The following is a 54,349-nucleotide window of genomic DNA, read 5'->3' as shown; positions in this document are numbered from 1 at the left end:
CATTCGTGCTGGTTCGCGCGGTGGGGTTTCATCACGTCGATCTGCTCATCAACCGGGATTTCGGCGGCGTCCGGTCCAATTTCCTGTTCGAGACCGCGGGGCTGGCCCTGATCGCGCTGAACGCGCTGATCCTGCTGAAGCCCCGCGGCCGCGCCGTCCGGCCGCGCTGATCAGGCCGTCTCGGCCAGCACCGCGCGCACGTCGGTCAGGTGCCCGGTGATCGCCGCCGCCGCCGCCATCACCGGCGACATCAGATGCGTGCGCCCGCCGCGGCCCATACGCCCCTCGAAGTTGCGGTTCGAGGTCGCCGCGCAGCGTTCGCCCGGCGCCAGCTGGTCGGGGTTCATGCCCAGGCACATGGAACAGCCCGCCAGACGCCATTCGAACCCGGCGTCGGTGAACACGCGGTCCAGCCCTTCCTCCTCGGCCTGCAGGCGCACGAGGCCCGATCCGGGGACGACCATGCCGCGCACGCCCTGCGCCAGATGCCGGCCGCGCAGGATTTCGGCGGCGGCGCGCAGATCCTCGATCCGGCCGTTGGTGCAGGAACCGATGAACACCGCATCGACCTTGATGTCGGTCAGCTTCATCCCCGGCGTCAGGCCCATATAGTCCAGCGACCGGCGCGCGGCCTCGACCTTGCCGCCGTCGAAATCCTCGGGGGCAGGGACGGTCGCACCGATGGGCAGCACGTCCTCGGGCGAGGTGCCCCAGGTCACGACCGGCTCTATATCCTCGGCCCGGATGGTGATGACCTTGTCCCAATGCGCATCCGCATCGGAATAAAGCGTCTTCCACCAGGCCAGCGCGGCTTCCCACGCGGCGCCCTTGGGCGCATGGGGGCGGCCGTTGACATAGGCAAAGGTCGTCTCGTCCGGCGCGATCAGCCCGGCGCGGGCGCCGCCCTCGATCGCCATGTTGCAGACGGTCATGCGGCCTTCCATCGACAGCTCGCGGATCGCCTGACCGCAGTATTCGATGACATAGCCGGTGCCGCCGGCGGTGCCGGTCTGGCCGATGATGGACAGGGTGATGTCCTTGGCGGTCACGCCGGGCCGCAGGCGGCCGGTGATCTCGACCTTCATGTTGCGGGATTTCTTCTGGATCAGCGTTTGCGTCGCCAGCACGTGTTCCACCTCGGACGTGCCGATGCCGTGGGCCAGCGCGCCGAACGCGCCGTGCGTCGCGGTGTGGCTGTCGCCGCACACGACCGTCATGCCGGGCAGGGTCCAGCCCTGTTCCGGGCCGACGATGTGGACGATGCCCTGGCGGACGTCGTTCATCGGGTAATAGTTCAGCCCGAACTCGCGCGCGTTCTTGTCCAGTTCCGCGACCTGCACGCGGCCTTCCGGGTTCTCGATCCCGTTCACGCGGTCTGGCGTCGTCGGCACGTTGTGGTCGGGCACGGCGATGGTCTTGTCGGGCGCGTGGACGCGGCGGCCGGACATGCGCAGCCCCTCGAACGCCTGCGGGCTGGTCACCTCGTGGACCAGATGGCGGTCGATATACAGCAGGCAGGTGCCGTCGGGCTGGCGGTCCACGACATGCGCGTCGAAGATCTTGTCATAAAGGGTGCGCGGTGCGCCCGCGTTGATGGTGCCGGTCATGGCTGGTTCTTTCTGAAGGACTGGCAGGAAGGGTGCGAAGGCAGAAGGGGCCGCAGCCTGCGGCTCGGGCGCGACGTCGCGCCCGCGTCCGTCACAGTCGGGCGGTAATCGACAGGCTTTCGCCATAGAACCGGCCGGGCAGGCGGGCACGGTCATGGATGTCGAAATAGACGAATCCTCGCATGACGCCTGTTCTACGCAAGATTTCCCCGTCAGGCAACCTTGGCAAGCGCCGCGTCAGGCGGCGGCGGCGATGCGCCGGTCGCGGATCGGGCGGCGTTCGCGCCAGGCGTCGAACACCTCGTCCAGCGCGCTGCCGAAGGAATTGGCCGCATCCATGAAGCGCGCGCCGGCAGGGCCGCAGGCCGCGATCCGCGCCGCCAGCCCCGCCCGGTCGCGGTCAAGCGCGGCCAGCGCCGCGGCATAGCCGGCAACATCGTCCGCCGGAACGATGTCCACGGCGCCGCCCACGTAATTCACCGCCGGGCAGACGCTGGACGCCACCGCCGGCCGCCCGGACAAGACGGATTCGACGACGATCTGGTTGAACCCCTCGATGAAATCCGCGCGGGTCGGCACGATCGAGACATGGCACTGCGTCATCACGTGACGCAGCGCGCTGCGGTCGCACCAGCCGTGGAAGACAAAGCGGTCGGTCAGGCCCTGCTGCGCGACCATCGCCTGCATCTCGTCCAGCGCGCCGCCGATGCCGCAGATGTGGAACCCGAAATCGACCCCCTGGGCCAGCAGGCGGCGGGCGATCTCGACCAGGTCCAGCGCGCCCTTGCTGGGTTCGACCCGGCCGATGAACATGATCTGCAGGCGGGTCGCGTCCAGATCCGGCGCGGGCAGGCCGCTGTAGTGGTCGGTGTGATACAGCGGCAGGAACTCGACGATGGGGGTGGCGCCCGCGCCCGCCAGCCGCTCGACCTGCGCGGTGACGGCGTCAGACGAACTCAGCACCGGGGTGGCGCCGTTGGAATAGCCCTTGCGATAGCCGCGCATCCGCAGGCGCTGCATCAGGCTGAGCGGCCGGTCCTCGCGCCACAGGCGCGTGTGCAGGGCCTGCACCACCGTCACGCCGCGCCGGCGCAGGGGGGCGTAATGGGCGGGGATCGTGTCCTCGCCGATGATGACGACATTGGCGCCGAAATCCAGCGCGTCGCGCATGTTCATCCGGGCCTTCTGGTAAAGACTGCGGTGAAACGCCAGCCCCGACCGGCCCTGCGACGGGTCGGGCCTGCGCACGACCGAGATGCCGCCAAAGTTCTGCTCGTCGTCGTCGGCATAGGTGCAGGTGATGCGGGCCGCCGCGCCGTGCCGGGCCAGCGCCTCGTACATCTGGCGGGAATAGCCGACGTGCGACACGACCAGATCGTGTTCGCCCCGCGCCCACATGCGAAAGGTCTGGAAGGCGTTGCCCGGACCGGCCGTGTAAAGCACCTTCAACACCATAGCACCCTTGATCCCGCGCCGCGCCGCACCGGACCCTAGCACGGCCGGCCCGGCCCCCATAGGAAAAATCCGGGCAAGCGGATGCAACCGCACGGTTTTCCGCCCGCCGCCCCGCGCCGCCGGGCCGCCGCCGCGGCCGGACGCCGCCTGTTTTCGATGCAATTTCCCTTGCGCGCATTGAGAGGCGCAGAATCCGTGCTACATTATGCACGCCCCTGCGCCGGGGGAGATCGGCGCGATGACCGGAGGATGAACCCTGTCCAATACCGTCCCGTCGGCAATCGTGCCGACCGCGACCGCCGCGGATACCAGCGACGACACGCTGGCCCGCGTCCTTGCCTCGCTTGATGACGACAAGGCCGAGGATATCGTTTCCATCGACCTGCGCGGGCGGTCTGCAATGGCCGACCACATGGTGATCGCGTCCGGGCGCAGCGCGCGCCAGGTCGGCGCCATCGCCGAAAAGCTGGTCGAGCGGCTGAAGCAGGCCACCGGCCGCACCGCCCGTGTCGAGGGCAAGGACACCGGCGACTGGGTGCTGATCGACACCGACGACGTCATCGTCCACGTCTTCCGCCCCGAGGTGCGCGAGTTCTATCAGCTGGAGAAGATGTGGATGCCGACCGACGCGCTGGGCGCACTGCGGTCGGACGCGGCACGCGACGCCGCGATGCCCGTGGCCAACTGACGCCCGGCCCATGCTGCGCGTCCGTATCGCCGCGGTCGGCCGGCTGGCCGCCCGTGCGCCGGAACGCACGCTGATCGACGACTATCTGGCGCGGTTCGCCCAGACCGGACGCCCGCTGGGCCTAGGCCCGGCCGAACTGGCCGAGGTCGAGGATCGCCGCGGCGTCGGCAAGACCGCCGAGGCAGCCCTGCTGGCCCGCCAGATTCCCCAGGGCGCCGCCGTCATCGCGCTGGACGAACGCGGGCGGCTGTTGTCCTCGCCCGATTTCGCCGCCGTGCTGGCGCGCTGGCGCGACGACGGGCGGTCCGACGCCGTGGCCCTGATCGGCGGCGCGGACGGGCTGGACGCGACCCTGCGCGACCGCGCCGATCTGGTCCTGTCGTTCGGGGCGATGGTCTGGCCGCACATGCTGGCGCGCGTCATGCTGGCCGAACAACTCTACCGCGCCGCGACGATCCTGGCCGGTTCGCCCTATCACCGCGCCTGACCCGCCCCGCATGGAACCCGACGGCGCCGCCGCCGCTTTCGCCTGCGCCCCGTCAGGAGAACGCCCGTGCCCGATTTTGTCCCACCAGACCTTGCCCCACCCGTCCGCTTTTCGCCCGATGTCGAAAAGGTCCAGCCCGACGAGGACGAGGTCGCCCGCAAGATCGCCGAACAGATGCGGTATATCATCGACCGCACGCACAAGGTGGACGGCCACGCGGTCCGGTCCGTGCACGCGAAAAGCCACGCGATCCTGCAAGCCACGCTGCGCATCCACGAGGGTCTCGCCCCCGAACTTGCGCAAGGGATCTTTGCCGCGCCCGGCGACCATCAGGCGCTGGTGCGGATATCGACCATCCCCGGCGACGTGCTGCGCGACAGCGTCTCGCTGCCCCGCGGGATCGCGATCAAGGTTTTCGGCGTGCAGGGCGACCGCCTGCCGGGGTCCGAGGGCGAGACCACGCAGGATTTCCTGATGGCGGGGGGGCCGGTGTTCTCGGTCCCGACGGCCAAGGCGTTCCTGGGCAACCTCAAGCCCTTGGCGCTGACGACCGAGCGGGCCGAATGGGCCAAGGCGGCGCTGTCGGCGGTGCTGCGTCCGGTCGAGCGCGCGATCGAGGCGGTCGGCCTGAAAAGCGCGGCGCTGGGGGCGTTCGGGGGCTATCAGCCGACCAACCCGCTGGGGGAAAGCTATTTCACGCAGGTGCCGCTGCGGCACGGCGATCATATCGCCAAGCTGCGGGTGGTGCCGGCCTCGGCCAGCTTTCGGGCGCTGAGCGATGACCGCATCGACCTGGACGACCCGGACGCCATCCGCGCGGCGGTGATCGCCGCGCTGGCCGGGCAGGGCGGGGCTTGGACGGTCGAGGTGCAGCTGTGCCGCGACCTGGACACCATGCCGGTCGAGGATGCCTCGGTCGAGTGGCCCGAGGAACAGTCGCCCTTTCAGCCCGTCGCCACCCTGACCGTTCCCGCGCAGCAGGCGTGGAGCGCAGAGCGTTCGGCCATCGTGGACGAAACCATCGCCTTTCGCCCGTGGCGCGGGATCGAGGCGCATCGGCCACTGGGCAATGTCATGCGCGCCCGCCGTCACGTCTATCCGGTCGCCGCCGCCCATCGCAGCGCGCTGACCGGCTGTCCCATCCACGAACCCCAGCGCCTGCCCGACCTGGGCTGACGCGGGCCGGTTCAGCCCGCGCCGTGGTCAAAGGCGTCGATGGCGGCCATCGCCTGGTCGGCGGTGTCCACAAAGGTCATCAGCGCCAGATCCTCGGGGCTGATGGTGCCGGCGTCGGCCAGCGCCTGCCAGTCGATGATGCGATTCCAGAACTCGGTCCCGAACAGCAGGAACGGGACCGGGCGCATCCGGCCGGTCTGGATCAGGGTCAGCGCCTCGAACATCTCGTCCAGCGTGCCGAACCCGCCGGGAAACACCGTGATGGCGCGGGCGCGCATCAGGAAATGCATCTTGCGGATGGCGAAATAGTGAAAATTGAACGCAAGATCCGGCGTCACATACAGGTTCGGCGCCTGCTCGTGCGGCAGCACGATGCCCAGCCCGATGGACTGCCCGCCGGCGTCATGGGCGCCCTTGTTCCCCGCCTCCATCACGCCGGGACCGCCGCCGGTGCAGATCACCCATTCGCGGCCATAGCAGGCGATGGACCGTTCGGTGATCAGCCGCGCGAAACGCTCGGCCTCGGCGTAATAGCTGGACAGCGCGGCCAACGTCGGCGTGCGCGCGCGGCCGGCATCCTGCGGCGCGGGGATGCGCGCGCCGCCGAACATCACCACGGTGGACACGACGCCGCGTTCGTCCATCACCATCTGCGGCTTCAGCAGCTCCAGCTGCAGCCGGACCGGGCGCAGCTCCTCGCGCAGCAGGAACTCGGTATCCATGAACGCCAGCCGATAGGACGGCGCGCGGGTCTGCGGCGTGTCGGGGTCGCGGGCGGCGACGATGGCGTCCTGCTCGCTGTGGCGCAGGGTGTGGCGGGCGTCGTCGTCGGGGGGCGGTGACGTCATGCAAACCTCAAAGCTGGCCAGCGGCGTTGCGCGGCCCTGACCCCCCGCTTATAGGCCAATGGTAAAGATTTCCACCCGACCGCCTGAAGGAGCCGCCATGTCGAACGCCGCGCTGGAAACCGTCATCGAAGCCGCGTGGGACGCGCGGGACGCGATCACCCCCGCCACGACCGGCGAGACGCGCGAGGCGATCGAGGCGACGCTGGACGCGCTGGACCGGGGCGCGCTGCGCGTCGCCGAACGCCAGCCGGACGGGCGCTGGCACGTCAACCAGTGGGCGAAAAAGGCCGTCCTGCTGGGGTTCCGGCTGAAGGACATGGAGATGCAGGCGGGCGGCCCGCAGGGGGGCGGCTGGTGGGACAAGGTGGACAGCAAGTTCGCGGGCTGGGGCGACGACCAGTGGCGCGCGGCCGGGTTCCGCGCCGTCCCCAGCTGCGTCGTGCGCAAGTCGGCGTTCATCGCCAAGGGCGTCGTGCTGATGCCCAGCTTCGTCAACCTTGGCGCTTACGTCGATGAGGGCACGATGGTCGATACCTGGGCCACCGTCGGCAGCTGCGCCCAGATCGGCAAGCGCGTCCATCTGTCGGGCGGCGTCGGAATCGGCGGCGTGCTGGAACCCATGCAGGCCGGCCCGACCATCATCGAGGACGACTGCTTCATCGGCGCCCGGTCCGAGGTGGTCGAGGGCGTGATCGTCCGCGAAGGATCGGTTCTGGGGATGGGCGTCTTCATCGGCCAGTCCACCAAGATCCTGGACCGCGACACCGGCGAGGTGACCTATGGCGAGGTGCCCGCCGGGTCCGTCGTCGTCGCGGGATCGCTGCCGTCCAGGAACGGCGTGCATCTTTACTGCGCGGTGATCGTCAAGCGGGTGGACGCGCGGACCCGCAGCAAGACCTCGATCAACGAACTGCTGCGCGACTGACGCAGCCGCCCGGCCCCGGGGCGGAACCCCGCCGCGGGGCCGTCGTTCCGCCGTCCTGCGCCGCACGGAACGGGGCCGGTCGCGTCCTTACGGCTGCGGCAGCGCCGCCGGGCCGGCGTCCCGCGTCACAGCGGGCCGTGCGCCCGTTACCGCCATCAGATCCTCGCGCAGCGTGGACCGCAGCCGGACCCGGTCCCGTTCGACCATGCCGGGGATCAGGAACAAATCCACCAGCACCCAGACACCCACGATCAGCAGCAGGAACGCGCCCACCACAAAGGCCAGCGTCAGCCATCCCAGAATCCACAGGATCAGGATCGCCGCCCCGCTGCCCGTGCGTCCCAGATAGAACCGATGCGCGCCAAAGCCGCCCAGAAAGATCGCCAGCAGATAGGCGACGACAGGCGATTTCGCGTCATTGGTGACGCGCTGTTCGATCAGCATCTGCTGTTGGGTGTCGAGTGTCATGGCTTGTCCCTTTCGCTGCCTGACAGCGGTCTAGGGGACAAACCCTGAAGATTTCGTTAACGTGGGCGCGGACGGCACGTTCTGCCGCCCGCGCCCGCGTCTCAGCGCAGCTGCCCCAGCAGGATCGAGGTGGGATAGCCGTCCGGCGCGACCCCGATGGACCGCTGGAAGGCGGCGATCGCCTCCATCGTGCCGGACCCCATCTTGCCGTCGATCTCGTCGGCATAAAAGCCGCGGCGGGCCAGATGGCGCTGGATCTCCATCCGCTCGGCGTTCGACAGCGGCCGGTCGCTGCGCGGCCAGGCGCCGGTGATGCCCTGCCGGCCGGCGATCGCCTCGCCCAGATAGGCCACGCCAAGCGCATAGTTGTCCGAGTTGTTGTAGCGCAGGATCGACCGGAAGTTGTCGAGGATCAGGAACGCCGGCCCGCGCGCCCCCGCCGGCCGGATGATCGAGCCGGTGCCACTGGGCAGCGCGCCCCCGCCCTTGCGGGTGACGCCCGACGCGGCCCACTGGGCCGACGACCGCCGCGTGCCCTTGCCCACGGCGCTGAACCCCGACGGCAGGTCCACCTCGGTTCCCCAAGCCTGGCCGCGCGCCCAGCCGTTGCGGGCCAGATAGGCGGCGGTCGATGCCAGGCTGTCGGTCGGGTCGTCCGACCAGATGTCGCGGCGCCCGTCGCCGGTGAAATCGACGGCGTATTCCAGGAACGACGTCGGCATGAACTGGGTGTGCCCCATCGCCCCCGCCCACGACCCCAGCAGATGCGCGGGGTCGGTGTCGCCCGCCTGGATGATGCGCAGCGCGGCGACAAGCTGGTTCTCGAACATCTCGGCGCGGCGGCCGTCATAGGCCAGGGTCGCCAGCGCCGGGATGATCTGGGTGCGCCCGCGGTTGGCGCCAAAGTTCGATTCCATCCCCCAGACGGCCAGCACGATCTCGCGCGGGACGCCATAGCGCGCCTCGATCGCGGCCAGGGTGCGGCCGTGCTGGGCCAGCATCTGCCGGCCGGTGGCGATGCGGACGTCGGACACGGCGCTGTCCAGATACAGCCATACGGGGCGCGAGAACTCGGCCTGCTTGCGGTCCAGCCGCACCACGTCGGGGTTGAAGCGCGCGATGGCCATCGACCGGTCGAAGGTCGCGGGCGTGATGCCGCGCGACAGCGCGCGCGGGCGGAAGTTCTGGACCCAGCGCTGCAGCCCGGCCTCGTCCTGGGCCGAGGCGGCGGGAATGGGGGCGGGGGTCAGGTCGCCGCCGCCGACGGGACCGGCGGATCGCACGGCCATGCCGCATGACCCCAGCAGGGCGATCATCGCGGCGGACAGCGCGATGCGGGTGAAGGAAAGGGTCATGATCACTGCCTTTGGTTTCTTGCCTGTTGTTGGCGCAAAGGATAGCAACCATCGCCCCCGGCGCAAGCCGAACCGGCGCTGCGGCGCAGGCCGGACCGGCCCCCCGGCGCAGGCCGGACCGGCCCCGCGCGCGCCGCCGCTCAGGGGCGGTCGTCGCCCGTGCCCAGGCGGTCGGCCTCGTCATAGAAGGGGTCCATCTGCGCCACGATGACCGAGTTCTCGGCCAGCGCGCGGTCCATCAGGGCGCGTTCCTCGTCGGGAACCTCGTGGCCCTGTTCCAGCCGTTCGGCCAGGCTGCCGTAGCCCTGCACCTCGAGGGGCGCGAGGTCGGCCTGCTTCAGGATCGCCACCGTCTCGCGCACCGCCTCGTCCTGGTCCTTGCCCGAGGCATAGCAGACCAGCGCCGCCCCGATGGCGCCCGCGGGCAGGCCGTCGCCCGGCTTGCGCCCGACCTCGACCAGCAGCGTATAGACCTGTTGCGCCATGTTCCGCCCCCTGCGATGGTGCCGCCGTTCACGGCCGGGGGATGGGGGATGAGCCGCAGTTTGGCAAGGGTTCAGGCGGCGCTGGCCGCAGCCGGGCTGCCCGCCCGCATCGTCGAGGCGGGCGACTGCCGCACCGCGGCCGATGCCGCCGCGGCGGTCGGCTGCGCGGTGGACCAGATCGCCAAGTCCATCGTCTTTCGCGGCGAGGCGACCGGGCATGTCGTGCTGTTCCTGACCGCGGGCGGCAACCGGGTCGATGCCGCGCGCGCGTCCGCGGTGGCGGGCCAGCCGCTGGGCAAGGCGGATGCGGGCCTGATCCGGGCCGAGACGGGGTTCGCCATCGGCGGCGTCGCCCCGCTGGGCCACCTGCTGCCGGTGACGGCGTTCTGGGACGCGCGGCTGTCGGATTTCGACACCGTATGGGCCGCCGCCGGCACCCCGCGCCACGTCTTTGCCGCCGCCCCCGAGGCGCTGCGCCTTGCCGCGGGCGCCACCGTCGCCGACTTCGCCGTGCCCGGCGATGTGCTCGACCCCGCGCCCGGCCCCGCGCCCGGCCCCGCGCCCGACCCCAAGCCCGGCCCCGTGCCCGGCGGCGTGTCCTAGTCGATCAACCCCGGCTCGCTGTCGCGGACAAGGGTCGCCTGCGTCCACCGGCTGCGCCCGCAGTCGCGGCAGGACTTGTCGGGCAGCACCGACGCGGGCAGGCGCAGCGCCCCGCAGTTGGTGCAGCAGGCATGCGCGTCGGGCTGGCCGGGCGGGTGGGTCATCGGCGGCGGCGGCCTGACGTCGTCGGGCGGCACCAGCGCAAGGCCGGGCCGGGGATGTTCGCGGCGGAACACCGACAGCCCGCCCCCCGCCTCAAGGAACGCATGTTCCACCTGCCCCAGGTTGGCCACGCCCGCCACCCGCAGCATCCCCTTGATTTCCTGCGAGGAAAGATCGCGGTGCCTCAGCCCGTCGTTCAGGATGCGGCCGCCCCGGACGACCGCGATGGTGCTGCCGTCGATCAGCGAGCGGGCGCGGTCGAACCGCTCGACCAGCGTGTCCAGGCCCTTGTTGATGCCAACGACCACCGTGATGACCGCCATCGCGGCCAGCACCGGCACCTCGGGATAGAACATCGCGTCGCCGACCGCCGATCCCAGCGCGATGACCAGCAGCATGTCCACCATCGACAGCTGCGCCACCGACCGCCCGCCGATCCAGCGGATCAGCGCCAGCGTATAGCCATAGATGACCGCCGTGCGGACCACGATTTCCAGATAGAACAGCGCCGGGTGGTCGCCGACCAGCATCCGGCCGATCTCGAAGGCAACGACGGGTTCGTCCATGATTGTCCTTTGCTTGCCCGGCCCGCCGGGCCGCCCGCAGGTGATGGCCAAGGATCGCGCCGGACGCAAGGACGGCAGGCGGCGCGGCGTCAGTCGGGGGCAGGGCGGTCGCCGGCGGCCTTGACGGGACGGCGCGGACGGCCGAAGCCTGCGGGTCAGGCCCGCCGCGCCGGGATCATCTGCTGGGCCGGCCCCGCCAGCAGCAGCCACAGCGAGCTGACGACCAGCCCCCACAGCGCCCAGCTTTGCGAATGGAAATCGACCGCGATGGCCCACAGCGCGAACCCGACCCACGCCGCCGCCATCGGCAGCGACACGGCGCGCCAGCGTTCGGTGCGGACGGGGTGGATGAACTTGACGTTGACGAACATGGTGACCGCAAGCGCCACGACGACGATCAGGCTGATCCAGTAATCGGGGCGCAGCGCGAACAGCACCAGCACGACCATGTTCCAGCAGGCCGGGAACCCCGCAAAGCTGTTGTCGCGCGTCTTCATCCGGGTGTCGGCCATATAGATGATCGAGCCGAAGACGATGGCGATGGTGCAGACCCAGCCGGTCCAGCCCGGCAGCAACCCCGACTGGAACAGCGCAAAGGCCGGGATGAAGATCCACGTCATATAGTCGATCATCAGGTCCATCACCACGCCGTCATGGGTGGGCCAGTTGACCTTGACGTCATAGCGGCGCGCCAGCGGCCCGTCGATTCCGTCCACGACCATCGCGACGATCAGCCAGACGAACATGGCCGACCATTGCCCGTCCACCGCGGCCAGCATCGCCAGCATCGCCCAGACGACCCCCGTGGCAGTGAAGAGATGGACCGAAAAGGCCTTGAGACGCAGGTTCATGGTGCCGCTTGTCGCATCCGCCGCCCCGCCGCGCAACCGTGCCGCGGCCGTGTCCCGCAACCGTGGCGCGCGGCCTACAGCGTGTCGATGGGCAGGGCGGTGGTGGCCTTCATCTCCTCCATCGACAGCAGGGCGGTGACGTTCTGGATGCGCACCTCGGCGATCAGCGACTGGTAGAACCGGTCATAGGCGCGGGCGTTGCGCACCACCACCTTGAGGATATAGTCGACGTCGCCGGCCAGCCGGTGCGCCTCGATCACCTCGGGGCGGGCGCGCACGGCGGCCAGGAACCGGGCGGCCCAGTCGGCGTCGTGTTCGGTGGTGCGGATCAGCACGAAGAAACACGCCTCAAGCCCCAGCGATTCGGCGTTCAGCAGCGCGACCTGTCCGCGGATGACGCCCTGTTCGCGCAGCCGGCGAATCCGGTTCCAGACCGGCGTGCGCGAGGCGCCGACGCGGGACGCGATCTCCTCCAGCGGCAGGCTGGAATCCTGTTGCAGCAGGGACAGTATCTTGCGGTCGGTGTCGTCCAGCCGGACGAGGTTCTGAACTGCCGGGGCCATCTGGACGGTTTTCCTGTTCGCAGGCGCGTATTGCGTGATAACCGTCCTTATTTCCCGGGCTATCTGGCTCTTTGCAACATCTTTTTCCTATATTGGGCGCAAGGAACCAGCAGGTGCGCCATGTCCAAGACCTTCGTCCCCTCGCCCCGCACGCCCGCCGTGCTGACCGGCAATTTCCTGCGCGACGGGCGCAACGTGTGGAAGGCGGGCGAGGACTGGACGACCGACCCGCGCGTCGCCACCCTGTTCGAGGATGCGGGCCTGGCCGAGTTCGCCCTGCTGGACGCGCAGGCGCAGGGTCATGTCGTCGTCGGCCCCTATCTGGCCGAGGCGGTGCGCAATCCCGACGGCACCCCCGGCCCCGCCCATTTCCGCGAGGCGTTCCGCCAGCGCGGCCCGTCCACCGAACCGTCCGCCACCCCAGCCCAACCGCTTGCCGAGGTCGCCCATGTTTGACGCCGCCGCCGAACCCCAGGCCTATCTGCGCCACCGTGCCGCCCAGTTTCGCGCGCAGGTCGCCCGAAGGCTCGACGGCTCGCTGACCGAGGACGAGTTCCGCCCCCTGCGGCTGATGAACGGCGTCTATCTGCAGCTGCACGCCTATATGCTGCGGGTGGCGATCCCCTACGGCACGATCAGCCCCGACCAGATCCGCGGGCTGGCCCACATCGCCGACCGCTGGGACCGCGGTTACGGCCATTTCACCACCCGCCAGAACATGCAGTTCAACTGGCCGCGGCTGGTCGACATCCCCGACATGCTGGACGCGCTGGCCGACGTCGGGCTGCACGCCATCCAGACCAGCGGGAACACCATCCGCAACGTGACGACCGACGCCTTCGCCGGGGCCGCCGCCGACGAGGTGGACGACCCGCGCCCGTGGGCGGAGCTGCTGCGCCTGTGGTCCACCGACCACGCCGAGTTCCAGTTCCTGCCGCGCAAGTTCAAGATCGCCGTGTCCGGCGGGGCGCGCGACCGGGCGCTGGTCCCGGCCCATGACATCGGCCTGCGGCTGGTGCGCCGGGACGGGCAGGTGGGCTTTCAGGTCTGGATCGGCGGCGGTCTTGGGCGCACGCCGCTGCTGGGGCAGGTGGTGCGCCAGTTCCTGCCTGCAGGCGACCTGCTGCCTTACGTCGAGGCGATCCTTGCCGCCTATAACCTGTCGGGCCGGCGCGACAACAAATACAAGGCCCGCATCAAGATCACCGTCGCCGAACGCGGCATCGACGTGATGCGCGACGAGATCGAGGCCGAGTTCCTGCGCCGCCGGGCGGTCTTCACCGGGATCGACCTCGACCTGATGGACGGCCTGCGCGCGCGTTTCGCCGCACCCGATTTCCGGGCCGCCGACGACGCCCCTTATGAGGCCGCGCGCGCCGCCCGCCCGGGGTTCCGGGCGTGGACCGACACCAACCTGTCGGCGCACCGCGTTCCCGGCTATGCCAGCGTGACCGTCACGCTGAAGGCGCCGGGCGCGACGCCGGGCGACTGCTCGGGCGCGCAGATGCGGCTGCTGGCCGATCTGGCGGAACGCCACGCCCACGGCGACCTGCGCATCGCGCATGACCAGAACGTCGTGCTGCCGCATGTCCACCGCGCCGAACTGCCGGCCCTTTACGACGCGCTGCGGACGGCGGGGCTGGCCACGGCGAACGCCGGCCACATCACCGACATCGTCGCCTGCCCCGGCATGGACTTCTGCACGCTGGCCACCGCCCGCTCGATCCCCGTCGCGCAGGAACTGGCGGCCTATGTCCGCGAACGCGAGCTGGAACACGACATCGGGCATTTCGACGTCCGCATCTCGGGCTGCATCAACGCCTGCGGCCATCATCACCTGGGCCATGTCGGCATCCTTGGCCTCGACCGGGCGGGGGTCGAGAACTATCAGATCACGCTGGGCGGCGACGGCTATGACCAGCCGGCGATCGGCGAGCGCGCGGGCGCGGGCTTCCCCTATGACCAGGTGGTGCCCGCCATCGGGCGGCTGATCGACGCCTATCTGGCGGTGCGCGAAACCCCCGAGGAGCGGTTCATCGACGCGCTGCGCCGCCTTGGCCCCGCGCCGTTCAAGGCCGCGCTTTACCCCGAGCCTGCGCATGCTTGACCTGAACCTGGAAAGCCGCGCGGCGACGCTGAACGCGCGGTATCGCAACCACGCGGCGGTGCAGGTGCTGCGCCACGCGCTGGCCGACCCCGACCTGGGGCGGGTGGCGCTGGTGTCGTCCTTTGGTGCGGAATCGGTCGTGCTGCTGCACATGCTGTCGGTGGCCAGCCCCGACACGGCCGTCCTGTTCATCGACACCGAGATGCTGTTCCCCGAGACGCTGGACTATCAGCGCACCATCGCAGAACGGCTGCCGCTGACCGACATCCGCATCATCCGCCCCGACGCGGGCGCGGTGGCTGCGGCCGACCCCGACGGCACGCTGCACCGGCGCGACACCGACGCCTGCTGCGATGTCCGCAAGGTCGTGCCGCTGGAACGGGCGCTGTCGGGCTTTGACGCGTGGATCACCGGGCGCAAGCGGTTCCAGGGCGGCCAGCGGACCGCGCTGGAGTTCTTTGAGCCCGAGGCACCGTCACGGCTGCGGGTGAACCCGCTGGCGCACTGGCGGCCGCAGGACGTCGCCGAATACATGGACGAAAACGCGCTGCCCCGGCACCCGCTGGTCGCAAAGGGCTATCCGTCCATCGGCTGCGCGCCCTGCACCTCGCCGGTCAGGGCGGGCGAAGACCCGCGGTCGGGCCGCTGGCGCGGGTCCGAAAAGACCGAATGCGGCATCCATTTCATCGGCGGCAAGATCGTGCGCGGCCCCGTGCCGGTTGAGACCAGCCCGGCCGAAGCAATGCCCGCCGTCGCCAGAACCGCCGGTCCAATGCCCTCCGACGCCGTGCGGGTGGACGCGGCCCGGCCCTCCGACGCCGTGCGGGCGGACGCCGCCCCGCCAGGCACGGTCGCGCCTGCCGCCGAAACCCCCGCCGACGCCGCCCCTTCCGCAGACCAGCCCGAGAGCCAGCCCATGACCGAGATGCCCACCGCAACGATCGTCGCCCTGCCGGACGCGCCCGTTCTGGTGCGCGACGACGGCTTCCACCCGGTCGCGGGCGAACCCACCGTCAGCCTGCCCCCCGACACCGACCCGGCGAGCCTGGGCCAGTATCTCAACGCCGAGCTGATCGCGGTCGAGTTTCCGGCGATGACCGACGGCCGCGGATTCTCGCTGGCCCGCCTCCTGCGCGAACTGGGCTTTGCCGGACGCATCCGCGCCACCGGCGGGCTGATCGCCGACCAGTATGCGATGGCGCGCCGCGTCGGCATCGACGAGGTGCAGATTTCCGCCGCGCTGGCCCGCCGCCAGCCCGAACCGCAATGGCTGGCCCGCGCCGACTGGCGCGACTGGGACCACCGGTCGCGGCTGGCGGGCTAGTCCCCGCCGCGCCCTTGCCCTATGTATTCCGGGACGATGACATGACACTGGACCTGCCCGTGGCCGACACTCCGATCTCGACCGCCAAGCTGATGCCCGATGCCCAGACCGTGACCGCGGTCCGCCACTGGACCGACCGGCTGTTTTCGTTCCGCGTGACGCGGCCCGCCAGCCTGCGCTTTCGTTCAGGCGAGTTCGTGATGATCGGCCTGCCCGACGAACGCGGCAAGCCGGTGCTGCGCGCCTATTCCATCGCCTCGCCGAACTGGGACGAAGAGCTTGAGTTCTATTCGATCAAGGTGCCGGACGGGCCGCTGACCTCGCGGCTGCAGCACATCAAGGCGGGCGACCAGATCATCCTGCGGCCCAAGCCCGTGGGCACGCTGGTGCTGGACGCGCTGCTGCCGGGCAAGCGGCTGTGGTTCCTGGCAACCGGGACCGGCATTGCGCCCTTTGCCAGCCTGATGCGCGACCCCGACACGTTCGAGCGTTACGAGCAGGTCGTGATGATGCACACCTGCCGCACCGCCGACGAGCTGGCCTATGGCCGCGACCTGGTCGAGAACCTGCGCCACGACCCTCTGCTGGCCGAGATCCACGGCGAGGGCTTTGCGGACCGGCTGGTCTATTACCCGACCACCACGCGCGAGACGACCGACCGGATGGGTCGGATCACCGAGAACCTGACCAGCGGCAAGGTGTTCGCCGACTTGGGCATCCCGCCGATGAACCCGGCCGAGGACCGGGCGATGGTCTGCGGCAGCCTGGCGTTCAACGTGGACGTCAAGGCGGTGCTGGAAGGCTTTGCCCTGCGCGAGGGCGCCAACAGCGAGCCGAAGGAGTTCGTGGTCGAAAAGGCCTTCGTCGGCGACGGCATCTGACCCCCGCCCATCCCGGCTGAACCTTTGTTCAAGGAACCGGCGCGGCAAGCGCCGGTTTCACTTCGGGCACGTGACCCAGTTCACCGCAACCCGGAGATGAAGCCATGAAGACCATGATCCTTGCGGCCGTTGTCAGCCTTGCGGCCGGCGGCGCCGCCGTCGCGCAGACCGCGACCAGCCCGACCGACGGAACGATGACCCCCGTCCCCGCCCCGGCCGAAACCACAGCGGCCCCGGCGCCCGCCGCCGCGCCGATGGCCGCAGCCGATCCGGCGATGGCCAATCTGACGGCGCAGCAGTTCGTGGAGATGGCCGCAAGCGGCGGCCTGTTCGAGGTGCGGTCCAGCGAACTGGCGCTGGAACGCAGCCAGTCCGACGACGTCAAGGCGTTCGCGCAGATGATGATCGCCGACCACGGCAAGGCGAACGACGAGCTGAAGGCGCTGGCCACGGCCAAGAACCTGACGGTCCCGGCCGAACCCGCCGGCCCGCCCGCAGACCATCTGGCCGCGGTCATGGCGGCCGAGGGCGACAACTTCGACCCCGCCTATGTCGAGCATCAGGCCCAGGCCCACGCCGAGACGATCCAGCTGTTCCAGGCCGAGGCCGCCAGCAGCAACGACGCGGATCTTGCGGCCTTCGCCGAAAAGACCCTGCCGACGCTGCAGATGCACGCCGAGCATGTGCAGGGGCTGGCCAGCCAGTAACGCCGCCCCTTTGCCCGGTTTCGGGGGCGCCGCGGCCTTGGGGCCGGGCGCCCCCTGCCATGTGCGGCCTTTCCGCCGGGGCCCGGCGGCCGCGTTGACAGTGCGCCGCGCTGCCCCCATGTTCCCGCCCCTGTCCGAGGAAAAGGTCCGCCATGCCCGTCGTCGTCGTCGAATCCCCCGCCAAGGCCAAGACGATCAACAAGTATCTTGGCGACGCCTACACGGTTCTGGCGTCCTTCGGCCACGTCCGCGACCTGCCGCCCAAGGACGGGTCAGTCGATACCGACGCCGACTTCGCCATGAAATGGGAGGTGGCGGCGGAATCGAAAAAGCACGTCAAGGCGATCAAGGACGCCTTGGCGTCGGACCCGAACCTGATCCTTGCCACCGACCCCGACCGCGAGGGCGAGGCGATCAGCTGGCACCTGCGCGAAGCCCTGGCCCCTGCGCTGAAGAAGGGGGCAGAGGTCAGCCGCGTCACCTTCAACGCGATCACCAAATCGGCCGTGACCGAGGCGATGGCCAACCCGCGCCAGATCGACCAGCCGCTGGTCGATGCCTATCTGGCGCGCCGGGCGCTGGATTACCTCGTGGGCTTCAACCTGTCGCCGGTGCTGTGGCGCAAGCTGCCGGGCGCCAAGTCCGCCGGCCGGGTCCAGTCCGTCGCCCTGCGGGTCATCGTGGACCGCGAGATGGAGATCGAGGCCTTCCGCGCCCGCGAATACTGGACCGTCCACGCCGCGCTGGCGACGCCCAAGGGCGACGAATACCGCGCCACGCTGGTCAGCTATGCCGGGAAAAAGCTGGAACGCTATGATCTGGCCGACGAGCAGGCCGCACGTCTGGCCGTCAGCGCGGTGCAGTCGCGCGACCTGACCGTGACCTCGGTGGCAAGCAAACCCGCCAGCCGCAACCCCTGGCCGCCGTTCATGACCTCGACCCTGCAGCAGGAGGCCAGCCGCAAGCTGGGCCTTGGCGCGCGGGCCTGCATGTCGGCGGCGCAGCGGCTGTATGAGGCGGGATACATCACCTATATGCGGACCGACGGCATCGACATGGCGCCCGAGGCGGTGATGGCCGCCCGCGACGCGATCAAGGCGCGGTTCGGTGAGGCTTACGTTCCGAAAAGCCCGCGCATCTACAAGAACAAGGCCAAGAACGCGCAAGAGGCGCATGAATGCATCCGGCCCACCGACATGATGCTGTCGCCCGACAGGCTGAACGTCGAGGCCGAGCAGCGCAAACTGTATGACCTGATCTGGAAGCGCACGCTGGCGTCCCAGATGGAGGCCGCGCGGATGGAGCGGACGACCGTCGAGATCGGGTCCGCCGACGCTCAGGTCGGACTGCGCGCGACCGGGCAGGTGATGCTGTTCGACGGCTTCCTGCGGGTCTATGACCAGGGCACCGACGACGACGAGGGCGAGGACAGCGCCCGCCTGCCGCAGATCACGCAAGGCGAGGCCGCGGCCAAGCGCGACGTGACGCCGGAACAGCATTTCACCCAGCCGCCCCCGCGTTACACCGAGGCAACCTTGGTCAAGCGGATGGAAGAACTGGGCATCGGCCGTCCGTCCACCTATGCCAGCATCGTCACGACGATTCAGGACCGCGAATACGTCCGCAAGGACAAGAACCGGCTGTTCCCCGAGGACAAGGGCCGGCTGGTGACGGCCTTCCTGACCCGGTATTTCCCGCGCTATGTCAGCTATGACTTCACCGCCGATCTGGAAGGCGAGCTGGACGACATCTCGTCGGGGTCGCGCGAATACCGCGACGTTTTGCGGCGGTTCTGGCGCGATTTCACCGCCGCGCTGGAAGGCACCAGCGAGCTGCGCATCACCGAGGTGCTGGAGGCGATCGACGAGGCGCTGGCGCCGCATCTGTATCCCGCCCGCGCCGATGGGGCCGACCCGCGGGAATGTCCGCTGTGCGGCAAGGGGCGGCTGAACCTCAAGACCGCGCGCTCGGGCGGGGCCTTCATCGGCTGCAACAACTATCCCGACTGCCGCTATACGCGCCCGATCTCGGGCGCCGAGGGCGATGCCGTGGGCGACACGGTCCTGGGCCTGGACCCGCAGGGCATCGAGATCAGCCTGAAGAACGGCCGCTTCGGTCCTTACGTCCAGCGCGGCGAGGCGACGGCGGATGCGCCCAAGCCGCCGCGCGCGTCCATCCCCAAGGGCTGGGACGCGGCCGCGACCGATCTGGAAAAGGCGCTGATGCTGCTGGACCTGCCGCGCACCATCGGCCCCCACCCCGAGGACGGTGTCGCGGTCGAGGCCGGGATCGGCCGCTATGGCCCCTATGTCAAGCACGGCCCGAAATACGTGAACCTGCCCGATGCCGACGAGGTCTTCGTCATCGGCATGAACCGCGCGGTCGAGGTGCTGGCCAGCAAGCCCCAGCGCGGCCGCGCCGCCGCCGCCGCGCCGCTGGCGGAACTGGGCGAGCATCCCGAGGGCGGGCCGGTTCAGGTCCTGGGCGGGCGTTTTGGCCCCTATGTGAAATGGGGCAAGATCAACGCCACCCTGCCGCGCGACATGGCGCCCGAAACGGTGACGATGGCCGCCGCGCTGGAACTGATCGCGGCCAAGGCATCGAAGAGCGGCAAGAAGCCGGCGGCGAAGAAGCCTGCGGCGAAGAAACCGGCGGCGAAGGCTGCGGCGGAAAAGGCCCCGGTAAAGAAACCGGCGGCGAAGGCTGCGGCGAAGAAACCCGCCGCAAAGGCCAGTGCCAAGAAGCCTGCGGCAAAGGCGGCTGGCGAGGGCGCGCCCCGGAAGCCCGCCGCAAAGGCCCCGGCCGAGGACTGACCCCCTCCGGTCCCGGGCATCGCGCTTGTCTGCCGGCGCGGGCGTGCTATCCTTGGCCGCAGGGACCAGGGGGAACGCCGATGACGCTTTCGACCGGCCTGCGGCGGGTGTGCGCCGCCACGCTGCTGATCGCCGCCGCAGGATCGCCCGCGCTGGCGCAAGAGGTGGCGATCTTTTCCGAAATGGACCGGGTTCACCCGGTCTGGGCCGCGAACGGCATGGTCTCGACGCAGGAACGCGTCGCCGCCGAGGTCGGGCGCGACATCCTTGCGCAGGGCGGCAATGCCGTTGACGCGGCGGTGGCCGTCGCCTTCGCGCTGGCGGTGACGCTGCCGCGGGCGGGCAACATCGGCGGCGGCGGCTTCATGCTGGTCCACGACGCCAAGGCCGGCACGACCCACGCCATCGACTATCGCGAGACTGCGCCCGCATCCGCCGAACGCGACATGTTCCTGAACGCGGCGGGGGACGCGGACAGCGACAAGTCGCGCTATTCCGGCCTTGCGACCGGGGTGCCGGGCACCGTCGCGGGGATGAGGCTGGCGCTGGACCGGCATGGCAGCATGACCTGGGCCGAGGTGATCGCCCCCGCGATCCGGCTGGCCGCCGAGGGGATCGCCGTGACCCCCGACCAGGCCGACAGCCTTGAGGACGCGCACGACGATCTGACCCGCTATCCGTCCGCCGCCGCGATCTTCTACAAGCCCGACGGCGGTTTCTGGCAACCCGGAGAGCGGCTGGTGCAGGCCGACCTTGGCCGCACGCTGCAGCGCATCGCCGACGAGGGGCCGGACGGATTCTATAAAGGGCCGGTCGCCGAGGCGATTGCAAAGGCGGTGCAGGCGGCAGGCGGGCGCATCACGGTCGAGGACATGGCCGCCTATCGCGCGGTCGAGCGCGAGCCGATCCGCGGCAGCTATCGCGGCTATGAGGTCGTCTCGATGCCGCCGCCGTCGTCGGGCGGGGTGCATCTGATCCAGATGCTGAACGCGCTGGAAGGCTATCCCATCGGCGCGCTGGGGGCCAATTCGGCGCAGACCATCCACCTGATGGCCGAGGTGATGAAGCTGGCCTATGCCGACCGGTCCGAATACCTGGGCGACCCGGATTTCGTGGACGTGCCGGTCGCGGCGCTGACCGCCAAGGATTATGCCGCCGCCATGCGCGACAAGATCGACGCCGATTTCGCCACGCCCTCGGCGCTGATCCGCCCGGCCGACCTGACGCCGTATGAATCCGACCAGACCACGCATTTCTCGATCATCGACGCCGACGGCAACGCGGTGTCGAACACCTACACGATCAACTTCTCCTATGGTTCGGGGCTGGTCGCGGACGGCACCGGCGTCCTGATGAACAACGAGATGGACGATTTCTCGGCCAAGCCGGGCGTGCCCAACGCCTATGGGCTGATCGGCGGTGACGCCAACGCCGTCCAGGGCGGCAAGCGGCCGCTGTCGTCGATGACGCCGACCATCGTCAACAAGGACGGCAAGGTGTTCCTTGTCACCGGCTCGCCCGGCGGGGCGCGCATCATCACCACCGTCCTGCAGGTCATCATGAACATGATCGACCACGGCATGAACGTGGCCGAGGCCAGCACCGAGCCGCGGGTCCATCACCAGTGGCTGCCCGAGGAGCTGCGCATCGAGGAGGGGGTCAGCCCCGACACCGTCCGCCTGCTGCAGGGCAAGGGCCACAGCGTCGTCGTGCGCGAGGCGATGGGGGCGACGCAATCGGTCATGCGCGACCCCGCCAGCGGTTATCTGTTCGGCGCGTCCGATCCGCGCCGGTCCGACGCGGCGACCGTGGGATACTGAACGGCGCCACCCGGCCGCGGCCGCGACCGCGGTGCGGCGGCAGGCCGGGCGCATCGCGGCTGTGCGCCCCGGCCCCCGGCGGCCACCTCACCCCCGCAGCCAGTCCCGCAGCGCGACGGCGTTGTTGTGCGCCTCGTCCCGGGCGCCATAGACCAGCGTGACCGGCCCCGCCCGCCACAGCCGGCGCAGTTCGGCCACCGGCGCGCCGTCCGCATCCAGTTCGGCGGCATAGCGGCGGCGGAACTGGTCCCATTTCGCGGGATCGTGGCCGAACCAGCGGCGCAGCGCGGTGCTGGGTGCAAGATCCTTCAGCCAGGCGTCGATCCGCAGCGCCTCGCGCGTCACACCGCGCGGCCAGACGCGGTCCACCAGCACCCGCCGGCCGTCGTCGTCCGAGGCGGGTTCATAGGCGCGCTTCACGCCGATGCGGTGCATCGCTTGCCCCCCTTGGCTGGCCGCCTTCAGATTGACACAACGTCACGCACCCGCCAAACACATCGGCGACAAACGGAGGGGCCGGATGAAAAAGGTCTATGACAACGCCGATGCGGCGCTGGACGGGCTGCTGACGGACGGGATGTCCATCGCGGCCGGGGGGTTCGGGCTGTCCGGCATCCCCGAACTGCTGATCGCCGCCATCCATCGCGCGGGGACCAGGAACCTGACCATCGCGTCCAACAACTGCGGCGTTGACGGCTTCGGGCTGGGCATCCTGCTGGACAGCAAGCAGATCAGGAAGATGCAGTCGTCCTATGTCGGCGAGAACGCCGAGTTCATGCGCCAGTATCTGTCCGGAGAGCTTGAGCTTGAGTTCAACCCGCAGGGCACGCTGGCCGAACGCATGCGCGCGGGCGGCGCGGGCATCCCCGGCTTTTACACGAAAACCGGCGTCGGCACCGTCATTGCCGACGGCAAGGAAGTGAAGACCTTCGACGGGCAGGACTATATCCTGGAACGCGGCATCGTCACCGACCTGGCCATCGTCAAGGCGTGGAAGGCCGACGAGACCGGCAACCTGGTGTTCCGCAAGACGGCGCGCAACTTCAACGCGCCCGCCGCGACCTGCGGCAAGGTCTGCGTCGTCGAGGTCGAGGAGATCGTGCCCGCCGGGTCCATCGACCCCGACCACGTCCACCTGCCCGGCATCTATGTCCACCGGATCGTCCAGGGCCAGCACGAAAAGCGCATCGAACAGCGCACCGTCCGCAAAAGGGAGTCTGCCTGATGGCCGCCGAAACCAAGGGCTGGGACCGCAACCAGATGGCCGCCCGCGCCGCGCGGGAACTGCAGGACGGGATGTATGTGAACCTCGGCATCGGCATCCCGACGCTGGTGTCGAACTATATTCCCGATGGGGTCCACGTCACCCTGCAATCGGAAAACGGGATGCTGGGCATGGGCCCCTTCCCGTATGAGGGCGAGGAAGACCCCGATCTGATCAACGCGGGCAAGCAGACGATCACCGAACTGCCCCATTCCGCCTATTTCGACAGCGCGCAGTCCTTCGCCATGATCCGCGGCGGCAAGATCGCGATGGCGATCCTGGGCGCGATGGAGGTCGCGGAAAACGGCGACCTGGCGAACTGGATGATCCCCGGCAAGCTGGTCAAGGGCATGGGCGGGGCGATGGATCTGGTCGCGGGCGTCAAGCGCGTGGTCGTGGTCATGGACCACACCAACAAGGCGGGCGAATCCAAGGTGCTGCGCGAATGCACCCTGCCGCTCACCGGGCGGGCCGTGGTGGACCGCATCATCTCGAACCTGGGGGTGCTGGACGTGGTGCCGGGCGGCCTCAAGATCGTGGAACTGGCCGACGGCGTGTCCGAGGACGAACTGTGCGCCGCCACCGCCGCGACCATCGTCAACTGACCGGCAGGCGCGCAGCCAGCCTTTCGCACGGGCGTCGCCGGCGCCCGTGCTTGCCGTTCCAGTCCCCGCACAGCCGATGACCCGCCGATGACCGACCCCAGCGGACAAACGACCGGGGCGCTGACCCCCGACGCCATCGCGGCCCTGTTCACCGCCGCCGACGGGGCGTTCCTCTGCGCCCGCTGGGGGCGGCCGGTCGCGCCGGTGGCCTTCGGCCTCGCCGACGAGACGCTGGCCATCTTTCGCGGGGCGCTGGCCGCGGTGCTGGCCGACGCGCGCCATCCCCTGGCCGACACCGACCCCGAGATGGGCGCGAACCTGATGATCTTCGCGGTCCGCGACTGGGCGGAACTGGCGGGCGTCCCCGACCTGGACCGGCTGACCGGCATCGCCGATCTGCCCGCGCGGCTGGCGGGGCAGGGGACCGACCGCTATCGCCTGCTGCGCTTTGACGCGGACGGGGGCATCCGCGCCTGCCTGTCGTTCCTGCGGCTGGGCGGCGCGCTGGCGGACGCGCATCCGGGCCGCCTTGCCGAAAGCGTGGCGGTCAATGCGGTGCTGTCCTTCGCGCGCCCGGCGGCGCCCTCGCCCGCGCTGGCGGCCCTGATCCGCGCCGCCTATGACCCCGCGCTGCCGGTCGCCGCGCGTGACGCCAGCCACGCGCTGCGGCTGGCCGCGCGGATCTGACGCGGCCTCACGCGCGTTCTTCTTGGCCGAAATACTCTGGGGGACGCGCGCTGGCGCGCGGGGGGCAAAGCCCCCGGCGGCGGTTCCATCCGGGCCGCCGCCGTGCTTCAAGGCCCCAGACCCAACCGAAGGCCCGCCATGACCCACCGCCTGCCGATCCGCGTCTATTACGAGGATACCGACCTGGGTCAGGTCGTCTATTACGCCAACTACCTCAAGTTCATCGAACGCGGCCGCAGCGAATACCTGCGGCAGGCGGGCATCGACCAGGCGCGCCTGCTGGCCGATCACAGCCTGGCCTTCGTCGTCCGCCGGGTCGAGGCGGATTACCTGCGCCCGGCGCGCTTCGACGACCTGGTCGAGGTGGTGACGACGCTGGACGAGGTCGCGGGGTCGCGGCTGACGCTGACCCAGACCGTGGACCGCGACGGCCAGACGCTGTTTTCGGCCCGCGTCACCATCGTCTGCGTCGATCTGGGGGCCATGCGGGCGCATCGGGTGCCCGCCCATGTGCGGGCCGCGCTGGGGCGGCCCGAGGGGGCCTGAGCGGGGCGCCATCCGGCGGGCGCCCGCCTGCATCGCGCAACTGTGTTGGCGCGGGGCTGGCAATCGGGACTAGAACCTTGGCAAAACGCCGCGAATTGCGAAAGGGGCGGGCGGCGCGCAGGCGGGCCGCCGCGATCCCCGGACAAGCCGGCAACAAGGGGCAGTCACATGGAACAACTCGCCATCGGGGCGCCGGTCGATTTCTCGCTGGTCGCGCTGTTCATGCGCGCGGGGCTGACCGTCAAGATCGTGATGATCATCCTCGTCGTCGCCTCGGTCTGGGGCTGGGCGGTCATCATCCAGAAATTGATGGTGCAGGCCACCGCGCGGCGGGATTCGGCCCGCTTCGACCGCCAGTTCTGGTCGGGCCAGCCGCTGGACGACCTTTATGACCGCATGAACGGCCGGGCGGGCGGCGCGGCCGAGCGGATCTTTTCCGCCGGCATGGGCGAATGGCGCCGGTCGCAGCGCGACGACGGCGGGCTGATCCCGGGCACCCAGCCGCGCATCGACCGCGCCATGAACGTGGCGATCAACCGCGAAAGCGACCGGCTGACCCGCGGCCTGCCGTTCCTGGCAACAGTGGGATCGACCGCGCCCTTCATCGGGCTGTTCGGCACCGTCTGGGGCATCAAGACCGCGTTCGAGGGCATCGCGCTGTCGCAGAACACCAGCCTTGCCGTCGTCGCCCCCGGCATCGCCGAGGCGCTGGTCGCGACCGCGCTGGGGCTGCTGGCCGCGATCCCGGCGGTCATCTTCTATAACAAGCTGTCCTCGGACGCCGACCGGATCACGGTCAGCCACGAGGCGTTCGCGGACGAGTTTTCCACCATCCTGTCGCGCCAGATCGAGGACGCCTGAATGGGGGCCGGGATCAACCGCCGGGCGGCGACGCGGCCCGGCCGCCGCCGCCACGCGCCGATGGCGGAAATCAACGTCACGCCCTTCGTGGACGTGATGCTGGTGCTGCTGATCATCTTCATGGTGGCCGCGCCCCTGCTGACCGTCGGCGTGCCGCTGGAACTGCCCCGCACCGCCGCCGAGGCCGTGGCCCAGGAACCCGAAGAGCCGCTGACCATCTCGATCCCGGTCGAAGGCCCGCTGGTCCTGATGACCTCCGAGGTGCCCGAGGGCGAGCTGGTCACCCGCCTGCGCGCCGTCGCCCAGGAACGCGCGTCGGCCCGCATCTATCTGCGCGCCGACGGCAACGTCGCCTATGCCCGCGTCATGCAGGTCATGGGGGCGCTGAATGCCGCCGGTTACAGCGACATCGTGCTGGTGACCGACGCCGGCGGCCCGCGGATGGATGGCTGACCCGTTTCCCCCCGACGACGCGCGCGCGCGTCGCACCGGCGCCTGGCTTTCGGGTGTCGCGCACGCCGCCCTGATCGGGTGGGTGGCGCTGGGTGGCGCGCTGTTCCGCCCGCAGCCCGCGCCCGCCATCCGCATGGCCGAGGTCGAGACCATGTCCGAGGCGCAGTTCCAGCAGATGGCCGCCGCCAGCCGCGGCAGCGGCCCGGTGGGTGATGAGGCTGCGGCGACCCCCGCCCAGCCGCGCCCGCCCGCGGACGAGGTGGCGCCGGGCGGCGCGCAGGCCGTGTCGCCGCCGACGCCCGACGCCGACCCCTCGAACCTGCCCGCGCCGCTGGCCGCCCCCGAGGCCGCGCCGGATGTCAGCGACATGCAGCGCCCCCAGACCCCGGTTGCGGTGGCGACCGTCGCGCCCGAACCGCGCCAGCCCAGCCCGGCCGGCGACGACGCGCCGCCCGCGCCCGCGCCCGAGGCGGGGGCCGCGCCCGCCGCGGCGCCAACGCTCGCGCCGCAAGCGCCCGCCGTGCCCGATGCGCCGGTGGTGGCGACCGCACCCGCGCCGGTGCTGACGACATCGGCCGCGCCGGTCGACGTGGCGTCGGCGCGCCAGCGCCGGGCCGACCGCATCGCCGCCGCTGCCGCCGCCCGTCAGGCCGAGGCGCAGCGCCAGGCCGCCGCAGCCGCAGCCGCAGCCGCAGCCGAGGAACAGCGCCAGCGCGAAGCAGCAGCCGCACAGGCGGACGAGGCCGAACGCCAGCGCATCGCCGCCGACGCCGCCGCCCGCGCGCAGGCCGAACGCGCCGCCGCGCAGGCCGCAGCCGACGAGGCCGCCCGCGCCGAGGCCCAGGCCGAAGCCCGCGCCGAAGCCGAACGGCAGGCGGCCGCCGACCGGCAGGCCGAGGCCAACCGGCAGGCCGAAGCCGACCGGCAGGCCGAGGCGGAACGGCAAGCCGAGGCGCAGCGCCGCGCCGACGAAGACGCCCGCCGCCAGGCGCAGGACGAGCTGCGCCGCGCCGAAGAACAGGCCGCGGCCCGGGCCGCCGCCGAGGAAATGGCCCGCGCCGCCGAGGAAGCGGCCCGGATCGAGGCCGAGGCGCTGGCCCGCGAACAGGCTGAGGCGCCGCGCCCCGCCCCCGACGCAGACCCCCTGACCGCCGCCCTGAACGAGGCGATGGACCTGCCCGAGGGCGCGGGGGCCGAGGGCGGTGGCGGCCGCGCCGCCGACGCGCCGCCGTTGTCGGCGGGCGAAAAGGACAGCTTCCGCCTGACCATCGCGGAATGCTGGAACATCGGCGCGCTGTCGCGCGAGGCGCAGCGCACCACGGTCAGCGTGGGATTCTCGCTGGGCCGCGACGGGATGCCGGATGCCGAATCGATCCGCCTGATCGCGCATGAGGGCGGCTCCGACGCCGCCGCCCGCCAGGCGTTCGAGGCGGCGCGCCGCGCCATCCGCCGCTGCGCCCTGCAACAGGACGGCTATCGCCTGCCGCCCGAGAAATACGCCCGCTGGCGCGAGGTCATCGTGGACTTCCGGCCCACGGGCGGGCCGACCCTGCGATGACCCGGCCAGTAACCCGGCCAGTGACCCGGCCCGTGACTTGGCCCGCATGGCCTATGCCCCGCTTTCCCGATAAGGCTTTCACCATGACCCGTTCGACCCGTCCCCCGATCCCCGCGCCCCGGCCCAGCGTCGCGCTGCCCGCCGTCCTCGCGCTGCTGCTTGCGGCGTTCCTGCCGCTGTCCGGCCCGGCGCTGGCGCAGGACGCGGCCCCTCCCGACGCACTGGCCGCGGACGACGACAGCGGCCCGCTGCGGATCGAGATCACCGGCGGCCAGGTCGAGGCGATGCCCATCGCCGTCGCGCCGTTTTTCGACGAGGGGGGCGCCGCCGAACTGGCCCGGCAGGTCCAGCAGGTCATGACCGCCGACCTGACCGGCACCGATTTGTTCCGCGCCATCCCGGCCGACGCCCATGTCGCCCGGCCGCAGGCGTTCGACGAACCCGTCGCCTATGCCGACTGGCGCGCCGTCAACGCCGAGGCGCTGGTGACGGGCGCCGTCGCCGTCGCGGACGGGCGCGTGACCGTCAAGTTCCGGCTGTTCGACATCTTCTCGGGGCAGCCCCTGGGCGACGGCATCCAGTTCGACGTCGAGCAGGCCAGCTGGCGGCGCGCCGCCCACAAGGCCGCCGACCAGATCTATGCCCGCATTACCGGCGAGACGGCCTATTTCGACAGCCGCGTCGCGTTCGTGTCCGAAACCGGCCCCAAGGACGCGCGGCTGAAACGCATCGGGGTGATGGACTATGACGGCGCGAACCCGATCTGGCTGACCGACGACAGCGCGCTGGTGCTGGCGCCGCGGTTCTCGCCCGACGGGCAGCAGCTGCTGTTCACCAGCTTTGCACGCGGGGCGCCGCAGGTGATGCTGATGGACGTGACGACGCTGTCCACCCGCGCGCTGAAGCAGGAAGCCGGCACCATGAGCTTTGCGCCCCGGTTTTCCCCCGACGCCCGCTGGATCGTCTATTCGCGCGAGAAATCGGGCAACACCGACATCTGGCAGATGGATGTGGCGACCGGCGCGGAACGGCCGCTGACCAGCGCGCCGGGGATCGAGACCTCGCCCGGATACAGCCCCGACGGGACGCGGATCGTCTTTGAAAGCGACCAGTCGGGCACGCCGCAGATCTATGTCATGCCCGCCGACGGATCGGGCGAGCCGGTGCGCATCAGCTTCGGCCCCGGCCGCTATGGCACCCCCGCCTGGTCGCCCAAGGGCGACCTGATTGCGTTCACCAACCAGCAGGGCGACCGCTTTCACATCGGGGTCATGCACCCCGACGGCGGGGAAGAGAAAATGCTGACGGAATCGTTCCTTGACGAGGGACCGACCTGGGCCCCCAATGGCCGCGTGGTCATGTTCACGCGGCAAACACCGGGCGGGGATGGCACGCCGCGACTGCATTCCGTCGATGTCACCGGCCGCAACATGCGCCCGGTCGAACTGGATGGCGCGGCGTCCGATCCCGACTGGGGACCGCTTCTGCCATGACGATGGGGATGACGATGGTTCGGTTTCGCTTGATCGGTGCGGCAGCCCTGCTGGGGGCGCTGGGGGCCTGCGCGCAGCCCGCGCCCGCGCCGCTGGTGGTCGATCCCTATGCCGGGCGGCCCGGCGGGGCGTTCACCGGCGATCTGGCCGGGCTGGGCGCCACGGCCGAGGATTTCCGCAACACCGCCGGCGACACGGTGCTGTTCTCGCAGGACCAGTCGTCGCTGGGCGCCGAGGCGCGGGCGACGCTGGTCAGGCAGGCCGACTGGCTCAAGCGGAACGGCAACTTCGCCTCGGTCGTCGAGGGGCATTCGGACGAGCAGGGGACGCGCGAATACAACCTGGCGCTGGGCGCGCGCCGCGCCGGGGCGGTGCAGGAATACCTGATCTCGCAGGGGGTCGAGGCGGGGCGCATCACCACCCGCACGATGGGCAAGGAACGCCCGCTCGAGGTGTGCTCGACGCCCGAGTGCTATGACAGGAATCGCCGCGCCGTGACCATCGTGCAGCCGGGGCTGGGCGTATGACGCTGGCCGCCACCTTTCGCGCGGCGCTGGCCGCCGGGTTGCTGGCGTTGGCGGCGGCCCCGGTGGCCGCGCAGGACCAGCGCCCGGCCGCGTCGCTGGGCGACGTGCGCGCCGACCTGCGCGCCCTGACCGCCGAGCTGCAGTCGCTGCGCGCCGAACTGAACGCATCGGGCGCGGCGGGCTTTCAGGCGGCGGGCGGCGACAGCGCCATCGACCGCATGAACGCGATCGAATCCGAACTGTCCCGCCTGACCGGCGAGACCGAGCGGCTGAAGAACCGCGTCGAGCGGGTGGTCCGCGACGGCACGAACCGCGTCGGCGACATCGAGTTCCGCCTGTGCGAGATCGAGGAAGGCTGCGACTTGGGCGCGCTGACGACGCCGATGCTGGGCGATCAGGACGGCGGCGGCGCGGGGCTGGCCCCGGCGGTCGTGCGCGGGTCGGCAGCCGAACCCGCGCCCGCGCCGACCGATGCGCTGACCGCGCGCGAACGCGCCGACATGGGCCGCGCGTCCGACGCGATGCAGGCTGGCGATTTCCCGCGCGCCGCCCAGCTTTACGGCGACTTCGCCGCCACCCACGCCGGCAGCCCGGCGGCGGCCGAGGCGCTGTTTCTGAAGGGCGCGGCGCTGGACGCCGCCGCCGATCCCAAGGCCGCCACGGCGGCGTGGCTGTCGGCGTTTGCCGCCGATCCCACCGGCCCGCGCGCGCCCGACGCGCTGCTGGGGCTGTCGCGGGTCAGCGCCACCGGCCGCCCCGCGTCCGAGGGCTGCGTCTATCTGCTGGAACTGACCACCCGTTTCAGCGGCACGCCGCAGGCGGACGAGGCCGCCAAGCGGATGGCCTCGGCCGGGTGCGAGACGGGCGCTGACGCTGACCCCGAGCTGGGCGCGGACCTGGGCGCCGACCCGCTGGCCGGCGCGGACCCCGAGGCTGCGGCCGACCTGGCCGATGGCGGCTGATCCGCGAACTGTCATCACCGCTGCACTGGACAGGCTGGCCGGGCATCTGCCCGGCTTGGGCGTGGCGCTGTCGGGCGGCGGCGATTCGCTGGCGCTGCTGCGGGTCGCCGCCGGCTGGGGCCGCGCGCGCGGCATCACCATCGCCGCCGCGACCGTCGATCACGCGCTGCGGCCCGGCTCCGCGGCCGAGGCCGCGCAGGCGGGCCGCATGGCCGCCGCCGTGGGGGTGGCGCATGACGTGCTGCGCTGGGATCGTGACGGGCCGCCCGGGGGCAATCTGATGGCGGCGGCGCGGGACGCGCGTGCGGCGCTGCTGGCGGGGTGGGCGCGTGGCGGGGGCCTGCCCGCCGTCGCGCTGGGCCACACGATGGACGATCAGGCCGAGACGCTGCTGATGCGGCTGTCGCGGGGTGCGGGCGTGGACGGGCTGTCCGGCATGGCCGAGGCGCGCAGGGCGCAGGGCGTGCTGTGGCTGCGCCCGCTGCTGGGCACCCGCCGCGCCGACCTGCGCGACTGGCTGGCGGCACAGGGATTGCGCTGGATCGACGATCCCACCAACGACGACGCCGATTTCGACCGCATCCGTATCCGCCACGCGCTGGCGGCGCTGGACCTGCCGGTTCCGGCGCTGGCGCAGTCGGCGGCGAATCTGGCGCAGGCCCGCGCGGCGCTGGGCCACGCCGCGCAAGCCGCCGGGCAGGGGGCGGTGGCGGATCGCGGGATGCTGACCCTGCCGCGCGCGGAATGGCAGCGCGCCCCGGCCGAGATCCGCCGCCGCCTGACCGTGGGCGCGCTGCGCTGGATCACCGGCGCGGACTATGGCCCCCGGCGCGAACCCGTCGCGCGGCTGATCGCGGCGCTGGCCGCGGGCGCGCAGGCGACGCTGGACGGGGTGATCGTCCGGGCGCGGGGCGAGGGGGTCGAGTTCATCCGCGAACCCGCCGCCGCTGCCCGCGCGACCGCCACGCCACAGGCGGGCGCGGCGGTCTGGGACAACCGCTGGCAGCTGACCGACCTGCCCGCAGGCGCGCTGGTCCGCGCCACGGCCGAATCCGACCTGGCCGGGCGCGACTGGCGCGCAACCGGCTTGCCGCGCGCGGCGCTGCTGTCGGTACCCGCGGTCCAGACCGCCGCCGGAACGGTCCTGCCGCTGCTGGACGCGGGGCCCATCGGCGCGCGTCCGCTGCGCGACGCCACGGATTTCGCCGCGATCCTGTCGGCGCATTGATACCGGGCCGCTGACGACCTATTTTATCCCCGACAACTTTCCCCCGCGGAGGACCGGCCCTTGGGCAACGCGCGCAACATCGCCTTTTGGGTGGTTCTGTTCCTGATGATCCTGGCGTTGTTCAACGCCTTCGGCGGCGGCCAGTCGCAGATGAACAGCCGCCAGATCAGCTATTCCGACTTTATCCAGCGGGTGAACGACGGCCAGGTGTCCGGCGTCACCATCGACGGCGAAAACGTCATGATCACCGCCACCGACGGCAAGCAATACGCCACCGTGCGCCCCGCCGGGGACGAGCTGGCCGGCCGCCTGCTGGACAAGAACGTCGAGGTGCGGGTCGAGCGTCAGCAAAGCTCGGGCTTCATGTCCCTGCTGGGCGTGTGGCTGCCGTTCATCCTGCTGATCGGCGTCTGGATCTTCATGATGAACCGGATGCAGGGGGGCGGCAAAGGCGGCGCCATGGGCTTCGGCAAGTCCAAGGCCAAGCTGCTGACCGAAAAGCACGGCCGCGTGACCTTTGACGACGTGGCGGGCATCGACGAGGCCAAGGAGGAACTTGAGGAGATCGTCGAGTTCCTGCGCAACCCGCAGAAGTTCTCGCGCCTCGGCGGCAAGATCCCGAAAGGCGCGCTGCTGGTCGGCCCGCCCGGCACCGGCAAGACCCTGCTTGCGCGCGCCATCGCGGGCGAGGCGGGGGTGCCGTTCTTCACCATCTCGGGTTCGGACTTCGTGGAAATGTTCGTGGGCGTCGGCGCGTCCCGCGTGCGCGACATGTTCGAGCAGGCCAAGAAATCCGCCCCCTGCATCGTCTTCATCGACGAGATCGACGCGGTCGGCCGCGCGCGCGGCGTCGGCATCGGCGGCGGCAACGACGAGCGCGAGCAGACGCTGAACCAGCTTCTGGTGGAAATGGACGGCTTCGAGGCGAACGAAGGGATCATCATCATCGCCGCCACGAACCGCAAGGACGTGCTGGACCCGGCGCTGCTGCGCCCCGGCCGCTTCGACCGCCAGATCCACGTGCCGAACCCCGACATCAAGGGCCGCGAGAAGATCCTGAACGTCCATGCCCGCAAGGTGCCGCAAGGGCCGGATGTGGACCTGCGGATCATCGCGCGGGGCACCCCCGGCTTTTCGGGTGCCGACCTGATGAACCTTGTGAACGAGGCCGCGCTGATGGCCGCGCGCATCGGCCGCCGCTTCGTCACGATGGAGGATTTCGAGAACGCCAAGGACAAGGTGATGCTGGGCGTCGAACGCCGCAGCATGGTCCTGACGCCCGAGCAGAAGGAAAAGACCGCCTATCACGAGGCCGGCCACGCCATCGTCGGGCTGTCGCTGCCGAAATGCGATCCGGTCTACAAGGCCACGATCATCCCGCGCGGCGGCGCGCTTGGCATGGTCGTCAGCCTGCCCGAGGCGGACCGGCTGAACTTTCACAAGGACGAGGCCAAGCAGAAGATCGCCATGACGATGGCCGGCAAGGCCGCCGAGATCATCAAATATGGCGAGGATGGCGTGTCGAACGGCCCGGCCGGCGACATCCAGCAGGCCAGCGCGCTGGCCCGCGCGATGGTGATGCGCTGGGGCATGTCCGACAAGGTCGGCGCGGTCGATTACGCCGAGGCGCACGAGGGCTATCAGGGCAACACCGCCGGCTTTTCGGTCAGCGCCGCCACCAAGGAGCTGATCGAACAGGAGGTGCGCGAGCTGATCGAGACCGGCTATCAGGAAGCCCGCCGCATCCTGCTGGACAAGTCCGAGGAGTTCGAGCGACTGGCCAAGGGCCTGCTGGAATACGAGACGCTGACCGGCGAGGAAATCGGCAAGGTCATCCGCGGCGACAAGATCGGCGGCGACGACGACCTGCCCGGATCGGCCATTCCGTCGATTCCGGCGGTTCCGCGCCCGGTCCGCCCGGCGGGCGATCCGCTGCCGCAGGCCTGATCGGCGCAGGGCGCTGGAACGGCCCCGGTCCTTGGACCGGGGCTTTTCCATGCGCGGGGGCAGGCGGCAACGGCGGGTCGCCGGGTGAGGGGTTCCGCCGCGTCGCTGCATGCGCGCGGCGATTTTGCATCGTGCTGTCCCCGGTCCCCTGCGCCGACCTCGGGCGGTGGTCCCCGGCCGCCAGTCCTGCGGCCACGTCGCAAGCCGCTTGCACCGCCCGGCCGGGGCGGGCATGACGCGGGCATGATTGCCCGCATGACCGACGACGACATCGCCGCCCTGACCGACATGACCGCGCTGCGCGCCGCCATCGACGCGCTGGACCGGCGGCTTGCCGCGATGCTGGCCGACCGGTCGCGGCTGATCGACCGCGCCGCCCGGATCAAGGCGCAGGCCGGGTTGCCCGCCCGCATCGACTGGCGGGTCGAGGAGGTGGCCGCCAACGCCCGCGCCAACGCCGCAGACGCCGGGCTGGACCCCGACCTTGCCGAGGCGCTGTGGCGCCGCATGATGGACCATTTCATCGCGCAGGAAGCCCGCGCCCTGGGGGAAACCGATGACTGCTGAGTTGATCGACGGCAAGGCCTTTGCCGCAACCCTGCGGGCGCGCATCGCCGAACAGGTCGCCCGCCTTCGCGCCGATCACGCCATCACGCCGGGCCTGGCCGTGGTGCTGGTGGGCGAGGACGCGGCCTCGTCGGTCTATGTCCGGTCCAAAGGCAAGGCCACGGTCGAGGTCGGGATGGAAAGTTTCCAGCACCGCCTGCCCGCCGACGCGCCGCAGGCCGACCTGCTGGCGCTGGTAGAGCGGCTGAACGCCGATCCGGCGGTGAACGGCATTCTGGTGCAGCTGCCGCTGCCCGCCCACATGGACGAGGCGGCGGTCATCAACGCCATCGCCCCGGAAAAGGACGTGGACGGGTTCACCGTGCTGAACGCCGGGCGGCTGGCGACGGGGCAAAAGGCGATGGTGCCCTGCACGCCGCTGGGCTGCCTGATGCTGCTGCGCGACCGGCTGGGTTCGCTTGCGGGCCTGAACGCGCTGGTGATCGGGCGGTCGAACATCGTCGGCAAGCCGATGGCCCAGCTGCTGTTGGCCGACAGCGCCACGGTGACGGTCGCCCATTCGCGCACCCGCGACCTGCCAGGCCTGTGCCGCCGCGCCGACATCGTGGTCGCGGCGGTGGGGCGGGCGCGTTTCGTGCAGGGCGACTGGATCAAGCCGGGCGCGACGGTCATCGACGTGGGCATCAACCGCACCGATGCGGGACTGGTGGGCGATGTCGATTTCGACGCCGCGCGCGCGGTCGCGGGCGCGATCACGCCGGTGCCGGGCGGGGTCGGGCCGATGACCATCGCGTGCCTGCTGGCGAACACGCTGACCGCGACGGCGCGCGCGCGGGGCCTGCCCGACCCGCGGGGGCTGACGCCGTAACCGGGGGGGCGCGAACGGCCCCGCCCGTCGTTCTCCGGCCCCGGTCCTTATGATCCGCTGTATTTCTTGCCGCTGCGCGCGATCAGCCAGTCCATCGCGGCCATCAGCAGCCCCGACACGACAAAGACGACGTGGATCATGACCAGCCACCCCAGCTCTCGGTCGCCCAGCGGCACGATGCCGGGCCGCCCCAGTTCCATGAACCGCTTGAGCAGGTCGATCGCGGAAATCGCCACGATCGACGCGATCAGCTTCATCTTCAGCCCCGAGAAATCGACCGTGCCCATCCAGGCCGGACGCTCGGTGTCGTCGCCGATGTTCAGCTTGGACACGAAGTTCTCGTAGCCGGAAAAGATCACGATCAGCAGCAGGTTCGCCGCCAGCGTCAGGTCGATCAGCGACAGCGCCGCGAGGATCGCGGTTTCCGCCGTCATGGTCAGGGCCTGCGACAGGTAATACAGCGACTGGCGCACGAACACGACCAGCATCATCCCCAGCACCGCCACCAGCCCCAGATACATCGGTGCCATCAGCCACCGCGATGCGAAAAGCAGCCGCTCGAAAGCCTTTTCCATGTCAGTCCCCTGTCCGTGCCGCGCCGGCAATAGGGCGTGGCGGGATTGCGGGCAACCCGGTGGGTCGGGCTTTTCGCGCAGGGCGATCTGGGCTAAACCCGCAGCAACCATTGCAGGAGGCCACCGGCCATGAGATTTTTCGTCGATACCGCCGACATCGCCGCCATCCGCGAGCTGCACGAGCTGGGGATGGTGGACGGCGTCACCACCAACCCCTCGCTGATCCTGAAATCGGGCCGCGACATCATCGAGGTCACCAAGGAAATCTGCGATCTGGTCCCCGGCCCGGTCAGCGCCGAGGTCGTGGCCGAAAAGGCCGCCGAGATGATCGCCGAGGGCAAGAAGCTGGCCGCCATCGCGCCCAACGTCACCGTCAAGGTGCCGCTGACCTGGGACGGGCTGAAGGCGTGCAAGGCGCTGACCGACGACGGCCACATGGTCAACGTGACGCTGTGCTTTACCGCCGCGCAGGCGATCCTGGCGGCCAAGGCTGGCGCGACCTTCATCAGCCCGTTCATCGGGCGGCTGGACGACATCGGGCTGGACGGGATGGAGCTGATCGCCGACATCCGCCAGATCTATGACAACTATGGGTTCGAGACGAACCTGCTGGCCGCGTCGATCCGGTCGGTCAACCACGTCATCGCCTGCGCCCGCGTCGGCGCCGACGTCATCACCGCCCCCCCCGCCGTCATCAAGGCGATGGCCGCCCATGTACTGACCGACAAGGGGCTGGAACAGTTCACCGCCGACTGGGCCAGGACGGGCCAGAAGATCGGCGCATGACCGACGCCGCCGCCTCCCCCGCGCTGGACGACACCACCCGCGCCCAGCTGATCGCCGACCCCGCGCTGATCCTGGCCGACCGCGACCTGATGCGGGCGCTGGTCGCCGCGCGCGAGGCCGAGCTGGGCGCGAATGTCATCGACATCCGCGGCCGCGCGATGGAGGCGCTGGAACACCGGCTGGACCGGCTTGAGGCCGCGCATGAAAGCGTGATCTCGGCCGCGTATGAAAACCAGTCGGGGATGAACACCGTCCACCGCGCCGTGCTGTCGCTGCTGGAACCGCTGGATTTCAAGGGCTTTCTTGACAATCTGGACAGCCACGTCGCGCCCATCCTGCGGGTCGAGACGCTGCGGCTGGTGATGGAAACGGCCGACGACGGCAGCCCGCAGCCCGAAACCGGCGAGACGCTGGTGATGGTGCCGCCGGGCGCGGTCGCGCGCATGGTGGCGGCCGGCCGCCGGGCGCCGCGGGGCGACGACATCGTGCTGCGCCGGGCCGTGGCGGACACCCGCGCCCTGCACCGCACCGAGGTCGCGTCCGAGGCGCTGCTGCCGCTGGACCTCGGCCCCGGCCGCCGCCCCGCGCTGCTGCTGATCGGGTCGCTGGAACCGGGCCGCTTCACCCCGGCGCAGGGCACCGACCTGCTGCGGTTCTTTGGGCAGGCGTTCCGGCTGGTGCTGCTGGGCTGGCTGACCGCATGACGCCGCCGCCGCTGGCGCTGGCCCCCGCGATGGCGGATGCGCTGGCCCGGTGGCTGGACGGCGAACGGGCCGCCCGCGGCCGGTCGGATCACACGATCGCCGCCTATCGGGCCGACGTGCTGGCGTTCCTCGCGTTTCTGGGCGGCTATCACGGCGAACCCGCGCTGCCCTCGCGGCTGGGCGAAGTCGTTCAGACCGACATGCGCGCCTTTGCCGCCGCCGAACGCGAACGCGGCCTGTCGGCGCGGTCGCTGGCGCGGCGGCTGTCGGCGGTGCGCAGCTTCCTGCGCTGGCTGTCCGACCGCGAGGGGTTCGACGCCAGCCGCGCCCTGTCGGCCCGCGGGCCGAAATACCGCCGCAGCCTGCCGCGCCCGCTGGCCGCCGAACAGGCCCGCGCGGTTCTGGACCTGGCGGGGCAGGGCCACGACACCCCCTGGGTCGCGGCGCGCGACGCGGCGGTGCTGACGCTGCTTTATGGGCTGGGCCTGCGCATCGGCGAGGCGCTGGCGCTGGACGGCGGCGACTGGCCGCCGGGCGAATCGCTGGTCGTGCGCGGCAAAGGCGGGCGCGAGCGCATGGTGCCGGTGCTGCCGGTGGCGCGGGCGGCCGTCGCCGATTACCTGCGGCTGTGCCCTTGGCCGCGGGCGGCCGGCCAGCCGCTGTTCCGGGCCATCCGTGGCGGGCGGCTTTACCCGCAGGCGGTGGATGCGGCGATGGTCCGGCTGCGCGCGGCGCTGGGACTGCCGGAAACCGCGACGCCGCACGCGCTGCGCCACAGCTTTGCGACGCATCTGCTGGCCGCCGGCGGCGATCTGCGGACGATCCAGCAACTGCTGGGCCATGCGCGGTTGTCCACGACGCAAATCTATACCGGGGTGGACGACGCCCATCTGCTGGCCGCCCACCGCGCCGCCCATCCGCGGGCGTGATCGGTCATTCGCAGCGCGGCGGCGGCTCGGGCGCGCGCACCATCGGGCTTTCCTCGGCGCTGTCGCCAAAGGTGGCCCAGTCGGTGTCGGGCTCGGCGCGGGGCAGTTCGCGCCGGTCCCAGGACAGGTGCATGTGCGCCTTGGCGATGAACAGCCCGGTGATCGGCGCGGTCAGGAAGATGAACAGCGCGATCAGCAGCTCGTGCCAGGTCGGGCGGCCCAGCACGAACCACGAAAACACCATCGAGGCGATCAGCACCGACCCCACCCCCAGCGTCGCGGCCTTGGTCGGCGCGTGCAGCCGCGTCATCGGATCGGGCAGCCGCACCAGCCCCCACGACCCGACCGCGCCGAAGACGCCGCCCACGACCAACAGCAGCGCCACCACGATCTCGGCCAGCGCGGTCATTCGATGATGTCCCCGCGCAGGACGAACTTGGCGAAGGCGACGGTGGACACAAAGCCGACCATCGCGAACAGCAGCGTCGCCTCGAAATACATGGGCGTGCCGTGCAGGATGCCGAACAGGGTCAGCAGCGCGATCATGTTGATCGTCATGGTGTCCAGCGCCAGCACCCGGTCGCTGAGGCCGGGCGCATAGACGACGCGGAACAGGCAGAACAGCTGCGCCAGCCCGAAACAGCCGAATGCGAACCACAGCGCCGACGTCAGGATCGTCGCGGTCATCGGAAGATCTCCTTCAGCCGGGATTCATAGCGGGTCTTGATCTCGTCCAGCACGGCGTCGGGGTCGGGGGCGTGCAGGCAGTGGACCAGCAGTGCGCGCCCGTCCTCGGACAGATCGCAGCTGACGGTGCCAGGGGTCAGGGTGATGGTCCCGGCCAGGACGGTGATCGCCTCGGGCGAGGTCAGGTCCAGCGGGACGGTCAGCCAGCAGGGGCGCAGGTCGCGTTTCGGCATGAACAGCACAATGCGGGCGACGGCGATGTTGGCTTTGGCGATGTCGATCAGCACGATGCCGATGTAACCGGCAATGCGGCCGGGGCTGCGGAAACCGGCGCGGTCGGGCCAATAGGGCGCGGTCATCACCGGGACCACGACCCCCAGCACGACGGCAAAGACCAGCGACCCCCAGGCAAAGCGGTTGACCAGCATCATCCAGACCAGCGCCACGATCAGCGACACGCCCGGATGCGGCAGGATGCGGCGCATCAGCGACGCGGCGCGATGCGGGGCGGGATGGTGCGCGCCGTGGCGATGCGGGGCCGCGGGGGTCGCGGCCGGGCGGGTGGGGGCGGGACCGGGCGGGGCGGGACGGGTCATCGCGCCCCCTCCTGCCGCATCAGCACGGCATCGACATAGGGCGCGGGGTCCACAAGCTGCCGGGCGGTCGCGCGGGAATAATCCATCACCGGCCCGCCGAACACGGTCAGCGCGACCATGCCCGCGACCAGCGCGCCCGCGGCGGTCAGCGCCAGCGCCGGGGATGCGCTGTCGGCCAGATCCTGCACGTCCTCGTCGGGTTCGACTTTGGCGGGCAGGGGGCGGCGGCTGTCACGCGACGCGGCCTGCGGGACGGGGGCGGGTCCAAGCTCGTGCGCCTTCCAGAAGACCGTCGATCCGGCCCGCGACAGCCCATAGATCGCCAGCAGCGAGGTGACGAGGATCACCGCCCAGATCAGCAGCACCCAGTCGGCCTGCCGCGTCGCCTGCATGATCGCCAGCTTGCCGAGGAAACCCGACAGCGGCGGCAGGCCCGCGACGCCGATGGCGGCCGCAAAGAACAGCGCGGCGACGATGCCGCCCTGCGCGATGGGGGGCAGGGGGCGCAGCCACAGGCTGCCGCCCGCGCGGCGCGCGCCGATCAGGTCCACGATCAGGAACAGCGCGCCCGCCGCCAGCGTCGAATGGATCAGGTACCAGATGGCGGCGATCAGCCCCGGCTGGCGGAACTGCGCCACGCCGATCATCAGCGTGCCGACCGACGCCAGCGCCGCGAAGGCCGCGACCCGGCCCAGGTGCCGGCTGCCCAGCACTCCGATCTGCCCGATCACCAGCGTCGCCAGCGCGGCCGGCAGCAGGATGTCGGCGGCCAGCCGCTCGACCGCGCTGTCGGACGGGAAGACCAGCGTGAAGAACCGGATGATCGCATAGACGCCGACCTTGGTCATGATGGCGAACAGCGCCGCCACCGGCCCCGGCGCGCGCGCATAGGTCGCGGGCAGCCAGAAATGCAGCGGCACCAGCGCCGCCTTGACCGCGAACACCAGCATCAGCAGCACCGCCCCCACCCGCAGCAGGGCGGTGTCGTCGGCCGGCAGCTGCGCGACCTTGACGGCCAGATCGGCCATGTTCAGCGTGCCGGTGGCGGCATAGATCGTCCCCAGCGCGGCCAGGAACAGCGTCGATCCGGCAAGGTTATAGATGACATACTGCACGCCCGCGCGCAGCCGCATCTCGCCGCCGCCGTGGATCATCAGGCCATAGCTGGCGATCAGCAGCACCTCGAAGAAGACGAACAGGTTGAAGGCGTCGCCGGTCAGGAACGCGCCGTTGATCCCCATCAGCTGGAACTGCCACAGCGCGTGGAAATGCCAGCCCTTGCGGTCCCAGCCCGACCCCACGGCGTAAAGCTGGACGACCAGCGCCAGCACGGCGGTCAGCACCAGCATCAGCGCCGCCAGCCGGTCCAGCATCAGCACGATGCCGAAGGGCGCGGCCCAGTTGCCCAGGCGATAGACGTGGATCTCTCCGCCCGCGGCCAGCGCCATCAGGGCCAGCGCGATCGCCAGCTGCGCGACGGTGGCGGCGACGGATACGACCCGCTGCAGCACCAGATCGTGGCGCATCGCCAGCACGATCAGCGGCGCGACAAAGGCGGGCACCACCACGGGTGCGATCAGCCAGTGGTTCATGCGCCGCCCTCCGGCCGGTGTCCGGGCCGGGCCGTGCCGCCGGGCGGTTTGCGGTCGGCGCCGGTCAGGTCGCGGCGCGGCATGTCGATGCGGTCGTCGCCGCCCTCGAGGAACGCGCCAAGCGCCATCATCACGACCAGCGCGGTCATCCCGAACGAGATCACGATGGCCGTCAGCACCAGCGCCTGCGGCAGCGGGTCGGTATAGGACGCGGCCCCCCCCTGCAGGATCGGGGGCCGGTCGATGACCAGCCGCCCGGTCACGACCAGAAACAGGTTGATCGCATAGCTCAGCATGGTCATGCCCAGCACGACCGCAAAGCTGCGCTTGCGCAGCACCAGATAGACCCCGGCGGCCGTCAGAGAGCCGATGGCGATGGCGATCAGCAGTTCCATGTCAGCGCCGCCCCCCGGTCAGGTCGATGTCCATCGGCCGGACGTTCACCCGCTGCCCCGCCGCCCGCGCGATCCGCGACAGCGAGTTCAGCGCCAGCATGACCGCGCCCACGACGCACAGGAACACCCCGGTATCAAAGCCCATCGCGGTCGCCAGCTCGAACGGCTCGATCCCGTAGAGGCTGAAGTATCCATAGGCCGAGGTCAGGAACGGCTTGCCCGCGAACCACGCGCCCGCGCCCGTCACCCCCGCCGCCAGCACCCCCAGCCCGATCAGCGCGTGATAGGGGATGTTCTGGCGCGCCTGCGCCCAGGCAAAGCCCGACGCCATGTATTGCATCACCAGCGCGATGGACACGACCAGCCCGGCCACGAACCCGCCGCCCGGCGCGTTGTGCCCGCGCAGGAAGATATACAGCCCCACCACCAGCGAGATGGGCAGGATCACCCGCGTCGCCACCACCAGCATCAGCGGGTGCCGGTCGCCCGCGCGGCGCATGTCGTGGACCCAGTGGCGCAGCCGCTGGGCGGACCGCCCGGACAGCAGCGTCTCGGTCAGGGCAAAGATCGCCAGCGCGCCGATGCCCAGCACGGTGATCTCGCCATAGGTGTCATAGCCGCGGAAATCGACCAGGATGACGTTGACGACGTTGTCGCCCCCGCCCAGTTTATAGCTGTTTTCAAGCATATAGCCGGAAATGCTGGGAAACGCGAAATCCCGCCGCATGATCGCATAGGCCAGCCCCCCGAACCCCAGCCCGGCAATCGCGGCGATAAAGGCGTCGGTGCCGCGTTTCAGGTTGCCGGTGTCCAGCACCGTGCGCTTGGGCAGAAAGTTCAGCGCCAGCAGCAGCAGCATGACGGTCACGACCTCGACGCTGATCTGGGTCAGCGCAAGGTCGGGGGCGGACAGATAGATAAAGCCGCAGGACACGATCAGCCCCACGATGCTGACCAGCACCAGCGCCAGGATGCGGCGGCGGTGGAAGGCGACCGTGCAGCCGATGGCGACCATCGCCATGACCCAGCCCACCGCCGCGACGGGCTGGACGGGCAGCATCGGGCGCACCGGCGGACCGGCGCGGCCGGTTTCCCAGGCGGCGACGCCGCAGATCACCGCCGTCAGCATGAAGGCCGCCAGCGCCCGCGACATCGACCCGTTGGTCAGCCCGTCGCCGAACCGGCGCGCCCAGCGTTCCGCCGTCAGCGTCATGGCGTCGAACAGCGCCTTGGCGTCGGCGCGCGGCAAGGCGCGGCGCAGGCCGTCCGCCGGAACCCACGCCGCCAGCAGCAGCGCGCCCCCGGCGATTGCCGCGACCGACAGCATCAGCGCGGGCGTGACCCCGTGCCACAGCGCGAAATGCACATGCTGCGCCTGTCCCGTGACGGCGCTTGTCGCCGCGCCGACCAGCCAGCCCGCGGTCGTGTCGGGGGCCAGCCCGATCACCACGACCAGCGCCGCAAGGATCGCCGGGCCAAGCCACAGGCCCATGCCCGGATCATGCGGGGCGGCGGGATAGTCGTCGCGTTCCGGCCCCATGAAGACATGGACGACCAGCCGCAGCGAATAGGCGACCGACACCAGCGCGCCCAGCGTGGCCAGCCCGGCAAAGACCGCGCCCGTCAGCGTCGCCTGCTCCAGCATCAGCTCCTTGGAGATGAAACCGTTCAGCGGCGGGATCCCCGCCATCGACAGCGCGGCCACGGCCACGATGGCGAAGGTCAGCGGCATCAGCGCGCGCAGCCCCCCCAGCCGGGCGATGGACCGCGTGTGCGCGGCGTGATCGACGATCCCCGCCGCCATGAACAAGGCCGCCTTGAAGGTCGCGTGCGCCACGATGTGGAACATCGCCGCGACCGCCGCGGACTGCGTGCCAAAGCCCAGCAGCATCGTCACCAGCCCCAGATGGCTGACGGTGGAATAGGCCAGCAGCCCCTTGAGGTCGTCCTGGAACAGCGCGATCACCGCGCCCACGATCATCGTGACCAGCCCGGCGGTGGCGACGATGGCGAACCATTCTGGCGTGCCCGCCAGCACCGGCCACAGCCGCGCCATCAGGAAGATGCCCGCCTTGACCATCGTGGCGCTGTGCAGATAGGCGCTGACCGGCGTCGGCGCGGCCATCGCGCGGGGCAGCCAGAAATGGAACGGGAACTGCGCCGATTTGGTGAACGCCCCGATCAGGATCAGCACCAGCGCCGGCAGGTAAAGCGGCGAGGCCTGGATCGCGTCGCGCGCGGCCAGGATGTCGCCGATGCGGTAAGACCCGGCGATCTGCCCCAGCATCAGCATCCCCGCGATCATCGCAAGGCCGCCCAGGCCGGTCACGGTCAGCGCCATGCGCGCGCCCTGCCGCCCCTCGGGCAGGTGTTTCCAGAAGCCGATCAGCAGGAACGACGACAGCGAGGTCAGTTCCCAGAACACCAGCATCATCAGGATGTTGTCGGACAGCACGATGCCCGTCATCGCGCCCTGGAACAGCATCAGATAGGTAAAGAACGGCCCCGCCGCGTCTTCGCGCGACAGATAGTGGCGCGCGTAAAGGATGATCAGAAGCCCGATTCCCAGGATCAGGATGCCGAACAGCAGCCCCAGCCCGTCGATGCGGAAATCCGCGTTCAGCCCGATCTGCGGCATCCAGGGCAGGCGGGTGGCGACGACCTCGCCCGCCATCACCGCCGGGATGTGCAGGCACAGCCCCAGCAGCGCCAGCCCGGTGGCGATGGCGCAGGCGGACGCGGCGGCGCCGCGCCCGGCGCGGACCATCAGGCCGGGCAGCAGCGCACCCAGAAACGGCAGCAGGGCGATCAGGACAGGGGACATCGTTCCTCGCAACTCACCCGTGGGTGTCCCAAGTCGGGGCGGGTGTTGTCAAGCAACCCGCCGCGAAAAGCCGCTAGGCGATGTTCGCCCTTCGTGCTAACCCACGGAAAAACATGGGGCAGTCAACATGCGCGTTCTGGGGATCGACCCCGGCTTGGTGAACATGGGCTGGGGCGTCATCGCGGTCGATGGCGCCCGCCTGCGCCATGTCGCCAACGGCATCATCCGGTCCGACAGCGCCGGCCTGCCGGCCCGGCTGGCGGACCTGTATCGCGGGCTGGTGGCGGTGATCGCGGCCCACGCGCCGGACGCGGCGGCGGTGGAACAGACGTTTGTCAACAAGGACGCCGCTGGCACGCTGAAACTGGGGCAGGCGCGCGGCATCGCCCTGCTTGCGCCCGCGCAGGCCGGGCTGGCGGTCGGGGAATACGCGCCGAACGCGGTGAAAAAGGCCATCGTCGGCGTCGGCCACGCGCAAAAGCAGCAGGTCGAGCACATGGTCCGCCTGCAGCTGCCGGGGGTGGACCTGGCCGGGCCGGATGCCGCCGACGCGCTGGCCATCGCCATCTGCCACGCCCGCCACCTGCAGTCGCGGGCGCTGCGCATCAAGGTGGTGGCATGATCGGCCGCGTCGCGGGCATCATCCTGCACCGCGCGGCCGATCACGTGCTGATCGACGTGCGCGGCGTCGGCTATCTTGTCCATGTCAGCGAACGCACGGCGGCCAGCCTGCCGCCCGTCGGGCAGGCCGCGGCGCTGTATACCGACCTTTTGGTGCGCGAGGATCTGTTGCAGCTGTTCGGCTTTCCGACGCTGCTGGAAAAGGAATGGCACCGGCTGCTGACATCCGTGCAGGGCATCGGGGCCAAGGCCTCGCTGGCGATCCTGGGCGCGCTGGGACCGGACGGCGTCGGCCGCGCCATCGCCTTGGGCGACTGGTCGGCGGTCCGCCGCGCGCCGGGCGTCGGGCCGAAGCTGGCGCAGCGCGTGGTGCTGGAACTGAAGGACAAGGCGCCGGGCATCATCGCGATGGGCGGCGCATTGACCGTGGACGCGGGAACCGGCGGCGCATCCGCCCCGGGCGATGCCGTGCCGGAACCCGCCGCGACGCCCGCGCCGCCGCCGCCGCCGCGTGCCGCCGCGGCTTCGTCGGCCGAGGCGATGTCGGCGCTGACCAACCTCGGCTATGGTCCGTCCGAGGCTGCGGCCGCCGTGGCGCAGGCCGCCAGCGCGGAACCCGCCGCCGCGACCGCCGGTTTGATCCGCGCGGCGCTGCGGCTGCTTGCGCCCAAAGGCTAAGGGGGTTCACATGGCGGGAAACGCACGCACATTCATCCTGATGGCGGCCATGACGGCGCTGCTGATGGGGCTGGGCTGGCTGCTGGGCGGGCAGGGCGGCGCGATCCTCGCGCTGCTGTTTGCCGGGGCGGGCAACCTGTGGGCCTGGTGGAACAGCGACAAGGCGGTGCTGCGCCAGCAGGGCGCGGTGGAACTGACCCCGCAGTCGGGCGGCGATCTGGTCGCGCTGGTCGCCGCGCTGGCGCAGAACGCCGGCCTGCCGATGCCGCGCGTCTATCTGCTGCCGACGGACCAGCCCAACGCCTTCGCCACCGGGCGCAACCCGCAGAACTCGGCCGTTGCGGTCACGCAGGGCCTGCTGGGCATCCTGACCCGGGACGAGCTGGCGGGCGTCATTGCCCACGAACTCGCCCACATCAAGAACCGCGACACGCTGACCATGACCGTGACGGCGACGATGACGGGCGCAATCGCCATGCTGGGCAACATGTTCCTGTTCACCGGCGGCAACCGCGACCGGGGCGGCATGCTGGGCGGCATTCTGGCGATGATCCTCGCCCCGCTCGCCGCGTCGCTGGTGCAGATGGCGATTTCGCGCACGCGCGAGTTCGAGGCCGACCGAGAGGGCGCGGCGATCAGCGGCCAGCCGATGGCGCTGGCGGGCGCGCTGGCCAAGATCGCCAACGCCGCCGGGCGCACCGTCAACGTGCCCGCCGAACGCAACCCGGCCAGCGCCGCGATGTTCATCATCAACCCGCTGCACGCGCTGCGGATGGACAGGATGTTCTCCACCCACCCGCCGACGCAGGACCGCATCGACCGGCTGGCGGCGCTGGCGCCCGCCGCGCACAGTTCCGTCCCGCCGGTGCGGCGCGGATGACGCCCGACCCGACGCTGCGCGGCGCGGCCTTGGAGGGCGACGCCGAGGACCGCGCCCTGCGCCCCCAGCGGCTGGAGGAGTTCGTCGGACAGGCCGAGGCGCGCGCCAACCTGCGCGTCTTCATCGACAGCGCCCGGATGCGCGGGCAGGCGATGGACCACACGCTGTTTCACGGCCCGCCGGGGCTGGGCAAGACCACGCTGGCGCAGATCATGGCGCGCGAACTGGGCGTGAACTTCAAGATGACCAGCGGCCCGGTGCTGGCCCGCGCGGGCGACCTGGCGGCGATCCTGACCAACCTGGACGCCCGCGACGTGCTGTTCATCGACGAGATCCACCGCATGAACCCCGCGGTCGAGGAAATCCTGTATCCCGCGATGGAGGATTTCGAACTGGATCTGGTGATCGGCGAGGGGCCGGCGGCGCGGACGGTCAGGATCGAGCTGCAGCCCTTCACCCTGGTCGGGGCCACGACCCGGCTGGGGCTGCTGACGACGCCGCTGCGCGACCGCTTCGGCATCCCGACGCGGCTGCAGTTCTATACGGTCGAGGAGCTGGACCAGATCGTCGCCCGCGGCGCGCGGCTGATGGGGATCAGCGCGGACCCCGACGGCACGCGCGAAATCGCGCGCCGGTCGCGCGGCACCCCCCGCATCGCCGGGCGGCTGCTGCGCCGGGTGGTCGATTTCGCGCTGGTCGAGGGCAACGGCCGGCTGGACCGCGCCATCGCCGACATCGCCCTGACCCGGCTGGGGGTGGACGATCTGGGGCTGGACGGCGCCGACCGGCGTTATCTGACCCTGATGGCGGAACATTACGGCGGCGGCCCGGTCGGCGTGGAAACCCTGTCCGCCGCCCTGTCGGAAAGCCGGGACGCCATCGAGGAGGTGATCGAGCCCTATCTGCTGCAGCAGGGCTTGATCCAGCGCACCCCGCGTGGCCGGATGCTGGGGCAACTGGGCTGGCGGCACCTGGGGCTGGACCAGCCGAAAACGGCACAGGCGGGATTGTTCGATGGATGACCTGGAACGGCGGCTGCGCGACAGCTTTGCCCGGCAGACGATGATGGAAACGCTGGGCGCCTCGATGGTCGAGGCGGCGGCCGGGCGCGTCGTGATCGCCGCGCCCGTCGCGGCGCATCTGCTGCAACAGCAGGGGTCGGCGCATGCCGGGCTGGCGTTCGCCATCGGCGACAGCGCCGCCGGCTATTCGGCGCTGTCGGTCCTGCCCACGGGCGCCGAGGTCGTCACCGTCGAGATGAAGATCAACCTGCTGTCGCCCGCCGTGGGCGACCGGCTGGTGGCCGAGGGCCGCGTGATCCGCCCCGGCCGCCGCATCGTCGTCGTGGGGGCCGAGGTCTGGGCGGAAACCGGCACCGCCCGCAAGCACGTCGCCACCATGCTGGGCACGATGGTCCCGGTCGAGGGCTGAGGCGGGCGCGTCGGTGCGGGTGCGCGGGCTCGGCCGGTGGTGCCCGGTGCGTCGGCGTTGTGGCGGCGCGGGGCTATCCTTTCGGGATCGCGTCACCAGCCCCGCCGCGAGGCCCGGCCGACGAGCGCATCCTCAGCCCGATGCGCGTCGGGGCGGGCTGTGACTGCGATGTTTCAGCGCCACGGCAAGGTCATTGCGGTATTCCCTAGGTGGAACTGTAGGTGAGGAGGGCCGGACGGCCCTGTCGGGTCGCGTCCAGGTCGTCCGGGCGCGAGATGACTGCCCCCTCGACCCGCCAAGCTGTCGCATTGACGCCCGCCCACCGCCGCGCGATGACGGGCGCATGAGCAACCGGCCCCTGATCCTGCGACTGTTCCTGACCGCGTTGGTGTTCGCGCCGACGATGTGGGCGTTTTCCACCGGCCAGATGGCGCTGGCCGTCGTGGGGGTTGCTGCGTGTTTCTGGGTGTTCAACCGGCTGTTCATGCCGTGACCCGGCCGCTCGGCCCCGGTTGACGCAGCCCCGCCCCGCGGGCGACACCCGCCGCCATGACGACGCATTTCCCAAGCGGCGCCCGCATCGGCGTGCTGACGACCGAGCCGGTGGGCCTTCTGGACTATCTTTCGCCGCCGGGCGGGGTCGCGGCGGGACAGCTTGTGCTGGTGCCGCTGGGACCGCGCCGCGTCATGGGCGCGGTCTGGGGGCCGGGCGAGGGCGGCTTTGACGCCGCCCGGCTGCGGCCCGTCGCGCAGGTGATCGACGCGGCGCCGCTGGGCGCGGCGATGATCGAGTTCCTGACCCGCGCCGCCGACTATACCCTGACGTCGCTGCCGGTGATGCTGCGCATGGCGCTGCGCGCGCCCGATCTGGACCAGCCGCCCGCGGCGCGGCGCGTGATCCATCGCGCAGGCCCGCCCCCCGACCGCATGACGCCCGCTCGCGCGGCGGTGCTGCGGGTTCTGGACGATCACGGCGGCGCAGGCTTTGCGCCGGGGGAACTGGCGTCGCTGGCTGGCGTCGGCGCATCCGTCGTCAAGGGGCTGGTTGCCACCGGCACGCTGGTCGAGACCGAGGCCCCGCGCGACGCGCCCTATCCGGCCCTGGACCCCGACCGCCCCGGCAAGCCGCTGGCCCCCGATCAGGCGGCGGCGGCCGACGCGCTGCGCGCCGGCCTGCGCGCGGGCGGCTATGCCACGACGCTTTTGCGCGGCGTCACCGGCTCGGGCAAGACCGAGGTCTATCTGGAGGCCGTGGCCGAAACCCTGCGGCTGGGGCGGCAGGCGCTGGTCCTGCTGCCGGAAATCGCGCTGTCGGCCGAGTTCCTGGACCGGGTCGAGGCGCGCTTCGGCGCGCGCCCCGGCGAATGGCACAGCGGCATCACCCGCGCTGAGCGCCGCCGCCTGTGGCACATGGCGGGGCAGGGTCAGGTGGGCTTGGTGGTGGGCGCGCGGTCGGCGCTGTTCCTGCCGTTCCGCGACCTTGGGCTGATCGTCGTGGACGAGGAACACGACGGCTCCTACAAGCAGGACGAGACGGTCTATTACAACGCCCGCGACATGGCGGTGCTGCGCGCGTCCACCAGCGCGGCGCAGGTGGTGCTGGCCTCGGCCACGCCGTCCGTCGAAAGCTGGGTCAACGCCGCGCAGGGCAAATACGCGCGCCTCGACCTGCGCGCCCGCTATGGCGAGGCGGAACTGCCCGACATGGCGGCCATCGACCTGCGCGCCGAAGAGATGCCGGGCGGGCGCTGGATCTCGCCCACGCTGGCGCGCGCGGTGGACGCGCGGCTGGCGCGGGGGGAACAGTCGCTGCTGTTCCTGAACCGGCGCGGCTATGCGCCGGTGACGACCTGCCGGGCCTGCGGGCATCAGGTCGGCTGCACCGACTGCGACGCGCGGATGGTGGAACACCGGTTCCAGAACCGGCTGGTCTGCCACCAGTGCGGCGCGACGCGGCCGGTGCCCACCGCCTGCCCCGCCTGCGGGGTCGAGGGGCGCATGGCCGCCATCGGGCCGGGCGTCGAACGGCTGGCCGAAGAGGTCGCGGCGCGGTTCCCCGCCGCCCGCGCGACCGTGCTGTCGTCCGACCTGTTCCAGTCGGCCCGCGCGCTGAAGGAAACCATCGCCACCATCGCGGGCGGCGGGGCCGACATCATCATCGGCACCCAGATCGTCGCCAAGGGCCACAACTTTCCCGCCCTGACGCTGGTCGGCGTGATCGACGCCGACCTTGGCCTGCAAGGCGCCGATTTGCGCGCGGCAGAGCGGTCGTTCCAGCTGATGCGGCAGGTCGCGGGCCGGGCGGGGCGGCAGGCGGGCGACCGGCCCGGCCTTGCGCTGCTGCAGACCCACCAGCCCGACCACCCGGTCATCCGCGCCATCCTGTCGGGCCGGGACGAGGATTTCTGGAACGCCGAGGCGGACGCGCGCCGCGCCGCCGGGATGCCGCCCTACGCGCGGCTGGCGGGCATCATCCTGTCCCACCCCGACCAGCCGGTGGTCGAGGGGTATGCCGCCGAACTCGCCCGCCGCGCCGCCCCCCTGCGCGAGATCGGCGCCGACCTGTTCGGCCCCGCGCCCGCCCCCATCGCGCGGGTGCGCGGCCGCTATCGCGTGCGGCTGCTGGTGCGCGCGCCCCGGCAGGCGCCGGTTCAGGCGGCCATCGCCGCGTGGCTGGCGGGCGCGCCGAAAGCCCCCGCGAACCTGCGGCTGGCGGTGGACATCGACCCGCAGAGCTTTCTTTAACGCCCGCCCGACACGTCCAGGTTCGCCCCGGTGACATAGCTGGCGGCGTCCGACAGCAGCCACAGGATCGCCGCCGCCACCTCGTCCGCGGAGCCTGCCCGTCCCAGCGGCAGCGAGGGGCCGAGGCGGGCGGCGCGGTCCGGCTCGCCCCCGTCGGCGTGGATGTCGGTGTCGATCACGCCGGGGCGGACCGCGTTGACGCGGATGCCCGCCGCCGCAAGTTCCTTGGCAAGCCCGATGTTCAGCGTGTCGATGGCGCCCTTGGACGCGGCGTAATCGACATACTGGCCGGGCGATCCCAGCCTTGCCGCCGCCGACGAAACCAGCACGATCGCGCCGCCGCGACCCAGCCGCCGCGCCGCCTCGCGCGCGCAGAACAGCGCGCCGGTGAGGTTGGTGTGGACCACGCGTTCCAGACGGTCCGTGTCCATGTCGGCCAGCGCCGATGTCGCGGCGACGATGCCCGCGTTCACGACGACGCCGTCCAGGCCGCCCATCGCGGCCTCGGCCGCGTCGAACAGCGCCGCGACCTGGGCTGCGTCACCCACGTCGGCGCTGTGCGCCCATGCCTGCCCGCCCGCGGCGTGGACGGCGGCCACCGCGTCCTGCGCGGCCGCCCGGTTCCCGCGATAGCCCAGCGTGACCGGCCAGCCCATCGCGGCCGCCCCCAGCGCCGTGGCGCGCCCGATGCCGCGCGTGCCGCCGGTGATCAGCAGTTTCATGGTGCGAACCCCTCGAAGGTGATGTTTTGCGCCACGGCCGCCGCGGCGTCGGCCTGTTCGGGCGACCGGATCGTCCAGCACAGCACCGGCACGCCGCGCGCGGCCAGCGCCGCCACGGCCGGGTTCGCCAGATCGGCGTGGTGATGCGAGATGAAGGACGCGCCCACGCGGTCGAAATCCTGCAGCCGGGCCAGCGCCTCGCGCCGGGCGGGCGGGACGCCGGGCCAGTCGTCGGCGGGAAACGCGCAGCTGGTCAGCCCGACCGCGACATGCGGCGCGGCGGCGCGGACCGCCGCCACCGCCTCGGGGTTGAAGGACATGACGGCGACCGGCCCGTCGTAATCCGCGACCAGCGCGGCCACGCGGGCGGGCAGGTCGCCCATGTTCGGGCCAAGCCCGCCGTCCTGGTCCTTGATCTCGATCAGCAGCGGCACGCGGCCCGCGACCTCGTCCAGCACCTCGGCCAGCGTGGGGATGGCCTCGTCCGTTCCGGCCAGCCGCAGCGCCCCGGCCGCGGCCACGGTCAGCGCCGAGACGACGCCCCCGCCGCCCGTCAGCCGCGCCAGGTCATAGTCGTGAAAGACCAGCGGCGTGCCGTCGGCGGCCGGCTGCAGGTCCAGTTCGATCCCATAGCCCGCGTCCGCCGCCGCACGCATCGCGGCCATCGAGTTTTCGGGCACGCCCGGCCCGTGCAGCCCGCGATGGGCGATGGGACGGGTCAGGAAGTCGGGGTGCAGCATGGCGCGCCTGTCGGTTTGGGGCATGATGGGGTGACCGCGTCGGGCGATCCCGCGCGGCCCTTGCGTGGGTCGCGGGGGTCAGTCCGCCGCGATCTCGAACACGGCCTCGATCTCGACCGCGACGCCGCGGGGCAGGGCTGTGGCGCTGACCGCGGCGCGGGCGTGGCGGCCCTTGTCGGCGAACACCTCGACCATCAGGTCGGAACAGCCGTTGATGACCTCGGGCTGGTCGGTGAAACCGGGGGTCGAGTTGACGAAGCCCGTCAGCTTGACCACCCGCGCCACCCGGTCCAGCGACCCCAGCGCCGCGCGCGCCTGCGCCAGCAGCGCCAGCCCGCACCCCCGCGCCGCGGCCGCACCCGCGGCCACGTCCATGTCGTCGCCCAGCCGTCCGCGGATCAGCCCCTCGGGCCCGGCCGAGATCTGGCCCGACACGAACAGCAGGTTCCCCGTCTGCACATGGGGCACATAGTTCGCCGCGGGCGCGGGCGCGTCCGGCAGGGTGATGTTCAGCTGCGACAGGCGGGCGTCGATGGACATGGCGGTCTCCGGTTGATGGGTCGGCGCGATCCTAGACGCGTCCGGGGCGGTTTGGCAAAGCCGACCGTGCCAGCGCGAACTGCGCGGCGTAATAGGTGCCCAGCACCCACAGCGGCGACAGCGGCACCGGCCCCTGAAAGCGGTTCAGCGCCAGCATCGTGTCGCTGACCATGAACAACACGCCCCCCAGCGCCGCCAGCCGCGCGGCGGGTGTGGCAAGGATCTGCGCCCGCGTCACCGCCTGCGCCCCCATCGCGGCCAGCACGGCGGCATAGACCGCGACCGGCGCGCGCATCCCCGGCGGCACCCCGCTCCACAGCACGGCCATCAGCCCCACGGCCAGCGCGGCGAACAGCGCCCAGGTCAGCGGCCGCGCCGCCAGCGGCGCGCCGCGGGTCAGCGCCCGCAGATAGGCCAGATGCGCCAGAAGGAACGCGACCAGCCCCGGCAGGAAATGATCGCCCGGCAGCATCAGCGCGACGTCGCCCACCAGCGACAGCGCCAGCCCGGCGGTGACCGCGCGCGCATAGCCGCCTCCGTGCGGCGCCACCATCGCGATCAGCAGCGCGGTCGCCAGCGGCTTGGTCGCCCAGTGCAGCCACGGCCAGCCGGCAAGCGCGGCCAGCGTCGCCAGCGCCGCGGCAAGGACAAAGGCCCGCGTCATGCGACCAGCGCCTCGGCGCGCTTGAGGTCAACGCTGACCAGCTGGCTGACCCCCTGTTCTACCATCGTCACGCCGAACAGCCGGTCCATCCGGGCCATCGTCACGGCGTGATGGGTGATGATCAGGAACCGCGTGTCGGTGCGGCGCGCCATCTCGTCCAGCAGGTCGCAGAAACGCGAGACGTTGGCGTCGTCCAGCGGCGCGTCCACCTCGTCCAGCACGCAGATCGGGGCGGGCGTCGCCAGGAACACGGCGAAGATCAGCGCCAGCGCGGTCAGCGTCTGCTCGCCCCCCGACAACAGGCTGAGGGTGGACAGCTTCTTGCCCGGCGGCTGGGCCAGGATTTCCAGCCCGGCCTCCAGCGGGTCGTCGGATTCGACCAGCACCAGCCGCGCCTCGCCGCCGCCGAACAGATGGGTGAACAGCGTGCCGAAGCTGGCGTTGACGGCATCGAAGGCGGCCAGCAGCCGCGCGCGCCCGTCGCGGTTCAGGCTGCCGATGCCGCCGCGCAGCTTGTGGATCGCGGCGGTCAGGTCGGCCTTTTCAGCGGCCAGCGTCTCGCGTTCGGCGTCCAGCGCGCGCTTGTCCTCGTCGGCGCGCAGGTTGACGGGGCCAAGCGCGTCGCGGGCGGCGCGCAGGCGGGCGACGCGCGCGTCCAGCTCGTCCGCGGCGGGCAGGGCGGCCGCGTCCAGCGCCAGCGCCGCGGCCAGCGCGTCGGGGGTGCCGCCAGTCCCCTCGGCGATGCGGGCGCGGGCGGCGGCCTCGGTGTCGCGCGCGGCGGCG

57 protein-coding genes and 3 pseudogenes (1 of these 60 cut by a window edge) are annotated in these 54,349 nt (G+C 71.1%); 38 read left to right on the top strand and 22 right to left on the bottom strand.

Annotation, left to right across the window (positions count from 1 at the left end; translation table 11 throughout):
* Window positions 1-170: the end of a hypothetical protein gene (locus tag EPA64_RS10245; RefSeq protein WP_134726261.1), read on the top strand. Its footprint begins 418 nt before the window's first position; 170 of the gene's 588 nt are visible here — the last part of the coding sequence; the start codon falls outside the window, past its left edge; the stop codon is at window positions 168-170.
* Here EPA64_RS10245 and leuC read toward each other — a convergent pair whose 3' ends face one another.
* Together leuC and EPA64_RS10230 are read right to left on the bottom strand one after the other, a co-directional pair.
* A complete protein-coding gene (gene leuC, locus EPA64_RS10240) occupies window positions 171-1,607 on the bottom strand; it encodes a 3-isopropylmalate dehydratase large subunit (protein ID WP_134726260.1) in 1,437 nt (478 codons plus the stop codon).
* A gap of 237 nt (window positions 1,608-1,844) precedes the next feature.
* Window positions 1,845-3,062, bottom strand: a complete 1,218-nt coding sequence (locus EPA64_RS10230; RefSeq protein WP_167626645.1) for a glycosyltransferase family 4 protein — start codon at window positions 3,060-3,062, stop codon at window positions 1,845-1,847.
* A 283-nt stretch (window positions 3,063-3,345) separates the two neighbouring features.
* On the opposite strand from EPA64_RS10230, the gene rsfS reads away from it, so the two are divergent.
* The 3 genes from rsfS (at window position 3,346) to EPA64_RS10215 (ending at window position 5,413) form a co-directional block, all read left to right on the top strand.
* Window positions 3,346-3,750: a ribosome silencing factor gene (gene rsfS / locus EPA64_RS10225; protein WP_134726257.1), complete on the top strand. Its 405-nt coding sequence runs from the start codon at window positions 3,346-3,348 to the stop codon at window positions 3,748-3,750.
* Between the two features lie 13 nt (window positions 3,751-3,763).
* A complete protein-coding gene (gene rlmH / locus EPA64_RS10220) occupies window positions 3,764-4,237 on the top strand; it encodes a 23S rRNA (pseudouridine(1915)-N(3))-methyltransferase RlmH (protein WP_134726338.1) in 474 nt (157 codons plus the stop codon).
* Window positions 4,238-4,303: 66 nt separating this feature from the next.
* Window positions 4,304-5,413 carry a catalase family protein gene (locus EPA64_RS10215; RefSeq protein WP_134726256.1) on the top strand — a complete coding sequence of 370 codons (1,110 nt, stop codon included), beginning with the start codon at window positions 4,304-4,306 and terminating at the stop codon, window positions 5,411-5,413.
* An 11-nt stretch (window positions 5,414-5,424) separates the two neighbouring features.
* On the opposite strand, the gene EPA64_RS10210 is transcribed toward EPA64_RS10215, so the two are convergent.
* Window positions 5,425-6,261 (bottom strand): LOG family protein, encoded by an 837-nt coding sequence (locus EPA64_RS10210; protein WP_134726255.1) that lies wholly within the window; start codon window positions 6,259-6,261, stop codon window positions 5,425-5,427.
* Window positions 6,262-6,358: 97 nt separating this feature from the next.
* Here EPA64_RS10210 and dapD point away from each other — a divergent pair, with 97 nt between their 5' ends.
* Entirely contained in the window at window positions 6,359-7,186 is an 828-nt protein-coding gene (dapD, locus tag EPA64_RS10205; protein ID WP_134726254.1) for a 2,3,4,5-tetrahydropyridine-2,6-dicarboxylate N-succinyltransferase, read from the top strand.
* A gap of 87 nt (window positions 7,187-7,273) precedes the next feature.
* On the opposite strand, the gene EPA64_RS10200 is transcribed toward dapD, so the two are convergent.
* From EPA64_RS10200 to EPA64_RS10190, 3 genes are all read right to left on the bottom strand, one after another.
* Window positions 7,274-7,654 carry a TM2 domain-containing protein gene (locus EPA64_RS10200; protein WP_134726253.1) on the bottom strand — a complete coding sequence of 127 codons (381 nt, stop codon included), beginning with the start codon at window positions 7,652-7,654 and terminating at the stop codon, window positions 7,274-7,276.
* A 101-nt stretch (window positions 7,655-7,755) separates the two neighbouring features.
* The gene (locus EPA64_RS10195) at window positions 7,756-9,009 is read right to left on the bottom strand and encodes a lytic murein transglycosylase (RefSeq protein ID WP_134726252.1); all 1,254 of its coding nucleotides are present in this window, start codon (window positions 9,007-9,009) and stop codon (window positions 7,756-7,758) included.
* A gap of 140 nt (window positions 9,010-9,149) precedes the next feature.
* On the bottom strand, window positions 9,150-9,494 hold the full coding sequence (locus EPA64_RS10190) for a hypothetical protein (protein WP_134726251.1): 345 nt from the start codon (window positions 9,492-9,494) through the stop codon (window positions 9,150-9,152).
* A 48-nt stretch (window positions 9,495-9,542) separates the two neighbouring features.
* On the opposite strand from EPA64_RS10190, the pseudogene EPA64_RS10185 reads away from it, so the two are divergent.
* Window positions 9,543-10,001: pseudogene (locus tag EPA64_RS10185) on the top strand (YbaK/EbsC family protein); the annotation flags it as partial.
* Window positions 10,002-10,093: 92 nt separating this feature from the next.
* On the opposite strand, the gene EPA64_RS10180 reads toward EPA64_RS10185, so the two are convergent.
* From EPA64_RS10180 to EPA64_RS10170, 3 genes are all read right to left on the bottom strand, one after another.
* Complete coding sequence (locus EPA64_RS10180) at window positions 10,094-10,825, bottom strand: DUF421 domain-containing protein (protein WP_134726249.1); 732 nt, start codon at window positions 10,823-10,825, stop codon at window positions 10,094-10,096.
* Window positions 10,826-10,980: 155 nt separating this feature from the next.
* Window positions 10,981-11,676 carry a CDP-alcohol phosphatidyltransferase family protein gene (locus EPA64_RS10175; protein ID WP_134726248.1) on the bottom strand — a complete coding sequence of 232 codons (696 nt, stop codon included), beginning with the start codon at window positions 11,674-11,676 and terminating at the stop codon, window positions 10,981-10,983.
* A 74-nt stretch (window positions 11,677-11,750) separates the two neighbouring features.
* A complete protein-coding gene (locus EPA64_RS10170; RefSeq protein ID WP_134726247.1) occupies window positions 11,751-12,239 on the bottom strand; it encodes an Lrp/AsnC family transcriptional regulator in 489 nt (162 codons plus the stop codon).
* Between the two features lie 120 nt (window positions 12,240-12,359).
* On the opposite strand from EPA64_RS10170, the gene EPA64_RS10165 reads away from it, so the two are divergent.
* The 8 genes and pseudogenes from EPA64_RS10165 (at window position 12,360) to ggt (ending at window position 21,891) form a co-directional block, all read left to right on the top strand.
* Window positions 12,360-12,695: a DUF2849 domain-containing protein gene (locus tag EPA64_RS10165; protein ID WP_134726246.1), complete on the top strand. Its 336-nt coding sequence runs from the start codon at window positions 12,360-12,362 to the stop codon at window positions 12,693-12,695.
* Window positions 12,688-14,346, top strand: a complete 1,659-nt coding sequence (locus EPA64_RS10160) for a nitrite/sulfite reductase (RefSeq protein ID WP_134726245.1) — start codon at window positions 12,688-12,690, stop codon at window positions 14,344-14,346. Before EPA64_RS10165 ends, EPA64_RS10160 begins: the two co-directional genes overlap by 8 nt.
* Window positions 14,339-15,064: pseudogene (locus EPA64_RS16470) on the top strand (phosphoadenylyl-sulfate reductase); the annotation flags it as partial. The gene EPA64_RS10160 and the pseudogene EPA64_RS16470, both read left to right, overlap by 8 nt.
* A 24-nt stretch (window positions 15,065-15,088) precedes the next feature.
* Entirely contained in the window at window positions 15,089-15,670 is a 582-nt protein-coding gene (locus EPA64_RS16465) for a DUF934 domain-containing protein (RefSeq protein WP_342773370.1), read from the top strand.
* 41 nt (window positions 15,671-15,711) lie between these two features.
* On the top strand, window positions 15,712-16,551 hold the full coding sequence (locus EPA64_RS10150) for a ferredoxin--NADP reductase (protein WP_134726243.1): 840 nt from the start codon (window positions 15,712-15,714) through the stop codon (window positions 16,549-16,551).
* A gap of 104 nt (window positions 16,552-16,655) precedes the next feature.
* Window positions 16,656-17,258, top strand: a complete 603-nt coding sequence (locus EPA64_RS10145) for a DUF4142 domain-containing protein (RefSeq protein WP_134726242.1) — start codon at window positions 16,656-16,658, stop codon at window positions 17,256-17,258.
* A 152-nt stretch (window positions 17,259-17,410) separates the two neighbouring features.
* Window positions 17,411-20,071 (top strand): type I DNA topoisomerase, encoded by a 2,661-nt coding sequence (gene topA, locus EPA64_RS10140; protein ID WP_134726241.1) that lies wholly within the window; start codon window positions 17,411-17,413, stop codon window positions 20,069-20,071.
* Between the two features lie 80 nt (window positions 20,072-20,151).
* A complete protein-coding gene (gene ggt / locus EPA64_RS10135) occupies window positions 20,152-21,891 on the top strand; it encodes a gamma-glutamyltransferase (RefSeq protein ID WP_134726240.1) in 1,740 nt (579 codons plus the stop codon).
* Window positions 21,892-21,978: 87 nt separating this feature from the next.
* Here ggt and EPA64_RS10130 read toward each other — a convergent pair whose 3' ends face one another.
* Window positions 21,979-22,326, bottom strand: coding sequence for a DUF488 domain-containing protein (locus EPA64_RS10130; RefSeq protein ID WP_134726239.1), 348 nt, complete (start codon window positions 22,324-22,326; stop codon window positions 21,979-21,981).
* A gap of 85 nt (window positions 22,327-22,411) precedes the next feature.
* Between EPA64_RS10130 and EPA64_RS10125 the strand changes: the two genes are divergently transcribed.
* From EPA64_RS10125 to folD, 14 genes are all read left to right on the top strand, one after another.
* Complete coding sequence (locus EPA64_RS10125) at window positions 22,412-23,116, top strand: CoA transferase subunit A (RefSeq protein ID WP_134726238.1); 705 nt, start codon at window positions 22,412-22,414, stop codon at window positions 23,114-23,116.
* Window positions 23,116-23,760 carry a 3-oxoacid CoA-transferase subunit B gene (locus EPA64_RS10120; RefSeq protein ID WP_134726237.1) on the top strand — a complete coding sequence of 215 codons (645 nt, stop codon included), beginning with the start codon at window positions 23,116-23,118 and terminating at the stop codon, window positions 23,758-23,760. Before EPA64_RS10125 ends, EPA64_RS10120 begins: the two co-directional genes overlap by 1 nt.
* Window positions 23,761-23,847: 87 nt before the next feature.
* Window positions 23,848-24,447, top strand: coding sequence for a hypothetical protein (locus EPA64_RS10115; RefSeq protein ID WP_134726236.1), 600 nt, complete (start codon window positions 23,848-23,850; stop codon window positions 24,445-24,447).
* 138 nt (window positions 24,448-24,585) lie between these two features.
* Complete coding sequence (gene ybgC, locus EPA64_RS10110; RefSeq protein ID WP_134726235.1) at window positions 24,586-24,993, top strand: tol-pal system-associated acyl-CoA thioesterase; 408 nt, start codon at window positions 24,586-24,588, stop codon at window positions 24,991-24,993.
* Window positions 24,994-25,161: 168 nt separating this feature from the next.
* Window positions 25,162-25,854 carry a protein TolQ gene (gene tolQ / locus EPA64_RS10105; RefSeq protein ID WP_134726234.1) on the top strand — a complete coding sequence of 231 codons (693 nt, stop codon included), beginning with the start codon at window positions 25,162-25,164 and terminating at the stop codon, window positions 25,852-25,854.
* Window positions 25,855-26,307, top strand: a complete 453-nt coding sequence (locus EPA64_RS10100; protein WP_134726233.1) for an ExbD/TolR family protein — start codon at window positions 25,855-25,857, stop codon at window positions 26,305-26,307.
* Window positions 26,300-27,865 (top strand): protein TolA, encoded by a 1,566-nt coding sequence (locus EPA64_RS10095; RefSeq protein ID WP_134726232.1) that lies wholly within the window; start codon window positions 26,300-26,302, stop codon window positions 27,863-27,865. Before EPA64_RS10100 ends, EPA64_RS10095 begins: the two co-directional genes overlap by 8 nt.
* Before the next feature lie 83 nt (window positions 27,866-27,948).
* Window positions 27,949-29,358 (top strand): Tol-Pal system beta propeller repeat protein TolB, encoded by a 1,410-nt coding sequence (gene tolB, locus EPA64_RS10090; protein ID WP_134726231.1) that lies wholly within the window; start codon window positions 27,949-27,951, stop codon window positions 29,356-29,358.
* A gap of 14 nt (window positions 29,359-29,372) precedes the next feature.
* Window positions 29,373-29,885 carry an OmpA family protein gene (locus EPA64_RS10085; protein WP_425467026.1) on the top strand — a complete coding sequence of 171 codons (513 nt, stop codon included), beginning with the start codon at window positions 29,373-29,375 and terminating at the stop codon, window positions 29,883-29,885.
* The gene (locus EPA64_RS10080) at window positions 29,882-30,847 is read left to right on the top strand and encodes a tol-pal system YbgF family protein (protein ID WP_134726229.1); all 966 of its coding nucleotides are present in this window, start codon (window positions 29,882-29,884) and stop codon (window positions 30,845-30,847) included. The genes EPA64_RS10085 and EPA64_RS10080 overlap by 4 nt, the downstream gene beginning before the upstream one ends.
* The gene (tilS, locus tag EPA64_RS16915; protein ID WP_134726228.1) at window positions 30,837-32,075 is read left to right on the top strand and encodes a tRNA lysidine(34) synthetase TilS; all 1,239 of its coding nucleotides are present in this window, start codon (window positions 30,837-30,839) and stop codon (window positions 32,073-32,075) included. Before EPA64_RS10080 ends, tilS begins: the two co-directional genes overlap by 11 nt.
* Window positions 32,076-32,135: 60 nt before the next feature.
* On the top strand, window positions 32,136-34,022 hold the full coding sequence (gene ftsH / locus EPA64_RS10070) for an ATP-dependent zinc metalloprotease FtsH (RefSeq protein ID WP_134726227.1): 1,887 nt from the start codon (window positions 32,136-32,138) through the stop codon (window positions 34,020-34,022).
* 243 nt (window positions 34,023-34,265) lie between these two features.
* Complete coding sequence (locus EPA64_RS10065) at window positions 34,266-34,589, top strand: chorismate mutase (RefSeq protein WP_246026708.1); 324 nt, start codon at window positions 34,266-34,268, stop codon at window positions 34,587-34,589.
* Window positions 34,579-35,457, top strand: a complete 879-nt coding sequence (gene folD, locus EPA64_RS10060; protein ID WP_134726226.1) for a bifunctional methylenetetrahydrofolate dehydrogenase/methenyltetrahydrofolate cyclohydrolase FolD — start codon at window positions 34,579-34,581, stop codon at window positions 35,455-35,457. The genes EPA64_RS10065 and folD overlap by 11 nt, the downstream gene beginning before the upstream one ends.
* A 47-nt stretch (window positions 35,458-35,504) precedes the next feature.
* On the opposite strand, the gene EPA64_RS10055 is transcribed toward folD, so the two are convergent.
* Entirely contained in the window at window positions 35,505-36,032 is a 528-nt protein-coding gene (locus EPA64_RS10055) for a TIGR00645 family protein (protein ID WP_134726225.1), read from the bottom strand.
* Between the two features lie 129 nt (window positions 36,033-36,161).
* On the opposite strand from EPA64_RS10055, the gene fsa reads away from it, so the two are divergent.
* The 3 genes from fsa to EPA64_RS10040 are packed head-to-tail and all read left to right on the top strand — an operon-like array spanning window position 36,162 to window position 38,451.
* The gene (gene fsa, locus EPA64_RS10050) at window positions 36,162-36,818 is read left to right on the top strand and encodes a fructose-6-phosphate aldolase (RefSeq protein ID WP_134726224.1); all 657 of its coding nucleotides are present in this window, start codon (window positions 36,162-36,164) and stop codon (window positions 36,816-36,818) included.
* A complete protein-coding gene (locus EPA64_RS10045; protein WP_134726223.1) occupies window positions 36,815-37,522 on the top strand; it encodes a DUF484 family protein in 708 nt (235 codons plus the stop codon). The genes fsa and EPA64_RS10045 overlap by 4 nt, the downstream gene beginning before the upstream one ends.
* Window positions 37,519-38,451, top strand: coding sequence for a tyrosine recombinase XerC (locus EPA64_RS10040; RefSeq protein ID WP_134726222.1), 933 nt, complete (start codon window positions 37,519-37,521; stop codon window positions 38,449-38,451). The genes EPA64_RS10045 and EPA64_RS10040 overlap by 4 nt, the downstream gene beginning before the upstream one ends.
* A gap of 4 nt (window positions 38,452-38,455) precedes the next feature.
* On the opposite strand, the gene EPA64_RS10035 is transcribed toward EPA64_RS10040, so the two are convergent.
* The 6 genes from EPA64_RS10035 to EPA64_RS10010 all read right to left on the bottom strand — a co-directional run bounded on the left by EPA64_RS10035 (window position 38,456) and on the right by EPA64_RS10010 (window position 44,545).
* Complete coding sequence (locus tag EPA64_RS10035; RefSeq protein ID WP_134726221.1) at window positions 38,456-38,860, bottom strand: Na+/H+ antiporter subunit G; 405 nt, start codon at window positions 38,858-38,860, stop codon at window positions 38,456-38,458.
* Window positions 38,857-39,138, bottom strand: a complete 282-nt coding sequence (locus EPA64_RS10030; RefSeq protein WP_425467025.1) for a K+/H+ antiporter subunit F — start codon at window positions 39,136-39,138, stop codon at window positions 38,857-38,859. The genes EPA64_RS10035 and EPA64_RS10030 overlap by 4 nt, the downstream gene beginning before the upstream one ends.
* Window positions 39,135-39,626, bottom strand: a complete 492-nt coding sequence (locus EPA64_RS10025) for a Na+/H+ antiporter subunit E (RefSeq protein WP_134726335.1) — start codon at window positions 39,624-39,626, stop codon at window positions 39,135-39,137. Before EPA64_RS10025 ends, EPA64_RS10030 begins: the two co-directional genes overlap by 4 nt.
* 104 nt (window positions 39,627-39,730) lie before the next feature.
* Window positions 39,731-41,326: a monovalent cation/H+ antiporter subunit D gene (locus tag EPA64_RS10020; RefSeq protein WP_134726220.1), complete on the bottom strand. Its 1,596-nt coding sequence runs from the start codon at window positions 41,324-41,326 to the stop codon at window positions 39,731-39,733.
* A complete protein-coding gene (locus EPA64_RS10015; RefSeq protein WP_134726219.1) occupies window positions 41,323-41,721 on the bottom strand; it encodes a Na+/H+ antiporter subunit C in 399 nt (132 codons plus the stop codon). The genes EPA64_RS10020 and EPA64_RS10015 overlap by 4 nt, the downstream gene beginning before the upstream one ends.
* Before the next feature lies 1 nt (window position 41,722).
* The gene (locus EPA64_RS10010) at window positions 41,723-44,545 is read right to left on the bottom strand and encodes a monovalent cation/H+ antiporter subunit A (RefSeq protein ID WP_134726218.1); all 2,823 of its coding nucleotides are present in this window, start codon (window positions 44,543-44,545) and stop codon (window positions 41,723-41,725) included.
* A 127-nt stretch (window positions 44,546-44,672) separates the two neighbouring features.
* On the opposite strand from EPA64_RS10010, the gene ruvC reads away from it, so the two are divergent.
* From ruvC to EPA64_RS09980, 7 genes are all read left to right on the top strand, one after another.
* A complete protein-coding gene (gene ruvC, locus EPA64_RS10005) occupies window positions 44,673-45,167 on the top strand; it encodes a crossover junction endodeoxyribonuclease RuvC (protein ID WP_134726217.1) in 495 nt (164 codons plus the stop codon).
* Window positions 45,164-45,844, top strand: coding sequence for a Holliday junction branch migration protein RuvA (gene ruvA, locus EPA64_RS10000; RefSeq protein WP_134726216.1), 681 nt, complete (start codon window positions 45,164-45,166; stop codon window positions 45,842-45,844). The genes ruvC and ruvA overlap by 4 nt, the downstream gene beginning before the upstream one ends.
* A gap of 10 nt (window positions 45,845-45,854) precedes the next feature.
* Window positions 45,855-46,724 (top strand): M48 family metalloprotease, encoded by an 870-nt coding sequence (locus tag EPA64_RS09995; RefSeq protein ID WP_134726215.1) that lies wholly within the window; start codon window positions 45,855-45,857, stop codon window positions 46,722-46,724.
* A complete protein-coding gene (gene ruvB, locus EPA64_RS09990) occupies window positions 46,721-47,746 on the top strand; it encodes a Holliday junction branch migration DNA helicase RuvB (protein ID WP_134726214.1) in 1,026 nt (341 codons plus the stop codon). Before EPA64_RS09995 ends, ruvB begins: the two co-directional genes overlap by 4 nt.
* Window positions 47,739-48,155: a PaaI family thioesterase gene (locus EPA64_RS09985; RefSeq protein WP_134726213.1), complete on the top strand. Its 417-nt coding sequence runs from the start codon at window positions 47,739-47,741 to the stop codon at window positions 48,153-48,155. The genes ruvB and EPA64_RS09985 overlap by 8 nt, the downstream gene beginning before the upstream one ends.
* A gap of 343 nt (window positions 48,156-48,498) precedes the next feature.
* Entirely contained in the window at window positions 48,499-48,648 is a 150-nt protein-coding gene (locus EPA64_RS16305) for a hypothetical protein (protein WP_167626644.1), read from the top strand.
* Window positions 48,649-48,704: 56 nt separating this feature from the next.
* Window positions 48,705-50,900, top strand: coding sequence for a primosomal protein N' (locus EPA64_RS09980; protein ID WP_134726212.1), 2,196 nt, complete (start codon window positions 48,705-48,707; stop codon window positions 50,898-50,900).
* Here the strand turns inward: EPA64_RS09980 and EPA64_RS09975 are convergent.
* The 5 genes and pseudogenes from EPA64_RS09975 to EPA64_RS09955 form a co-directional block, all read right to left on the bottom strand.
* Window positions 50,897-51,622 carry an SDR family oxidoreductase gene (locus EPA64_RS09975; RefSeq protein WP_134726211.1) on the bottom strand — a complete coding sequence of 242 codons (726 nt, stop codon included), beginning with the start codon at window positions 51,620-51,622 and terminating at the stop codon, window positions 50,897-50,899. The two genes, EPA64_RS09980 and EPA64_RS09975, sit on opposite strands and share 4 nt — an antisense overlap.
* The gene (locus EPA64_RS09970) at window positions 51,619-52,362 is read right to left on the bottom strand and encodes a glycerophosphodiester phosphodiesterase family protein (protein WP_134726210.1); all 744 of its coding nucleotides are present in this window, start codon (window positions 52,360-52,362) and stop codon (window positions 51,619-51,621) included. The genes EPA64_RS09975 and EPA64_RS09970 overlap by 4 nt, the downstream gene beginning before the upstream one ends.
* A gap of 78 nt (window positions 52,363-52,440) precedes the next feature.
* Window positions 52,441-52,902, bottom strand: coding sequence for a RidA family protein (locus tag EPA64_RS09965; protein ID WP_134726209.1), 462 nt, complete (start codon window positions 52,900-52,902; stop codon window positions 52,441-52,443).
* A gap of 31 nt (window positions 52,903-52,933) precedes the next feature.
* A complete protein-coding gene (locus EPA64_RS09960) occupies window positions 52,934-53,566 on the bottom strand; it encodes a lysoplasmalogenase (protein ID WP_134726208.1) in 633 nt (210 codons plus the stop codon).
* Window positions 53,563-54,349 (bottom strand): annotated as a pseudogene (locus tag EPA64_RS09955) (chromosome segregation protein SMC); the annotation flags it as partial. The pseudogene EPA64_RS09955 and the gene EPA64_RS09960, both read right to left, overlap by 4 nt.

It is taken from the genome of Paracoccus luteus (assembly GCF_004522155.1).
GTDB classification, from domain to species: Bacteria; Pseudomonadota; Alphaproteobacteria; order Rhodobacterales; family Rhodobacteraceae; genus Paracoccus; species Paracoccus luteus.
This window is presented reverse-complemented; position numbering and strand designations above follow the sequence as displayed.

Coding starts and splice junctions, on each gene's coding strand:
- leuC (WP_134726260.1), bottom strand. CDS start 1,607: ATGACCGGCACCATCAACGCGGGCGCACCGCGCACCCTTTATGACAAG.
- EPA64_RS10230 (WP_167626645.1), bottom strand. CDS start 3,062: ATGGTGTTGAAGGTGCTTTACACGGCCGGTCCGGGCAACGCCTTCCAG.
- EPA64_RS10210 (WP_134726255.1), bottom strand. CDS start 6,261: ATGACGTCACCGCCCCCCGACGACGACGCCCGCCACACCCTGCGCCAC.
- dapD (WP_134726254.1), top strand. CDS start 6,359: ATGTCGAACGCCGCGCTGGAAACCGTCATCGAAGCCGCGTGGGACGCG.
- EPA64_RS10200 (WP_134726253.1), bottom strand. CDS start 7,654: ATGACACTCGACACCCAACAGCAGATGCTGATCGAACAGCGCGTCACC.
- EPA64_RS10195 (WP_134726252.1), bottom strand. CDS start 9,009: ATGACCCTTTCCTTCACCCGCATCGCGCTGTCCGCCGCGATGATCGCC.
- EPA64_RS10190 (WP_134726251.1), bottom strand. CDS start 9,494: ATGGCGCAACAGGTCTATACGCTGCTGGTCGAGGTCGGGCGCAAGCCG.
- EPA64_RS10180 (WP_134726249.1), bottom strand. CDS start 10,825: ATGGACGAACCCGTCGTTGCCTTCGAGATCGGCCGGATGCTGGTCGGC.
- EPA64_RS10175 (WP_134726248.1), bottom strand. CDS start 11,676: ATGAACCTGCGTCTCAAGGCCTTTTCGGTCCATCTCTTCACTGCCACG.
- EPA64_RS10170 (WP_134726247.1), bottom strand. CDS start 12,239: ATGGCCCCGGCAGTTCAGAACCTCGTCCGGCTGGACGACACCGACCGC.
- EPA64_RS10165 (WP_134726246.1), top strand. CDS start 12,360: ATGTCCAAGACCTTCGTCCCCTCGCCCCGCACGCCCGCCGTGCTGACC.
- EPA64_RS10160 (WP_134726245.1), top strand. CDS start 12,688: ATGTTTGACGCCGCCGCCGAACCCCAGGCCTATCTGCGCCACCGTGCC.
- EPA64_RS16465 (WP_342773370.1), top strand. CDS start 15,089: ATGCCCGCCGTCGCCAGAACCGCCGGTCCAATGCCCTCCGACGCCGTG.
- EPA64_RS10150 (WP_134726243.1), top strand. CDS start 15,712: ATGACACTGGACCTGCCCGTGGCCGACACTCCGATCTCGACCGCCAAG.
- EPA64_RS10145 (WP_134726242.1), top strand. CDS start 16,656: ATGAAGACCATGATCCTTGCGGCCGTTGTCAGCCTTGCGGCCGGCGGC.
- topA (WP_134726241.1), top strand. CDS start 17,411: ATGCCCGTCGTCGTCGTCGAATCCCCCGCCAAGGCCAAGACGATCAAC.
- ggt (WP_134726240.1), top strand. CDS start 20,152: ATGACGCTTTCGACCGGCCTGCGGCGGGTGTGCGCCGCCACGCTGCTG.
- EPA64_RS10130 (WP_134726239.1), bottom strand. CDS start 22,326: ATGCACCGCATCGGCGTGAAGCGCGCCTATGAACCCGCCTCGGACGAC.
- EPA64_RS10125 (WP_134726238.1), top strand. CDS start 22,412: ATGAAAAAGGTCTATGACAACGCCGATGCGGCGCTGGACGGGCTGCTG.
- EPA64_RS10120 (WP_134726237.1), top strand. CDS start 23,116: ATGGCCGCCGAAACCAAGGGCTGGGACCGCAACCAGATGGCCGCCCGC.
- EPA64_RS10115 (WP_134726236.1), top strand. CDS start 23,848: ATGACCGACCCCAGCGGACAAACGACCGGGGCGCTGACCCCCGACGCC.
- ybgC (WP_134726235.1), top strand. CDS start 24,586: ATGACCCACCGCCTGCCGATCCGCGTCTATTACGAGGATACCGACCTG.
- tolQ (WP_134726234.1), top strand. CDS start 25,162: ATGGAACAACTCGCCATCGGGGCGCCGGTCGATTTCTCGCTGGTCGCG.
- EPA64_RS10100 (WP_134726233.1), top strand. CDS start 25,855: ATGGGGGCCGGGATCAACCGCCGGGCGGCGACGCGGCCCGGCCGCCGC.
- EPA64_RS10095 (WP_134726232.1), top strand. CDS start 26,300: ATGGCTGACCCGTTTCCCCCCGACGACGCGCGCGCGCGTCGCACCGGC.
- tolB (WP_134726231.1), top strand. CDS start 27,949: ATGACCCGTTCGACCCGTCCCCCGATCCCCGCGCCCCGGCCCAGCGTC.
- EPA64_RS10085 (WP_425467026.1), top strand. CDS start 29,373: ATGGTTCGGTTTCGCTTGATCGGTGCGGCAGCCCTGCTGGGGGCGCTG.
- EPA64_RS10080 (WP_134726229.1), top strand. CDS start 29,882: ATGACGCTGGCCGCCACCTTTCGCGCGGCGCTGGCCGCCGGGTTGCTG.
- tilS (WP_134726228.1), top strand. CDS start 30,837: ATGGCGGCTGATCCGCGAACTGTCATCACCGCTGCACTGGACAGGCTG.
- EPA64_RS10065 (WP_246026708.1), top strand. CDS start 34,266: ATGATTGCCCGCATGACCGACGACGACATCGCCGCCCTGACCGACATG.
- folD (WP_134726226.1), top strand. CDS start 34,579: ATGACTGCTGAGTTGATCGACGGCAAGGCCTTTGCCGCAACCCTGCGG.
- EPA64_RS10055 (WP_134726225.1), bottom strand. CDS start 36,032: ATGGAAAAGGCTTTCGAGCGGCTGCTTTTCGCATCGCGGTGGCTGATG.
- fsa (WP_134726224.1), top strand. CDS start 36,162: ATGAGATTTTTCGTCGATACCGCCGACATCGCCGCCATCCGCGAGCTG.
- EPA64_RS10045 (WP_134726223.1), top strand. CDS start 36,815: ATGACCGACGCCGCCGCCTCCCCCGCGCTGGACGACACCACCCGCGCC.
- EPA64_RS10040 (WP_134726222.1), top strand. CDS start 37,519: ATGACGCCGCCGCCGCTGGCGCTGGCCCCCGCGATGGCGGATGCGCTG.
- EPA64_RS10035 (WP_134726221.1), bottom strand. CDS start 38,860: ATGACCGCGCTGGCCGAGATCGTGGTGGCGCTGCTGTTGGTCGTGGGC.
- EPA64_RS10030 (WP_425467025.1), bottom strand. CDS start 39,138: ATGACCGCGACGATCCTGACGTCGGCGCTGTGGTTCGCATTCGGCTGT.
- EPA64_RS10020 (WP_134726220.1), bottom strand. CDS start 41,326: ATGAACCACTGGCTGATCGCACCCGTGGTGGTGCCCGCCTTTGTCGCG.
- EPA64_RS10015 (WP_134726219.1), bottom strand. CDS start 41,721: ATGGAACTGCTGATCGCCATCGCCATCGGCTCTCTGACGGCCGCCGGG.
- EPA64_RS10010 (WP_134726218.1), bottom strand. CDS start 44,545: ATGTCCCCTGTCCTGATCGCCCTGCTGCCGTTTCTGGGTGCGCTGCTG.
- ruvC (WP_134726217.1), top strand. CDS start 44,673: ATGCGCGTTCTGGGGATCGACCCCGGCTTGGTGAACATGGGCTGGGGC.
- ruvA (WP_134726216.1), top strand. CDS start 45,164: ATGATCGGCCGCGTCGCGGGCATCATCCTGCACCGCGCGGCCGATCAC.
- EPA64_RS09995 (WP_134726215.1), top strand. CDS start 45,855: ATGGCGGGAAACGCACGCACATTCATCCTGATGGCGGCCATGACGGCG.
- ruvB (WP_134726214.1), top strand. CDS start 46,721: ATGACGCCCGACCCGACGCTGCGCGGCGCGGCCTTGGAGGGCGACGCC.
- EPA64_RS09985 (WP_134726213.1), top strand. CDS start 47,739: ATGGATGACCTGGAACGGCGGCTGCGCGACAGCTTTGCCCGGCAGACG.
- EPA64_RS16305 (WP_167626644.1), top strand. CDS start 48,499: ATGAGCAACCGGCCCCTGATCCTGCGACTGTTCCTGACCGCGTTGGTG.
- EPA64_RS09980 (WP_134726212.1), top strand. CDS start 48,705: ATGACGACGCATTTCCCAAGCGGCGCCCGCATCGGCGTGCTGACGACC.
- EPA64_RS09975 (WP_134726211.1), bottom strand. CDS start 51,622: ATGAAACTGCTGATCACCGGCGGCACGCGCGGCATCGGGCGCGCCACG.
- EPA64_RS09970 (WP_134726210.1), bottom strand. CDS start 52,362: ATGCTGCACCCCGACTTCCTGACCCGTCCCATCGCCCATCGCGGGCTG.
- EPA64_RS09965 (WP_134726209.1), bottom strand. CDS start 52,902: ATGTCCATCGACGCCCGCCTGTCGCAGCTGAACATCACCCTGCCGGAC.
- EPA64_RS09960 (WP_134726208.1), bottom strand. CDS start 53,566: ATGACGCGGGCCTTTGTCCTTGCCGCGGCGCTGGCGACGCTGGCCGCG.